Genomic DNA, 55,808 nt, shown 5'->3' on the forward strand with positions numbered 1-55,808 from the left:
CTCTCAACGAGGGCGGCGCGGCGATTGGTGGGCAGTTGACGGCCAGCGATAGCGACGCCGGCGCGGTGCTGATTTGGTCCGGTTCGGCGGCGGGCGCTTATGGTTCGTTCACCATGAATGCGGACGGCAGCTGGAGCTATGCGCTTGGGGCCTCTGCGGAGGCGTTGAAGGCGGGGCAGGTGGTGACCGAGAGCTTTATGGCGACGGTGACCGATGAACAGGGCGCGACGGCGACGGAGACGGTGATCGTGACGATCACTGGGGCCAATGACGGGCCGGTGGTGACGAGCGCTACGGCGGATGCGCGAGGCGCTCTCAACGAGGGCGGCGCGGCGATTGGCGGGCAGTTGACCGCCAGCGACAACGACGCCGGTGCGGTGCTGACCTGGTCCGGTTCGGCGGCAGGCGCTTATGGTTCGTTCACCATGAACGCGGATGGCAGCTGGAGCTATGCGCTCGGGGCCGCGGCCGAGGCGCTGAAGGCGGGGCAGGTGGTGACCGAGAGCTTTACGGCGACGGTGACCGACGACCAGGGCGCGACGGCGACGGAAGTCGTGAAGATCACGGTGACCGGCACGAACGATGGCCCTGTCGCGTTGAACGTCAGCACGCAGACCGATCAGGACAACAGCGTGAGCGGCACCCTGACGGCGACGGACATCGACAACGGAGCCACGCTCGTATTCGCGCTGGGGGCGGATGGGCCGGATCACGGCTCGGTGCTGATTCAGAGTGACGGCAACTGGACCTATACGCCGGATGCCGGTTTCGCGGGCCTAGACCGGTTCGACTATACCGTGACCGACGATTTCGGCGCGGCGGTGACGCGGACGGTGACCGTGGCGGTCAATTCGGCGCCCTACAGCAATGCCGGGCAGCAGATCGTGACGCTGAACATCCTGCCGGAGCCGGGTGGCCTGCCTGCCGGCAGCATCTTCGCCAATGCCAGCGACGTGAATGCCACGGCGGTCAACCTCGTCGTCACGCTCGACCGGTCGGGCAGCGTCGGGCAGACCCAGTGGACCGCCATGATCAATGCCGTCGCCGACGCGCTGGAGACCCTGGCCGACCGCTTCGACGGCGCGCTGACCGATGTGGACGTGCAGATCATCACCTATGCGAGCTCCGCCAGGGTCGAGGGGACCTTCGATCTGAGCGACCCCGGCCTGATCCAGATGGTGCGCGCGATGCCCTATTCCGGAGGGCAGACGAACTGGACGGCGGCGCTGGAGCTGACCGAGGACTTCTTCGATGCCCAGCCGGTTGGCGAGAAGAACTTCCTCTACTTCATCACCGACGGGTCGCCCTCCAGCAACACCTGGCAGGCCGTTCTCGACAGGCTGACTGATGAGGCGACCAAGGGGTATTCCGTCGATATCGAGGCCTTTGGCGTGGGCAGCAACGTGAATTACAACACGCTGGCCCTGTTCGACGATACGCCGACCCTGTTGCAGGGGGCAGAGGATCTGACCGATGCCTTCAGCCAGACGCCGCTGTTCTCCGCCGAACTGGTCGACCTGTCGGTGACCCTGATCGCCGACGGGGTGGATCAGGGCCAGATCGCCGACGAGACCGCGGCGGGGCTGGTGCTGAGCGGCTTCAACGCCACGCTCTCGCTCGCGGATATCGACGGGTTGGTAACCTTGCTGGGCGAGGAGAACCGCTTTTCGGTTACCGGCGGGTTCGATCTCGACGGCGACCCGACCACCGTGGAGCTGACGCTGTTCGATTCCGAGGTGCTGGGCAAGGCGGCCACGGCGCAGGATATCACCGGGAACGATGGCAGCGACCTTTTGTTCGGCAGCGATGAGGCCGACAGCCTGAGCGGGGGCGCCGGCAATGACGTGATGCTGGGCTATGGCGGGGACGATACCTTCGTGACCGGCGCGGGCGCCGATACCGTTCTGGGCGGCGCGGGCGATGACCTGATCGTGGTCGACAGTTTCGACGGGCTGACCGGCGGGCGGCAGGAAACGCTCGACGGCGGTGACGGTCGGGACGTGTTGCGGATCGACCTCGGCGGAGACCTGACGGCGGATTACATGTCGCTGGTCGATCTCTCGGGGATCGAGGCGCTGGATATGGCCAATGGACAGGCGAATACGGTCGAGCTGACGATTGCCGACCTGCTGGGCATGTCCGGTGACCAGGACGATGCGCTGGCCGGGCTGCTGGGCGAGGATATCGGGCAGAGCCTGACGATCTACGGCGATGCCAGCGACAGCGTCACGCTGGTTGGCGAGGCCGGAGGTCAATTCCAGGCGACCGGCGCGCAGGTCGTGGATGCGGGCGGGGCGGTGCTGGATATCTACCAGTATACCCAGGGCAGCGATGTGCTGCACACGCTGGCGGTCGACGCTGACGTTGCGGTGTCGATGCAGCCCGCGGCCTGACCGGGGCTCCGGTCAGGCGGTCAGCTCGCCAAGCGGCACGGTGGTTGCGACCCGCACGCGCTCCAGCGCGAAGAAGGAGTTGACGCCGCGCAGGCGAATGCTCGACGTGAGCTTTTCGTAGAACCTGTCGAAGGCCGCCATGTCGGGCACGATGACCCGCAGCAGGTAATCGTAGGTGCCGGCGAGGCGATAGACGTCGCGCACCGGCGGCAAGGCATCGGCCACGGCGAGAAATTCGCGATGCCAGGCGGCGCTGTGCTCGGCGGCCTCGATCATGACAAAGGCGGTCAGCGACAGGCCGAGCGCGTCGGGGTCGAGCAGGGCGACACGGGAGCGTATGACGCCGGACTCCTCGTGCTTCTGGATGCGTTTCCAGCAAGGCGTCTGGGACAGCCCGACCCGGTCGGCGATGCGAGCCACGGACATGGTGGCATCCTTCTGCAGCAGGTCGAGGATGTTCAGGTCGATCCGGTCAAAGCTCATGGTGCCACCCTGGTTTGGTCTGCGCGAGTCGGGCGGATGATGCCATATTTCAACAAAATGTCGATCATGTTTATCGTGTTATTATTCAAGGCTCGCGATTTCCGCCGATGATGCTAATGTTGACCGTGATAGTCGCGCTTTCGGGGCAGCCTGCCGCACCATGATCACGCACAAGACGAAATACGCCCTCAAGGCACTGATGGTGATGGCCGACGAGAGGGCGGCCGGTGCCGAGGCGCTGCGCATCGAGGATATCGCCGAGCGGTCGGGCGCGCCGAAGCGGTTCCTCGAGCATATTCTCCTCGATCTCAAGCGGGCAGGCCTGATCGGCAGCCGGCGGGGGCGGAACGGCGGCTATGAGCTGATCAAGGAGGCCAGGCGCGTCTCGCTGGCCGAGGTGCTGCGCCTGATCGACGGGCCGCTGGCGCCGTTGCCCTGCCTGTCGCGGCGGGCCTATCAGCCCTGCGAGGATTGCAAGGACGAGCTGAACTGCCGGGTGAGGGCGGTTTTCGGCGGGTTCTATGCCTCGTACATCCTGATGATCGAATCGCTGACCCTGGCGGATCTGATGGAGGATTCACGCCCGCTGGAGCGGTTTGCGCTGCCGGGCGGCGTGGCTGGGGAATGATCCACTAAATACACGACCGAAAAGGGCGTGATTTTTCCGTTGATAAACACGACTGATCGTGTCGTAATTACCTTGTCAGGAGATGGAACCTCCCGCTGTGCGGAGCGCCACCCGATCCGCAAGGGACGTCCGTCTCCTGGCACGAAACCAAGGCTCGCCGGAGGTAGACAGATGTTCCATTCCATCTCGATCGGACTGCACGCGCCCGTCCTGGGCGAGGTTATCACCCCGATTTGGTCAGACCCCGCTGCAACTGCGGCCATCGCCGAAACGCGCGCCGCCTGCCATTGCGCCGATGAGAGCCGGCTGCCGTCGGGGAGCGGGATCGTGATTGCAGCCCTCTGCGGGATTGTCGGACTTGCCGGCGGCGTGGCGGTCTGGGTATCGGGCGCAGGGTGGGGCTGGGCCGTTCTGGCCTGGATGGCTGCCGGGCCGCTGGCCCTGGCGGTCTATGCCACACTTTCCGTTTTCAGTCGCGGCAACCCTGCGCCTTGCCAGCCGGAGCGCTGCCGGTCCGGCTGGTCGCGCGCCGAGATCGGCGCGCTGTCGGGCTGGCCGAGTTTCTGATCCCGACCGGCAGCGGTGCGGCGGTTTCAGACCGCCGACAGCTTGCGTCCGGCTTCGGGGGCGAGTTTCTGCCAGGCGTCGTATTGCGACAGGAAGACCTCGCCGTTCAGGTCGGACAGCAGGTGCGAGAGCTTGAGTCGGTCCATCACCGGGCCCTTCACCTCGGACAGGTGCAACCCGATGCCCATGTCGCGCAGGCGGTGGTTGATCGCCTCGAGGCTTTCGAGCGCCGAGAAGTCGACATCGTTCACCGCCGAGAACATCAGCACTACGTTGCGGATGGCGCAGCCCTCGGTCACGCGCTTCTGGATCAGGTCCTCGAGGAAGCGGGCGTTGACGAAATAGAGGCTCTCGTCGACGCGCAGGGTGACGAGGCTGGGGTCGGTCAGCACCTTGTGGCGGTTGATGTTGCGGAAGTGCTGGGTGCCGGGGACAAGGCCCACCTCGGCCACATGGGGGCGCGAGGTCTTGTAGAGGTGAAGCAGCACCGACAGGCCGACGCCCGAGGCGACACCGGCCTCGACGCCAAGGCCCAGCGTCAGCAGGATCGTCGCCGCGACGGCGATGAAGTCGGATTTGGCATAGCCCCAGGTCTTCTTCAGGATCGAGAAGTCGACCAGGCTCAGCACCGCGACAATGATGGTGGCGGCCAGGGTGGCGTTGGGCAGGAAATAGACCAGCGGGGTCAGCGCCACGGCGGCGATGGCGAGACCGATGGCGGTAAAGGCCCCGGCGGCGGGGGTTTCCGCACCGGCGTCGAAGTTCACCACCGAGCGGGCAAAGCCGCCGGTGACCGGGTAGCCGCCAGTGAAGGCCGCGCCGAGGTTGGCGGCACCGAGGCCGATCAGTTCCTGGTCGGGGTCGATACGCTGGCGCTTCTTGGCGGCCAGGGTCTGGGCGACCGAGACGCTTTCGACAAAGCCGATGACCGAGATCAGGATGGCCGGGACCAGCAGCTTGCCCAGCAGGTCGGGCGAGAGGCCGGGCAGGGTGAAGGGCGGCAGGCTTTGCGGCACCTCGCCGACGATCCTGACGCCATGCGCCCCCAGGTCGAAGGCCCAGACCGCCAACGTCGTGACCACGACCGCCGCGACCGGCCCCGCCTTGGCGGCGATATCGGTAAGCAGCGCAGGCGTGCCGAGGCGCTTGAGCGCGGGCTTCAGGCCCTTGCGGACCCAGAACAGGAAGGCGGTGGCCGTGACGCCGATCAGCAGCGTGATCCAGTTGGTTTCGTCCAGGTGGCTGAAGATCGCGCCGAGCATCTCGGGCAGGGTGTGGCCACCGGCGCCGATCCCGAGGATGTGCTTGAGCTGGCTGGTGGCGATCAGGATGCCCGAGGCCGTGATGAAGCCGGCGATGACCGGGTGGCTGAGGAAATTGGCGAGGAAGCCGAGGCGCAGCACACCCAGCAGCACGAGGAAGCCGCCCGACAGGAAGGCCAGCGTGAGCGCCGCGACGGCATAGCCGGCGGTGCCCTGTTCCGCCACCTGCGCCACCGCCGAGGCGGTCAGCAGCGAGACCACGGCGACGGGACCGACCGCCAGCGCCCGGCTGGTGCCGAAGATCGCGTAGAGCAGGATCGGGGCGATCGAGGCATAGATGCCCGCTTCGGGCGGGAGGCCCGCCAGCAGCGCATAGGCCAGCGACTGCGGGATCAGCATGATCGTGACGATCACCGCTGCGATCAGGTCATTTGACAGCGCCTGGCGGTCGTAGGTCCGGCCCCAGTCGAGGATCGGCAGGTATTTGTGCATTGCGGTCAGTCTCTTGCGGGCGGCCCTTGGCGGCCGCCCGGTTTGTGGGTGCCTCAGCGCGAGGCGACTTCGAGCTTCTCGGGGCGGGCCAGCCATTCCTTGCCGCGCAGCATCGCCTTCCAGTAGATCGGCGGCAACATCCTTTCCTTCAGGAACCAGGCGGCGCGGGTCGGTTTGGTGCCGTCGAGCAGGAAGGTCGGGAAGCTGGGTTTCAGCACGCCGCCATAGCCGAATTCGGCCAGCACGATCTTGCCGCGCTCCACCGTCAGCGGGCACGAGCCGTAACCGTCGTATTGCGCCACGGCCGAGTGGCCGTCGATATCGGCGGCGATGTTCTCGGCCACGGTGGGGGCCTGCTTGCGCGCGGCTGCTGCCGTCTTGGCATTGGGCGCGTTCATCACGTCGCCCAGCGACCAGATGTTGTCATAACTCTTGTGGCGCAGGGTGGCCTGGTCGACGTCGACCCAGCCCGCCGCGTCGGCCAGCGGCGAGACGCGGATGAAGTCGGGCGCGGTCTGTGGCGGGCAGACGTGCATCATGTCGAATTCGACCTTGACCTCGGTGGGCTCAGTGTCGGGTTTGGAGACCTTGAAGGTGGCGGTCTTGGCAGGGCCGTCGACGGCGGTGAGGTTGTTGAAGAAGTTCAGCGTGACGTCGTATTTCGCGATGTATTCCATCAGGGCGGGGACATAGTCCTTCACCCCGAAGAGCACGCCGCCGGCGTTCATGAACTGGATGTCGATGTCCTTCAGGACGCCGCGGCGGTACCAGGCATCGCCCGAGAGATACATCGCCTTCTGCGGCGCGCCGGCGCATTTGATCGGCATCGGCGGCTGGGTGAACAGCGCGCGGCCCCGGTTGAGGCCCTGGACCTGCTGCCAGGTATAGGGCGCCAGGTCATAGCGGTAGTTCGAGGTGACGCCGTTGCGGCCGAGCGTTTCCTCCAGCCCCTCGACAGCGGCCCAGTCGAGCTTGAGGCCGGGGCAGACCACAAGGCGGGTGTATTTCACCACGCGGCAACCGTCGAGGATGACGGCGTTGTTGGCCGGCTCGAAGGCGGCAACGGCGGCCTTGATCCACTTCACCCCGCGCGGGATCAGCGAGCCCATGGTGCGCGCCGTGGTCGCGGCATCGAAGATGCCGCCGCCGACCATGGTCCAGCCGGGCTGATAGTAGTGGATGTCGGCCGGGTCGATGATGGCAATCGAAAGGCCGGGCTTGCGCGCGTGCAGGCTGGCGGCGACCGAGATGCCGCCGGCGCCGCCGCCGACGATCACCACGTCGAAGCTGGCATCGCCGGTGTCGGTCGGGGTCTTGCCGCCATTGGCGATGCGGCGCGCCACGCCGTTCATGTCATAGCCGGCGGCCTTGGCGGCGGCGAGGATCTCGGGCATCGGCCGGGTCCTGGCCTGGTGGAAGGACCAGAGCGTGACCGAGCGCGTGCCGCTGCGGCAATAGGCGTGCAGCGGGTGGGGCAGTTCCTCGAGCGCCGCGCCGAAGGCATCGACGTCGGCATCGGTGACCATGCCGGCCTTGATCGGGACGTAGCGGGCCTCGATCCCGGCCTCCTTGGCGGCGGCTTCGATCTCGTCGAAGGTCGGCTGGTCGGCGCCTTCGCCATCGGGGCGGTTGCAGATGATCGACCGCACGCCGCGCGCCTTCAGCGCGGCGATATCGGCCGGGGTGATCTGCGGGCTGACGGTGATGCGCGGGGTGAGCTGCTTGAGATCCATGGCGACGGCTTTCAGAGCGTGTTGACCGGAACCTTGAGCATCGGGCGGCCGTCCCTGTCCTTGGGAACGGCCCCGGCGCGCATGTTCACCTGGAGCGAGGGGATGATGAGGCGCGGCATGGCCAAGGTGGCGTCGCGCTCGGTGCGGAAGCGGACGAAGTCTTCCTTGGACTTGCCGCCGCCCACGTGGATGTTGTGCGCCTTCTCCTCGCCGACCGTTGTCTCCCAGCGGATCTCGCGGCCGTTCGGGCCATAGTCGTGGCACATGAACAGGCGCATGTCGTCGGGCAGGGCCAGCACCTTCTGGATGCTGTCATAGAGCGTGCCGGCATCGCCACCGGGAAAGTCGGCGCGGGCCGAGCCGCCGTCGGGCATGAACAGGGTGTCGCCGACAAAGGCCGCGTCGCCCATGACATGCACCATGCAGGCGGGGGTGTGGCCGGGCGTGTAGATCGCAAAGGCTGGCATGTTGCCGATCATGTAGGTGTCGCCGTCCTCGAACAGCCGGTCGAACTGCGAGCCATCGCGCTGGAACTCGGTGCCCTCGTTGAAGACCTTCCCGAAGGTGTCCTGCACGATCATGATCTTCGAGCCGATGCCGATCTTGCCGCCCAGCTTCTGCTGGATATAGGGCGCGGCAGAGAGGTGGTCGGCGTGGACGTGGGTCTCGATGATCCATTCCAGCTTCAGACCCTGGGTTTCGACCTCGCGGATCAGCGTATCGGCATGGTCATAGGTGATCCGGCCGGCGGCATAGTCGATGTCCATGACCGAATCGACGATCGCGCAGGCGTTCGAGCTGGGATCCTTGACGATGTAGCTGATCGTGTTGGTGGCTTCGTCGAAGAAGGCCTGGACGACGGGTTTGATGTCCATGCGGACGGGATAGCTGGTCATGGGGTGTCCTCCTTGGGGCGGGGTCAGCGCGCGGCGGGGCAGGTGCGGATGCCGAGGATCGCGTAGATCGGGCAGATGCGCAGGGCGGCCACGACGAGCATCACGATGCCGATGATCGCGGCGCCGTATTTGTAGAGCGGCGCGTCGAAGAGCGGCAGGCCGCTCAGGAAGGCGAGGTAGAGCAGGACCAGCCCGAGCGCGAAGCGCAGGATGCGGTCGATGGTGCCGACGTTGGGTTTCATGGTTTGCCTCCGCTACGGATAACAGACCATGCGCATACGACGTTGCCGGCGCTGCTTCAGTGATATTGTCACCGATGGGTGAAAATGACCTGGCGTTCAGGCGCTGGCGGCAAGCCTGGCCAGCGCCGGCCGGTCGGCCAGCGTGATATGTCCACGCGTCTGGGTGATGAGGCCCCGCTTCTGGAAGTCCTGCAGCACGCGCGAGATCACCTCGCGCGCCGAACCGAGTTCGCTGGCCAGCTGCTGGTGGGTGGCGGCGAGGTCGTTCGTCTGCCCGGCCAGCGCCAGCAGGCGGTCTGCCAGCCGCACGTCGATCCGGCCGAAAGCGACATCATCGACGACGCGCAGCAGGTCGATCAGCCGGCGCGAGTAGGCGGCGAAGACGAAGCTGCGGAACGAGGCCTCCTCGGCCGAGAGCCGGTCGAACTCGGTGCGGGGCAGCGTGACGGCGACGACATCCGTCTCGGCCATGCCCTCGGCGTTATAGGCCTCCTCGGCCAGGATGCAGGCGGTGGTCAGCACGCAGCTGTCGCCGGCCTCGACCCGGTAGAGCACGATCTCGCGGCCGTTCTCCGAGGTCTGCGAGACGCGGATGGTGCCCTCGATCAGGAAGAGGAAGCTGTCGGGCGCCTTGCCAGGGCCGAAAATCTGCGTGCCCTGCGGCACCCGCATCACGCGCGCCGCGTCGAGCAGGCGCTTGCGCACCTGGGGCGGCAGGCTGCGGGTGCCGGGAAAGCGTTCGGTCCAGTCGCCGATATTCATGCGCAGGCCTCGGGGGCTGGTTCGGGGCGCGGCGCCAAGGTGCCCCGGCGGGCGTGTCGGGTTCCATCCATACTGCGCGGTCTCCTCCTCGAAACGACGCCTGACCAGTCTCTTGCCGCCGCCTGTTCAACTTGCAGCGCAGGCTGCGTTCGGCCCCATCTTCCTTGGCCGCACGGCGATTGACCAGATGGAATCTGGATGTGCCGGGGGACCGGCGCAGGCGGGCCATGGGTGGTCTTGACTGCGGTGCAAGAGACAGGCAAAGGGGCGTCTCTCGCTTCGTGCATGACGCGAAAAACGATTTGCAAGTCTCTGATCTGAAACAAAAAGGCCCGCCGTTCAGGCGGGCCGTTTCAAAGTCATTCCCACTCGATGGTGCCCGGCGGCTTCGAGGTGATGTCGTAGGTGACCCGGTTGATCCCCTGCACCTCGTTGATGATCCGCGTGGCGGTCTCGCCGAGGAAGTCATGGCTGAACGGGTAGTAGTCGGCGGTCATGCCGTCCACGCTGGTCACCGCGCGCAGGGCGCAGGCGTAGTCATAGGTGCGCCCGTCGCCCATCACGCCCACGGTGCGGACGGGAAGGATGGCGACGAAGGCCTGCCAGATCTCGTCGTAGAGGCCGTGCTTGCGGATCTGGTCGATATAGACCGCATCCGCCTTGCGCAGGATCTCGAGCTTTTCGCGGGTGATCTCGCCGGGGCAGCGGATGGCGAGGCCGGGGCCGGGGAAGGGGTGGCGGCCGATGAACGAGGCCGGCAGGCCCAATTCGGTGCCAAGCGCGCGGACCTCGTCCTTGAACAACTCGCGCAGCGGTTCGACCAGCTTGAGGCCCATCTTCTCGGGCAGGCCGCCGACATTGTGGTGGCTCTTGATCGTGACCGAGGGGCCGCCCGAGAAGCTGACGCTTTCGATGACGTCGGGATAGAGCGTGCCCTGCGCGAGGAAGGACGCACCCTCGATCTGGTCGGCGTATTTCTGGAAGACGTCGATGAACAGCTTGCCGATGGTCTTGCGCTTGGTCTCGGGGTCCGAGACGCCTTCGAGCGCGCCGAGGAACAGCTCCTGCTCCTGCGCGTGGATCACCCGCAGGTTCATGTGGTCGCGGAACATGGTGACCACTTCCTCGGCCTCGTTCAGGCGCAGCAGGCCGTGGTCGACGAAGACGCAGGTGAGGTTCTCGCCGATCGCCTCGTGGATCAGAGCCGCGGCGACCGAGCTGTCGACCCCGCCGGAGAGGCCGCAGATCACCTTGGCGTCGCCCACCTGCTCGCGGATCTTGGCGACCATCTCCTCGCGGTAGGCGGACATGGTCCAGTCGCCCTTGAACCCGGCGAGGCGCACGAAGTTCTCGTAGACGGTCTTGCCGTTCGGGGTGTGGTGCACCTCGGGGTGGAACTGCACGGCGAAGAAGTTGCGTTTCAGGTCGGCGGTGATGGCATAGGGCGCGTTGGGCGAGGTGCCGTAGACCTCGAAGCCGGGGGCCAGTGCCGCGACGTGGTCGCCGTGGCTCATCCAGACTTGTTCGCGGCCATCGAGGAACCAGCCGGCCAACAGGTCGATGCGGCTTTCGGCCGGGGTCACATAGGCGCGCCCGAATTCGGCGGTGCCGCCGCCGCCCGAGATCTTGCCGCCTTCGACGCGGCCGCCGAGGTCCTGCATCATGACCTGCTGGCCATAGCAGATGCCCAGGATCGGCACGCCGAGGTCATAGACCGATTGCGGCGGGCGCGGACTACCTTCGCGGGTCACGCTGTCGGGCCCGCCCGAGAAGATCACCGCCTTGGGGGCGAAGTCCTTCAGGAAGGCATCGGACACGTTCTGATAGGGGTGAATCTCGCAATAGACATTCAGCTCGCGCAGGCGGCGCGCGATCAGCTGCGTTACCTGGCTGCCGAAGTCGATGATGAGGAGGCGGTCATGATGGGGCTGGCTCATGACGCGCTGATTAGGCGCGCGCCGGGGCAGAGGCAAGAGGATTGATCCGCGCAGGCCGGGCCTGAAGGCTGGCTTTGCCGCTGTTGGCGCGTTTGCCGGGCGCCGGGCGGCCCGGGATCAGCTTTCGAGCAGGCCGAGGAGGCGGTTCTCGGCGGCGCTCAGCCCGGACAGCCCCGCCGAGGACGCCGACGGAGACGGGGATTCGGCCAGGGCGATGACGTCGGGGTGGATATAGGCCTTGCGCGCGACCGCCGGCGTATTGGCGAGCCGGTGCGCCGCGGCCTCTGCGAGGGCGCGAATGGTGGAGGCGCCGGCCTCGACCGCCTCGAAGGCGGCCAGGGTGCCGGCCCAGGTGCGAAAGGTCTTGGCGGTGAAATCGGCGCCGCCAGCCTCGGCGAGGTAGCTGTTGAGCGCGCCGGACGAGAGGGTGCGCACCGCGCCGTCATCGTCGGTCCAGGTGAGCAGCTCGGCACCGGGCAGGTCCCGCACCTGGTTCAGGACCTGCAGCAGCTTGCGGTCCGTCAGCTTCCGGCGCACCTGCTTGCCACCCTTGGCGGTGTAGGACAGGTTCAACCCGGTGCGGGTCAGCCGCAGGTGGCGGCGCTGCAGGGTGAGCGCACCGTAGGAGCCGTTCTGCCGGGCGTATTCCTCGTTGCCGACCCGCAGCGACAGCCGGTCGATCAGCAGCAGCGCCGCGGCCAGGGCAAAGCGTTCGCCGCCGGGGTCCTCGGCCAGGTCGCTGGTGATGCGCCGACGGATGCGGGGCAGGGCGCGGGCGAATTCCGGCAGCATGTCGTATTTCTGGGCCGACTGCGCCTCGGTCCATTTGAGGTGATAGCGATACTGCTTGCGGGTCCGCGCATCGATGCCGGTGGCCTGCAGGTGCCCGTTGGCTCTGGGCGAGATCCAGACCCTCTCGTAGGCCGGCGGCACGGCAAGCGCCTCGATCCGGTCGCGTTCGGTGCCGCGGGCGATGGTGGTGCCATCCGGTGCAAGGTAGCTGAAGCCGCGGCCGGCGCGGCGGCGGGTGATGCCGGGGCGGCTGTCGGGATACCAGGTCAGTCCGGCGGGCAGATCCGAGGGGGCCATGTCAAAGCAACCGCACCTCGGAGGCGAGCTTCAGCACCTCGCCGCCATCGTCCATGCGGATCACCACGGCCGGGTTCTCGGGGCTGCCGTTGCGCACGATGCGCGAACCCTTGATGATGCGGATGGTCCGTTCGGGCAGGATCTCGGTCACGCGGCCCGAGGGGGTGCCCCGGCCCCAGGTCCATTCCACGCGGTCGTCCTTCGAGATGGTCATTCGCTTCCTCCAGTCGGCAAACACCGGGCGCGGCGCAATGGTTCCCGGTTCAGCGCGCGGAGATCGCCGTGCCGGCAGCATGGGCCGAGGCCCAGGCCCACTGGAAGTTGTAGCCGCCAAGCCAGCCGGTTACGTCGACCGCCTCGCCGATCGCGTAGAGGCCAGTTAGCTTCTTGGCTTCCATTGTCGAGGAATTGAGGCCGGCGGTGTCGATGCCGCCCAGCGTCACCTCGGCGGTGCGGTAGCCCTCGCTGCCCGAGGGGGTGAGCGACCAGCTGGCGAGCCGGTCGGACAGGGCGCGCAGGGCGGTGTCGGACTGGTCGGCGAGGCGGCCCTGCAGGTTCCACTCGGTGGCGAGATGTTCGGCGAGGCGGGCGGGCAGGTGGCGGGCGAGTTCGGTCTTCAACTCGTGCCGCCCGCTGGACTGGCGCGCGGCGCGCAGGGCGTCGAACAGCGGCGCGGTGGGGGTCAGGTTGACGCTCAGGCTTTCGCCCTCGCGCCAATAGGAGGAGATCTGCAGCACCGAGGGGCCGGAAAGGCCGCGATGGGTGAAGAGCAGCGCCTCGTCGAAACTGGCGCGGTCATTGGACAGCCGCGCGGGCAGCGAGACGCCCGAGAGTGCGGCGAAACGATTGTCGGAGAAGGTGAGCGGCACCAGGGCGGGCCGCGTCTCGGTCACGGCAAGGCCGAAGCGGCGGGCGATGTCATAGGCGAGGCCAGTGGCGCCCATCTTGGGGATCGACTTGCCGCCGGTGGCGAGGACGAGGTTCGCGGCGGTGACGGTCTCGCGCCCACCCTCGCGGTCGAGCGCAAGCGTGAAGGCCGCGCCGTCGTGCGAGAAGTCCGCCAGCGCGGTCGAGAGCCAGAGCTCGGCCCCGGCGCGGGCCATCTCGGCGCGCAGCATCTCGACGATCTGGGTGGCCTTGCCGTCGCAGAAGAGCTGGCCGAGGGTCTTCTCGTGCCAGGCGATGCCGTGGCGGGCGATCAGGCCGAGAAAGTCGCGCGGGGTATAACGCGCCAGCGCAGACTTGGCGAAATGCGCGTTCTGCGACAGGAAGTTCGCCGGCCCGGCGTGCAGGTTGGTGAAGTTGCACCGCCCGCCGCCGGAGATGCGGATCTTCTCGCCTGGATTGCGCGCGTGGTCGATCACCAGCGTGCGCCCGCCCGTGAAGGCGGCGCACATCATGCCGGCGGCGCCGGCGCCGAGGATGACGGTGTCATAGCGCATTACATTGCCCTCGCGCGGATCGCGGGGATTGGCAAGGGGGAAGCTTGGCGGTGATTGCCCCGGAGCCGGTCGGGCCGTGAAAGGATGCAACAGTACTGGCGTATCTTCGCTCAGGCCATTGACAACAACTGGTAGGAAGACTCTGGCGGGATCGGCATTTTCCCTGTAGTGTTCATCCTGAGACCCCGCAAAGGGGCGACAGGCAAAGGGCAGTGAACCGTGACAGAGATGGTCTATGGGGCCGTCCCCGACAGGGGCGGCGAGCCGATTCTTCCGAAGTGGTGGCGAACGGTCGACAAGTGGTCGATGGTCTGCGTGTTGCTCCTCTTCGCGATCGGGCTTCTGCTGGGCCTTGCCTCGTCGCCACCGCTGGCCGCGCGCAACGATTTCGCGCCCTTCCACTACGTTCAGCGTCAGGCCGCCTTCGGGGGCATGGCCATCGTGGCGATGTTGCTAACTTCGATGATGTCGCCGATCATGGTGCGCCGCCTGGCAATCCTCGGGTTCCTCGGGGCCTTCGTGGCTCTGGCGATGCTGCCCTTCCTCGGCACCGACTTCGGCAAGGGCGCGGTGCGCTGGTATTCGCTGGGCTTCGCCTCGTTCCAGCCGTCTGAGTTCCTCAAGCCCGGCTTCATGGTGGTCGCCGCCTGGCTGCTGGCGGCGAGCCAGGAGATCAACGGCCCGCCGGGCAAGACCTGGTCTTTTGCGCTCTGTGTCGCCATCGTGCTGATGCTGGCTTTCCAGCCCGACTTCGGGCAGGCGAGCCTGGTGCTCTTCGGCTGGGGCGTCATGTATTTCGTCGCCGGTGCGCCGATGCTGCTGCTGGTGCTGATGGCCGGCCTCGTGGTGCTGGGCGGGACGTTTGCCTATTCCACCTCCGAACACTTCGCCCGCCGCATCGACGGCTTCCTGACGCCGGATGTCGACCCGACCACCCAGCTTGGCTACGCCACCGATGCGATCATGGGCGGCGGGCTGTTCGGCGTCGGCGTGGGCGAGGGGCAGGTGAAATGGTCGCTGCCGGACGCGCATACCGACTTCATCGTCGCCGTTGCGGCCGAGGAATACGGCCTGGTGCTGGTTCTGGTCATCATCGCGCTCTACGCCTCGGTAACGGTGCGCTCGCTGCTGCGGCTGATGCGCGAGCGGGATCCCTTCATCCGCCTGGCGGGCACCGGGCTGGCCTGCACCTTCGGCGTGCAGGCGATGATCAACATGGGCGTGGCGGTGCGGCTGCTGCCGGCCAAGGGCATGACGCTGCCCTTCGTGAGCTATGGCGGGTCGTCGCTGATCGCGGGCGGTATCGCGGTGGGGATGCTGCTGGCCTTCACCCGCTCGCGTCCGCAGGGCGAGATCGCCGACCTGCTGCGGGGGCGGAACCGGTGAGGGCGGGCGCATGACCCAGCCCTTGCTCATCATCGCGGCAGGCGGTACCGGCGGGCACATGTTTCCGGCGCAGGCGCTGGCCGAGGCCATGCTGCGGCGCGGCTGGCGGGTGCGGCTGTCGACCGACGCGCGCGGGGCGCGCTATACCGGGGGCTTTCCGCATACCACCGAGATCGTCGAGGTGCAGAGCGCTACGTTCGCCCGTGGCGGCATCCTGTCCAAGCTGCTGGTCGGTCCGCGCGTGGCGATGGGTGTCTTGAGCAGCGCCTGGGCGATGTGGCGCGACCGGCCGGCGGCGGTGGTCGGCTTCGGCGGCTATCCGAGCATCCCGGCCCTTGGCGCGGCCTGGCTGCTGAAGCTGCCGCGCATGATCCATGAACAGAACGGCATCCTCGGCAAGGTGAACACGCTGTTCGCGCCGCGGGTTGCCTGTGTCGCCTGTGGCGTCTGGCCGACCGAGTTGCCCGAGGGCGCCCAGGGCATCCACACCGGCAACCCGGTGCGGCGCGCGGTGCTGGAGCGGGGCGGGGCGAGTTATATCGCGCCGGGCGATTACCCGATGTCGGTGCTGGTGATGGGTGGCAGCCAGGGCGCGCGGATCCTGTCGGACGTAGTGCCGGCGGCGATGGCGATGCTGCCCGAGGAGATCCGCCGTTACGTCCGGGTGCACCACCAGGCGCGCCCGGAAGATCACGACCGCGTCACCGCCTTCTATGCCGAACACGGGATCGAGGCCGAGGTGCAGCCCTTCTTCCAGGACGTGCCGCGGCGGATGGCCGAGGCGCAGCTGGTGATCTGCCGCGCCGGGGCTTCGTCGATTGCCGATCTTACCGTGATCGGGCGCCCGTCGATCCTTATTCCCTTCGCCGCCGCCGCCGGGGACCATCAGACCGCCAATGCGCGGGGCCTGGTCGAGGCGGGCGCGGCGATCCTGATCCCCGAGGGTATGCTGACCCCGGAAAGCCTGGCCGATCAGGCCGCGACGATCCTCGGCCACCCCGAGGGCGCACAGATGATGGCGCGGGCGGCCCTCTCGGCCGGAGCGCCCGACGCAACGGAACGTCTTGTCTCTCTGGTCGAGGAACTGGCCGGACGGACGGAGAACACATGATGGATGGAAGCCTTGCCATGAACGCCGCAACCAAACTCCCGCTCGACATCGGCCCGATCCACTTCGTCGGCATCGGCGGGATCGGCATGTCGGGGATCGCCGAGGTTCTGGTGAACCACGGCTATTCGGTGCAGGGCTCGGACCTGAAGGCGAGCAAGATCACCGACCGGCTGGAGAAGCTGGGCGCGCGGATCTTCGTGGGGCAGCAGGCGGAGAACCTGGAAGGGGCCGAGGTTGTCGTGATCTCCTCGGCGATCAAGCGTGGCAACCCGGAACTCGACGAGGCACGTCGGCGCGGGCTGCCTGTGGTGCGCCGGGCAGAGATGCTGGCCGAGCTGATGCGGCTGAAGTCGAACGTCGCCATTGCCGGGACGCATGGCAAGACCACCACCACCACGATGGTGGCGACGCTGCTCGACGCGGGCAACTTCGATCCGACAGTGGTGAATGGCGGGATCATCCACGCCTATGGCTCGAACGCACGCATGGGGCAGGGCGAGTGGATGGTGGTCGAGGCCGATGAGAGCGACGGCACCTTCAACCGGCTGCCGGCAACCATCGCCATCGTCACCAACATCGACCCCGAGCACATGGAGCACTGGCACAGCATCGAGAACCTGCGTGACGGCTTCTACCAGTTCGTCTCGAACATCCCGTTCTACGGGCTGGCGGTCTGCTGCACCGATCACCCCGAGGTGCAGGCCCTGGTCGGCCGGATCACCGACCGCCGGGTGCGCACCTTCGGGTTCAACGCGCAGGCCGACGTGCGGGCGATCAACCTGACCTATGAAAACGGCGTGGCGCATTTCGACATCGCGCTGCAGAGCGAGGACATGGTGATCGAGGGCTGCACCCTGCCGATGCCGGGCGATCACAACGTCTCGAACGCGCTGGCGGCGGTGGCCGTGGCGCGCCATCTCGGGATGAAGGGCGAGGAGATCCGCAAGGCGCTGGCCTCATTCGGCGGGGTCAACCGCCGCTTTACCAAGGTGGGCGAGGTCAATGGCGTCACCATCATCGACGACTACGGCCACCACCCGGTCGAGATCGCGGCGGTGCTCAAGGCAGCGCGGCAGGCGACCAAGGGGCGGGTGATCGCGGTGCACCAGCCGCACCGCTATACCCGCCTGTCGAGCCTGTTCGAGGACTTCTGCAACTGCTTCAACGAGGCCGACGTGGTGGCCATCGCCGAGGTCTATGCTGCCGGCGAGGATCCGATCCCCGGCGCGAGCCGCGATGATCTGGTGGCGGGCCTGATCCGGCACGGGCACCGCCACGCGCGGGCGATCCTGAGCGAGGATGACCTCGAACGGCTGGTCCGGGAACAGGCGCGGCCGGGCGACATGGTGGTCTGCCTCGGGGCGGGCACGATCAGCGCCTGGGCCAATGGCCTGCCCGAGCGGCTGGGCAAGGTTCTCTGATGGCGATGCCGATGGCCCTTGGCGGTGGCGGAGGTGCGCCACTCAAGCGGCGCATCGGCACCGTCCTGCTGACGGCCTACGGCGTCGGGATCATGGTTGGCGCCGGCATCTACGTGCTGACCGGCGCGGCGGCGGGGGCCGCCGGCATGTGGGCGCCGCTGGCCTTCGTGCTGGCAGGGCTGGTGGCGATCCCCTCGGCGTTGTCCTTCGCCGAGCTTTCGGCGCGCATTCCCGAGGCGGCGGGTGACTCTTCCTATGTCGAGGTCGGTCTCGGCCTGCATTGGCTGGCGCTGGTCGTCGGCGCGATCAACGTCGTGGCTGGAACGGTTGCGGCGGCGGCGGTGCTGCGCGGCGGGGTCGGTTACCTGGTGTCGATTGCCGATATTCCCTTCGACTGGGCCGTGATCGGCCTGGGCCTAGCGCTGACCGGCGTGGCGCTGGTCGGCGTGCTCGAGAGCCTCGCCTTCGCGGCGGTGCTGACGCTGGTCGAGGTGAGCGGCCTTGCGCTGGTGATCTTTGCCGGTTTCACGGCCGCGCCGGTGGCGGACTGGTCGATGCCGCTGCCCGAGATCGAAGGACCGGGGCTTGCCGCCGCGACGATATTCGCCTTCTTCGCCTTCATCGGCTTTGACGATATGGTGAACATGGCCGAGGAAACGCACGATCCGCAGCGCAACATGCCGCGCGCGATCCTGCTGGCGCTGGCGATCACCGCGCTGCTCTACACGCTTGTATCGCTCGCGGCGGTGCGCGCCGTCCCGCGCGAGGTGCTGGCCGGATCCGAGCGGCCGCTGGCGCTCGTCTGGGAAAGCGGCATGGGCAGCAGCGCGGTGTTCCTATCGGCCATCGCGGTCGCTGCCGCGCTGAACGGGGTGCTGGCGCAGATCGTCATGGCCTCGCGCGTGCTGTTCGGACTGTCGCGGCGTTCGCCGATGCTGGCGGTCTTCGGACATGCCTCGAAGCGCTTCGGAACGCCGATGGTGGGGACGCTGGTGGTTGGCGCTGCAGTGATTGCCTCGGCCTTCACCCTGCCGGTGGCGACGCTGGCCGAGGTGACTACGCTGGCCCTGCTGATCGTCTTTGCGGTGGTCAATGCGGCGCTGATCGGGGTCAAGCGAAAGGCGCCCGACTTTCCCTTCCGCACGCCCGGATGGATGCCCTGGCTGGGCGTGATCGCCTGCCTTGCGACCTTCGTTGCCTCCTTCGCCGGAGGGCTGGCATGAGCGCCCCCGTCATCGCCGCCGCCCTCTGGGCGCTGGCCGCCACCGCGACGGCCTTTCTGCCGATGCGGCTGCAATATGTTCCCGGCGTCGCGCTGCTGGTGCTGGCGCCGGTGCTGATCGTCTGGATCTGGATGGTGCATGGCTGGATTGCCGGCCTGCTCGCGCTTGCGGCCTTCGTGTCGATGTTCCGAAATCCCCTGCGTTATTTCTGGAGGAAATGGCGCGGCCTCGAGGTGGATGTGCCGAAATGAACCTGTCCATCGCCCTTGCCGCGCTCTGGGGGCTTGCCGCGAACGTCATCGCCCTGCTGCCCAGCCGCGACTATCACTGGCGCGCGGCCTACGTGCTCATCGCGGTGGGGATCCCGATCCTCGGCTACGTGACCTGGCAGAACGGACCATGGGTGGGACTGATCGTGCTGGTGGCGGGCATGAGCGTGCTGCGCTGGCCGGTGATCTACTTCGGGCGCTGGGTGAAGCGCCGGGCGCGGCGCAGCCCGGGCGAATAGGGCCATCTTGCCGCTTGCAGGGCTGGCCTTGCCCGATTAGCTCTGCCGCATGAGCTTTGATCTTCCGCCCGTGCGGGGCACTCTCACCGCGAACCGGCCGCTGGCCGACCTCACCTGGCTGCGCGTGGGCGGGCCGGCCGACTGGCTGTTTCAGCCGGCGGACGAAGCCGACCTGGCGCAGTTCCTCAAGGCACTGGATCCCGGCGTGAAGGTCTTCCCGATGGGGGTCGGGTCGAACCTGATCGTGCGGGATGGCGGGCTGCGGGCGGTGGTGATCCGGCTGGGGCGGGGCTTCAACCAGATCGAGGTTGCGGGGGATACCGTCACCGCGGGCACCGCCGCGCTGGATTCGCATGTGGCGCGCAAGGCGGCGGATGCGGGTCTCGATCTGACCTTCCTGCGCACCATTCCCGGCAGCATCGGCGGCGCGGTGCGGATGAACGCGGGCTGCTATGGGCATTATGTCGCCGATGTGCTGGTCTCGGCGCGCGCGATTACGCGCAAGGGCGAGGTGGTCACGCTGACGCCCGCCGACCTCGACCTGCGCTACCGCCAGTCGCGCCTGCCCGAGGGCTGGGTGCTGACCCAGGCGACTTTCCGCGGCCTGAAAGGCGCGCCGCATGACCTGCACGAGCGGATGGACGAACAGATCGCCAGGCGCGACGCGAGCCAGCCCACCAAGGAACGCAGCGCGGGCTCGACCTTCCGCAACCCGGCAGGGTTCTCGTCGACCGGTCGGGCAGACGATACCCACGAGCTGAAGGCCTGGAAGGTGATCGACGATGCGGGCATGCGCGGCGCGAAGCGCGGCGGGGCACAGATGAGCCCCAAGCACTCGAATTTCCTGATCAACGCGGGTGGCGCAACGGCCGCCGATCTCGAAGGCCTGGGCGAGCAAGTGCGAAAAAAGGTTTACGAGTCCAGCGGGATAAAGCTAGAATGGGAAATCATGCGGGTCGGTGATCCGTAGGAATACTCCACCCAGGACCGGACCCGATACAGGCAATAAAAACGGGCCATCCAGAGGGATAACAAGAACGGGCCGCAGGCATCGCAGGTCCGGATATTTTGGGGCAGAGAGATTTGGGACAGTCGAGCGGGACAGTCCGGCGCGTGGCGGTATTGATGGGCGGGTTCTCGGCGGAACGCGAAGTTTCGCTGTCGACCGGGCGCGGTTGCGCCGATGCGCTGCGGGGCGAGGGATACGAGGTGATCGAGGTCGACGCCGGCCCCGATCTGGCCGAGCGGCTGACCGAATTGCGCCCCGATGCCGTCTTCAACGCGCTGCATGGCCGCTGGGGCGAGGACGGTTGCGTCCAGGGAATGCTGGAATGGCTCAAGATCCCCTACACGCATTCCGGCGTGCTGGCCTCGGCGCTGGCGATGGACAAGCAGCGCAGCAAGGCGGCCTATGAATCCGCCGGCCTGCCGGTTGCGCCCTCGCTGATCCGTCCCAAGGCCGAGGTGATGGCTGGGCACGTCATGCAGCCGCCCTATGTGGTCAAGCCGAACAACGAGGGCTCGTCGGTCGGGATCTACCTGGTGCACGAGGACGCCAACGGTCCGCCGCAACTGAGCGAGGCGATGCCGGCGAACGTGCTGGTCGAGGCCTATGTGCCGGGGCGCGAGCTGACGGTGACGGTTCTGGGCAACCGCGCACTGACGGTGACCGACATCATCACCGACGGCTGGTACGACTACGACGCCAAATACAAGCCGGGCGGGTCGCGCCACGTGGTGCCGGCCGAGATCCCGGACGAGATCTTCGACCTCTGCCTCGACTATGCCCTGCACGCTCATACTGCTCTCGGGTGCCGGGGGATCAGCCGCACCGATATCCGCTGGGACGGGAGCCGGGGCGCAAAGGGACTGTTCCTGCTCGAGACCAACACGCAGCCCGGCATGACGCCGACCTCATTGACGCCCGAGCAGGCGGCGGCCGAGGGGATCACCTTCGGGCAGCTCTGCGCCATGCTGGTGGAGGATGCCTCGTGCGACCGCTGAGCCTGGGCATGACCTTTGCCGCCGCCGCAGGGTGGCTGGCATGAGAGTGGCCCGCCACGACCCCGCGCCCTCGCGCTTCAGCTATCGCGTGCAGCGCTGGATGCTGACGCCCGGCATCCGCCTGGCGCTGCGCGCCGGGGTGCCGTTCCTGCTCGTCTTCTCGATGGGCAGCGCCTACATGGCCAAGGAAGAGCGCCGCATCGCCCTTCGCGACTGGGTCTCGGACATTCGCACCGGCATCGAGGAACGCCCCGAGTTCATGGTCTCGCTGATGGCGATCGACGGCGCCGGCACCGGCCTGTCCGAGGATATCCGCGAGGTCCTGCCGATCGACTTTCCGGTGTCGAGCTTCGAGCTGAACATCGAGGAGATCCGCCAGACGGTTGCCGGGCTGGACCCGGTGAAATCGGCCAGCGTGCGGATACGTCCGGGTGGCATCCTGCAGATCGACGTGATCGAACGCCAGCCGGCGGTGATCTGGCGGACGGCGGAGGGGCTGTCGCTGCTGGACGAGACCGGTATCCACATCGCCGAAGTCGCCTCGCGTGCGGATTACCGCGACCTGCCGCTGATCGCGGGCGAGGGGGCGGACCGGAAAGTGGCCGAGGCGCTGGAGCTGATCGCCGCGGCGGCGCCGCTGGGCGCGCGGATGCGCGGGCTGGTGCGCGTGGGCGAGCGGCGCTGGGACCTCGTGCTCGACCGCGACCAGCGGATCCTGCTGCCGACCGAGCAGCCGGTGCTGGCGCTGGAACGGGTGATCGCGCTGGACCAGGCGCAGGACATGCTGGGCCGCGACGTCAGGACCGTGGACATGCGCCTCGAAGAGCGGCCCACGGTGAAGATGAGCACCGAGGCGGTTCAGGCCTGGTGGCAGACACGCGCTCTTGGCGTGGTGAGAAACTAAAAAAAGCAAGAAGAAGAAACGGGCGGTAAACGATGACGGATCTCTACCAGTCGCAACGGGCCATGCGGCAGATGCGCCAGCAGGCGCTGCAACGCGGGGTGATTGCAATTCTCGACGTGGGTTCGTCGAAGATTGCCTGCCTCGTGCTGCGTTTTGACGGCAGCACCCGGCTGAGCGACGACAATTCGATCGGCGCTCTGGCGGGGCAGTCGGGCTTTCGCGTGGTGGGCGCGGCGACGACGCGGTCGCGCGGGGTGCACTTCGGCGAGATCACCGCGATGGGCGAGACCGAGCGGGCGATCCGCACCGCGCTCCAGCAGGCGCAGAAGATGGCCGAGGTGCGTGTCGACCACGTGATCGCCTGCTTCTCGGGCGCCAGCCCGCGCAGCTACGGGCTGGATGCACGGGTCGAGCTGGAAGGCCAGGTCGTGACCGAGAACGAGGTGGCTCGGGTTCTGGCCGCCTGCGAAGTGCCGGAATACGGCAACGGGCGCGAGGTGTTGCACGCGCAGCCGGTGAACTTTGCGCTGGACCACCGCTCGGGGCTGGCCGATCCGCGCGGGCAGCTGGGGCAGAGCCTTGCCGTCGACATGCATATGCTCACGGTGGATTCTGATGCGATTGCCAACCTCGTGCATTGCATCAAGCGCTGCGACCTCGAACTGGCAGGCATCGCGAACTCGGCCTATGTGTCGGGGATCTCGTCGCTGGTCGAGGACGAGCAGGAGCTGGGCGCCGCCTGCGTCGACATGGGCGGTGGTACAACTTCGGTCTCCATCTTCATGAAAAAGCACATGATCTTTGCCGATTGCGTCGGCATGGGCGGGGATCACGTGACGCAGGACATCTCCATGGGCCTCGCCATTCCGATGGCCAATGCCGAGCGTCTGAAGACCATTCACGGCGGCGTGCAGGCCACCGGCATGGACGACCGCGAGCTGATCGAGATCGGCGGCGACACCGGCGACTACGAACATGACCGCCGCCGCGTCAGCCGCGCCGAGCTGATCGGGATCATGCGGCCCCGCGTCGAGGAGATCCTGGAGGAGGTGCGTGCCCGTCTTGACGCCGCGGGCTTCGATCACCTTCCGAGCCAGCAGATCGTGCTGACTGGCGGTGGCAGCCAGACGCCGGGTCTCGACGGGCTGGCGAGCCGGATCCTGGGCCAGCAAGTGCGCCTGGGGCGGCCGCTGCGCGTGCACGGGCTGCCGCAGTCGGCGACCGGGCCGGGGTTCGCCTCGGCGGTTGGTCTCAGCCTTTTCGCCGCGCATCCGCAGGACGAATGGTGGGATTTCGAAATTCCGGTCGACCGCTATCCGGCGCGTTCGCTCAAGCGCGCGGTGAAATGGTTCCGCGACAATTGGTGAGGTAAAGGGGCGCCCGATTCCACCGCCGAGGGAATCGGGTGACGCCGCTGTAGGGGTCTGTTAGACTTATCCACAAGGCCCGAGAGAGGCCCGGCAGCTGAACGAGCAGTTGTCCGCACAATCTGAGGTTGAAACGCGCCGCGCATTGTGGAGATTCGCCGCTCCCGTTGTCGTGCGTGCCTTCTATTGTATCCCCCTTATCTACAACCCCAATATCTCGAGTCGTGAGCAAAATACCGCCATCGTGGCGGCTGCTGACTCCACATTTTGTGGAGAACTCCTGTTTTTCGGGTGACGGCGACGGGCCGTCGCGGTATTAATAACTTTGATGGCGGAGCCGTCCGGCAGAGGCGGCGACTGGACGAATACGATCAGCGACAGGCGGAAAAAGTTATGACATTGAATCTATCCATGCCGGGGCATGAAGACCTGCGGCCGCGTATCACGGTTTTCGGCGTTGGTGGCGCCGGCGGTAACGCCGTCAACAACATGATCGAGAAGAAGCTGGACGGTGTCGAGTTCGTGGTGGCAAACACCGACGCTCAGGCCCTGGCGCAGAGCGCGGCCAGCAGCCGCATCCAGATGGGTGTGAAGGTGACCGAGGGCCTGGGTGCAGGTGCCCGTGCCGCCGTGGGCGCCGCCGCCGCCGAGGAAAGCATCGAGGAGATCGTCGATCACCTCGCCGGGGCGCACATGTGCTTCATCACCGCCGGCATGGGCGGCGGCACCGGCACCGGGGCCGCACCGATCATCGCGCAGGCCGCGCGTGAACTGGGCGTGCTCACCGTCGGCGTCGTCACCAAGCCGTTCCAGTTCGAAGGCGCCAAGCGGATGCGCCAGGCCGAGGAGGGCGTCGAGGCGCTCCAGAAGGTCGTCGACACGCTGATCATCATTCCGAACCAGAACCTGTTCCGCATCGCCAACGAGAAGACCACCTTCACCGAAGCCTTCTCGATGGCCGATGACGTGCTCTACCAGGGCGTCAAGGGCGTGACCGACCTGATGGTGCGTCCGGGCCTCATCAACCTCGACTTCGCCGACGTGCGTTCGGTGATGGACGAGATGGGCAAGGCGATGATGGGCACCGGCGAGGCCGAGGGCGACAACCGCGCCATCGAAGCCGCCGAGAAGGCCATCGCGAACCCGCTGCTCGACGAGATCAGCCTGCGCGGCGCCAAGGGTGTTCTCATCAACATCACCGGCAGCCACGACCTGACCCTCTTCGAACTCGACGAAGCGGCCAACCGCATCCGCGAGGAAGTGGACCCGGACGCCAATATCATCGTCGGTTCGACGCTGGACCCGGACATGCAGGGCATGATGCGCGTGAGCGTCGTCGCCACCGGCATCGATGCGAACACCAACGTCGAAGACGTGCCGCTGCCGCGCCGTCCGATGTCGCAGCCGCTGAGCAAGCCGGTCGTGCTGGAAACCCCGGTTGCCGCGGCGCCGGCCCCGGTGCGGACCCCGGAACCGGTTCAGGCGGTGGCAGCACGCGCCGAGCCCGAGCCGAGCCTCTTCGACAGCATGGGTGCAGAAGACGAGGGTGCGGACGCGGTTGTCGACGAGGACGACGGCCTGCCGGCTCCGGCCTACCGCCCCAGCGTCCCGAGCTTCCAGCCGCACAGCGACTATGAGGAAGATGAGCCTGCCGCCGCCTTCGTGGCACCGCGCGCCCCGGCGCCGGGCACGCCGTCGCCCGAGGCGCTGGCACGGCTTCAGGCTGCAGCGCAGCGCCATCCCGGCGGGATCGGCCAGAACCGCGCCGCACCGGCTGCGCCGGCCGCTCCGGCAGCCGATCGCAAGGGCGGTTTCGGGTTCAACTCGCTCATCAACCGGATGACCGGCCATGCCGCCGATACCCCGGCCGAGCGCCCGACGCAGGCCCGCCCGCAGCCCCAGCTGCGCCAGACGGACGCCTCGGCACGGCCCGCACGCGAGCCGGAAGCTGGCCAGGATCGGATCGAAATTCCGGCCTTCCTGCGCCGCCAGGCGAACTGATCCGGTAACATAAACGAAAATAAAGGCCACCGGAAGGTGGCCTTTTTCTTTTTTAAATCATGTTCTTAGATGCTCGAAGGCGCCGTTTTGCCGATTTGTTACAGTGATGTTTCATTCCGTTGCAATCTTTGAGTTGAGCCTTTCCAATGGCTTGATTAACTCCCCAAGCAATCCCGCCCCGTATTGGGGCAGCGAAACTCGACTTGGGGCTTACCTTGCAGAATACGCTGAAATCACCCGTGGTTTTCGAAGGCGTCGGCCTGCACACCGGCGCGCCGGTGCGAATGGTTCTGCGGCCCGCAGCCGCCGGTCAGGGCATCTGGTTCCGCCGCACCGACATCGAACTGGGCAACACGCTGATCCCCGCCGTCTGGGACGTGGTCGAGCGCAGCCCGCTCAACACCCGGCTGGTCAACTCGGCCGGTCTCTCGGTCTCCACCGTCGAACACGTGATGGCCGCGCTGGCCGGTTGTGGCGTGCACAACGCGCTGATCGAAATCGACGGCCCGGAAGTGCCGATCCTTGACGGCTCCTCGGCGCCCTTCGTGCGTGGCATCATGGCGCGCGGTCTGCGCCGCCTGGCGGCACCCGTGCTCGCCTATCAGATCGCCAAGACGGTCAGTGTCGAAAAGGACGGGGCCCGCGCCACGCTGAAGCCGGCCGACCGCCTCATCATCGAGTTTCACATCGACTTCGCCGATGCAGCCATCGGGCAGCAGAGCAAGACGCTCGACATGCGCAACGGCAGCTTTGCCCGCGAGCTTTGCGACAGCCGCACCTTCTGCCGCCAAGCGGATGTCGATGCGATGCACCGCAACGGGCTGGCCCTGGGCGGCACGCTGAGCAATGCCGTTGTCGTCGACGGCGACGCGGTGCTGAGCCCCGGCGGCTTCCGCCACCCCGACGAGGCGGTGCGCCACAAGATGCTCGACGCGCTCGGCGACCTTTCGCTGGCCGGCGGGCCGCTGCTTGGCCACTACATCGGCGAGCGTGCGGGCCATTCGCTGACCAACACGCTGCTGCGCGAAGTCTTCGCAACCCCCGGCGCGGTACGCCCCGTGCTTTGTGACGAGGCCATGACAGAGCGTCTTCCGGGGCAGGGACTTGTGCTTTCCGAGATCCCCAAGGTCGCCTAAAGGCCCGGAATCGCCTGTTGCCGCTTGCCTCTACCCCAAGGTTGCCCGTAAGACATTCAGCAAAGAGACTGGCCGTGACAGCCTCTCCTTGTAGAGGTTTGGGGGAGGCTTCGGCGGTGACAAGGGTGACTATGGATGTTTGGCGGCATGGCGCGGTTTAAACTGATCGGAGCCGCTCTGCTCGTGAGCGCGGCCGCTGCCTGCAGTGGCGGGTTGAGTGCGCCTTCGGATCGGACCGAGTCGCTCGAGGCCTATACGCCCGACCAGATCTATGAACGCGGCGAGTTCGAACTCGCCCGGAAGAGGTCCGGTGACGCGGCCTTCTACTTCTCCGAGGTCGAACGGCTCTATCCCTATTCGTCCTGGGCCAAGCGCGCGCTGATCATGCAGGCCTATTCGTTCCACCAGAAGCGCGACTATCCCGAAAGCCGGGCGGCCGCGCAGCGGTACATCGACTTCTACCCGGCAGACGAGGACGCGGCCTATGCGCAGTATCTGCTGGCGCTGTCCTACTACGACCAGATCGACGAGGTCGGCCGCGACCAGGGCCTGACCTTCCAGGCACTTCAGGCGCTGCGGGTGGTGATCGAACAATATCCCGACAGCGAATACGCGACTTCGGCGATCCTGAAGTTCGACCTCGCCTTCGATCACCTCGCCAGCAAGGAAATGGAGATCGGTCGCTATTACCTGCGGCATGGTCACTATGCTTCGGCGATCAACCGGTTCCGCGTGGTGGTGGAAGAGTTCCAGACCACCAGCCAGACGCCCGAGGCGCTGCACCGGCTGGTCGAGGCCTATCTTTCGCTGGGCCTGACGGACGAGGCGCAAACCGCCGGGGCGATCCTGGGGCACAACTTCCAGTCCACCGACTGGTATCAGGACAGCTACAAGCTGCTGACCAGCCGGGGGCTCAAGATGAAGTCCCGCGGCGACAACTGGCTGGCCCAGATCTATCGGCAGTCGCTGAAAGGGAAGTGGCTCTGATCGTGCCGCTGCGCACGGAAGGCGGGACAGATGCTGCGCGCGCTTGAAATCCGCGACATGCTGATCATCGACCGGCTGGACATCGCCTTTCAGCCCGGCCTGAACGTGCTGACCGGCGAGACCGGTGCGGGCAAGTCCATTCTCCTCGATTCGCTGGGGTTCGTGCTGGGCTGGCGCGGGCGCGCCGATCTCGTGCGCCAGGGCGCGGCGCAGGGCGAGGTTACGGCGGTGTTCGAGATCGGCCCGGACCATCCGGCGCAGGCGGTGCTGGCCGAGGCGGGCATGGGCGAGGCCGAGGAGTTGATCCTTCGGCGGGTGAATACCTTGGACGGGCGCAAGACCGCTTATGTCAACGACCGCCGCGCCTCGGGCGAGGTGCTGCGGGCGCTGTCGGACACGCTGGTCGAACTGCATGGCCAGCAGGACGACCGCGGCCTGCTGAACCCGCGCGGCCACCGCGAGATGCTCGACGCCTATGGCGCGCTGGAGGCCGAGCGGGCGGCGGTGCGTGGGGCTTGGCGCGCGGTCGGGGCGGCACGGGCCGCTGTGACGGCGACCGAGGAAACCCTGGAGAAGGTCCGCGTCGAAGAGGAATTCCTGCGCCATTCGGTGAAGGAGCTGGACAAGCTCGCGCCCGAGCCGGGCGAGGAGGCGACGCTCGACACCCGCCGCCGCGCGATGCAGGCGGCCGAGCGGATCCGTGGTGATATCGCGCGGGCCTACGAACTGATGGGCACCGATGCGGGCGAGGGCGCGCTGGGAGACGCGCTGCGCTGGCTCGACGGGGTTGCCGACAAGGCCGAGGGGATGCTCGACGAACCGATTGCCGCGCTGAACCGGGCGATGATCGAGTTGGGCGAGGCGCAGTCCGGGGTGGAGCGCGCGCTCGACAGTATGAGTTTTGACACCGGCGAGCTGGAGACCACCGAAGAGCGGCTCTTCGCCATCCGTGGGTTGGCGCGCAAGCATGGCGTTGCGCCCGACGACCTGGCCGGCCACGCCGATGCGCTGCGCACCCGCCTTGCGGCGCTGGACGCCGGCGATGCCGACCTCGGGCGGCAGCGGGCCGAGCTGAAGGCCGCCGAGGCGGCCTATGATGCGGCCGCCAAGGCGCTGAGCGAGGCGCGGCGCAAGGCGGCTAAGGCGCTGGACAAGTCGGTCATGGCCGAACTGGCCCCGCTGAAGATGGAGCGTGCGGTCTTCGCCACCGAGATCACCGAGGGCGAGGCCGGGCCCGACGGGCGCGACGTGGTGCAGTTCACCGTGGCGACCAACCCCGGCGCGCCCTCTGGGCCGCTGAATCGAATTGCCTCGGGCGGCGAACTGAGCCGGTTCCTGCTGGCGCTCAAGGTCTGCCTGACCGGACCCGACAGTGGCCGCACCATGATCTTCGACGAGATCGACCGCGGCGTCGGCGGGGCCACTGCAGATGCGGTGGGTCGCAGGCTCGAACAGCTGGCCGCCGGCGGGCAGGTGCTGGTCGTCACCCATTCGCCGCAGGTGGCGGCGCGCGGGGCGCATCACTGGCGGGTGGCCAAGAACGTGAAGGGCGGGGTGACTCTGTCGAGCGTGGTTCCCGTGGCCGAGGAGGGCCGCGTGGACGAAATCGCCCGGATGCTGGCGGGCGACACCATCACGGACGCCGCCCGCGCCGCCGCACAGGCTCTGCTGGACGGATGAGGGAGGGACCGATGGACGAGCGTGACGAGACGATCGAGACATTGGACCCCAAGGACTGGACTGCCTTCCGCGCCCGCGCCCATGCGATGCTCGATGCCGCGCTGGACCGAATGCAGAATGGCAGCGATGGCCCGGTCTGGCGCGATCCCACGGCAGAGCTGAAGGCCGCCTTCGACGTGGCGCTGCCCGTCGACGGGCTGGGGCCCGAGGCGGTGGACCGCCAGATTTCCGAGCTGCTGCCCTTCGGAGTCGGCAACACGCATCCGCGCTTCTTCGGCTGGGTGCATGGCTCGGGTACGCCGTCGCAGGTGGTGGCCGAGATGGCGGCCAGCGCGATGAACGCCAACCTCGGCGGGCGCGAGCATGGCGCGATCCATGTCGAGAAACAGGTGATCCGCTGGTGCCGCGAGATCTTCGGCTTTCCGGCCGAGGCCAGCGGGCTGATCGTGTCGGGCACCTCGATGGCCACCATCGTGGCGCTGAAGGCAGCGCGTGAGGCGCGGCTGGGCGTTTCGGTGCGCAAGGCCGGTGTCGGCGAGGCGCGGCTGACCGGCTATGCCTCGGCGCTGGTGCATGGCTGCGCCGACCGCGCCTTTGACATGCTGGGGCTGGGCAGCGAGGCGCTGCGCCGGGTGCCGGTAGATGACACCGGCGCGATGGATCTGGCGGCGCTGCGCGAGGCCATCGCCCGGGACCGCGCGGCGGGCCTGACGCCCTTCGCGCTGATCGGCACGGCCGGGTCAGTGGACCTTGGCACCATCGACGATCTCGACGCGCTGGCCGATATCGCGGCGGAGGAAGACCTCTGGTTCCACGTCGACGGCGCCTTTGGCGCTTTGGGCGTTCTGGTTGAGGCACTGCGTCCGCGCCTCAACGGGATCGAGCGCGCCGACAGCCTGGCCTTCGATTTCCACAAGTGGCTGCATGTCACCTATGACGCCGGCTGCGTGCTGATCCGGTCGGAAGAGGCGCATCGGCAGGCCTTCTCGGACCGGCCCCGCTATCTCAAGGGCGCCGAGCGCGGGTTGGCGGCGGGCAACCCCTGGCCGGTGGATTACGGCCCCGAACTGTCGCGCACCTTCCGCGCGCTCAAGGTCTGGGCGCAGCTGGCCGAGCATGGCACCGCGCGGCTGGGCCGGATGATCGCGCGCAACTGTCACCAGGCGGCCTATCTCGGGCGGCTGGTCGAGGCGGATGCGGCGCTGGAGCTGTTAGCGCCGGTCCGGCTCAACATCTGCTGTTTCCGCTACCGGGGGCAGGGCGGCGACCCGGACGCGCTGAACGACGAGATCGTGATCCGGCTGCAGGAGCTGGGCATCGCCGCGCCTTCGACCACGACGGTTGAGGGGCGCAAGGCGATCCGGGTCAATATCACCAACCACCGCACACGGCTGTCGGACCTCGACCTGCTGGTCGAGGCGGTCAAGCGCATCGGCGCCGAGATCGAGGCCGGCGGCAAGCGACCATGACCGAGCCGGAGCGTTCCTTCCTGACCACGCAGCGCGACCTCGCGCTGGCGGCGATCCGGGACGGGTGGACGGTGATGCTGCGGCGCGGGCCGAGCCAGGTTCAGTTCTGGTTCATCGCTCTGCTGATCGGGGTGGCCGCCGGCTTTGCCGCTCTGTTTTTCCGCAAGGGCATCAACGCCTTGCAGGCCGCGATTTACGGCACCGAGGATGTGCAGTTCCTGCACTCCTACGCCAGTTCGCTGCCCTGGTACTGGATCCTGCTGCTGCCGGTCGTGGGCGGACTGGCGGTTGGCGTGATCCTGCACCGTTTCACCCGCGACGGGCGGGCGCGGGGCGTGGCCGACGTGATCGAAGGCGCGGCGCTGCGCGACGGGCGGGTCGAGACCAAGGCGGGCCTCGCCTCGGCGCTGGCCTCGCTCATCACGCTGTCTTCGGGCGGTTCATCGGGGCGCGAAGGGCCGGTGGTGCACCTGGCCGGGGTAATCGCCACGCTGGTCTCGCGCAAGATCAACGCCGACGGGATCACCGGGCGCGACCTGCTGGGCTGCGCCGTCGCCGCCGCCGTTTCGGCCAGTTTCAACGCGCCGATTGCGGGGGCGCTGTTCGCGCTGGAGGTGGTGCTGCGCCACTTTGCCGTTCACGCATTCGCGCCCATCGTCATCGCCTCGGTCGCCGGGACGGTGATCAACCGCCTGGAGTTCGGCGACGTTGCCGAATTCATGCTGACGACGCCCGGATCGCTCAAGTTCTATGTCGAACTGCCGGCCTTCCTGATCCTCGGCATGGTCTGCGGGCTGGTCTCGGCCCTGCTGATGCGGGGGATCTTCTGGGCCGAGGATGTCGGCACCTGGCTGCAGCGGCTGATCCGTCTGCCGGGCTGGCTGCGACCCGCGGTGGCCGGGCTGTTGCTGGGCGGAATGGCCATCGGGTTCCCGCATATCATCGGCGTCGGATACGAGACGACCTACCGCGCTTTGAGCGGCGACCTCGTCCTGCATGAGGCGATTGTCTTTGCAGTGCTCAAGGCCGTGGCCGTAGCGGTCACCTTCGGCGGGCGGATGGGCGGGGGCGTCTTCTCGCCCGCGCTGATGGTCGGGGCGCTGACGGGGCTGGCCTTCGGGCTGATCGCGACCGGGATCCTGCCGCATGTGTCCGGCGCGCATACGCTTTATGCCTTCGCCGGCATGGGGGCGGTGGCCGCGGCGGTGCTGGGCGCGCCGATCTCGACCACGCTGATCGTCTTCGAACTGACCGGCGACTGGCAGATCGGCATCGCGGTGATGACCTCGGTGTCGCTCTCCACCGCGCTGGCCTCGCGCCTGGTGGCGCGGTCGTTCTTCCTGACCCAGCTCAAGCGGCGGCGGATTCACCTGGCCGCCGGGCCGCAGGCCTACCTGCTCGCGATGTTCCGCGCCGGAGGCGTGATGCGGCCGCTGGGCGACCCGCGTGCGCCGGACCGCGCAGCTCTGGAAGCGCTGGTGGGCGAGGGGCTGATGGTCGAGGCTTCCTCGACCCTCGAGGCGGCAATGCCTGTGTTCGAGCGCGACGATGCCCCCATTCTCGCGGTGGTGATCCGGGACAAGGAAGAAGGCTCGGTCGATATCGTGGGCGGGCTGTTCCACGTCGACGCGCTGAGGGCCTACAACCGCGCCCTGGCGGCGACGGCTGCGGAAGAGCACAGCTGAGGGCTGCCCTGTCAGGGGGCGATATGCGGCGTCAGCAGGCGGCGGTAGAGCGTGTCGAGAAAGTCGGGCGCGTGGTCGTAGGGGTCTTCGGGCCCAAGCACGGCGCGCACCTGCACGTCGAAATCGGCATAGTGCTGGCTCAGCGACCAGATCGAGAAGATCAGGTGATAGGGGTGCACCGGGGCGATCCGCCCCTCGGCGGCCCAACGGGCAATGACCTTTGACTTGGCGTCGACCAGCGCCTTGAGGTCGGTCGACAGCACCGCGCCGATCCGGGGCGCGCCCTGCACGATCTCGTTGGCGAAGAGCCGGCTTTCGCGCGGCATCTCGCGGCTCATCTCCAGCTTGCGCCGGACATAGGCGAGGATTTCCTCCAGCGGCTCGCCGGTCTCGTCCAGCGCGCGCAGCGGCGCCAGCCAGATGTCGAGCAGCCCTTCTAGCAGGGCGTCGTGGATCGCCTCCTTGGAGGGGAAATAGTAGAGCAGGTTGGGCTTGGACAGCCCCGCCGCCGCCGCGATCTCGTCCACCGTCGCGCCGCGGAAGCCCTGCGCCGAGAAGACGTCGAGCGCGGCTTCGAGAATCGCGGCGCGGTTCTTGCGCTGGATCCGGGTCGGGGTCGGCTTGGTGTCCACTTTCCGGGCAACTCCTCTGGCGGCGGGCGCGGGGGCGGCGAAATCCTTGACTGCCCTCTCACCTCTGCTAGCGTGATCTTGACCAGATGGTCAAAAGATAAATGCCAGACCAGAGATATGCAGCGACCCGCCGCTTTGGCCAGCCAGATGATCGACGATGCCCGGGTGCGAGTCACCCGGTTCGATTTCGCGCCGGGTGCAGAGACCGGGTGGCATCGCCACGGCCTCGACTATGTCATCGTCGCGCTGACCGACTGCCACATGACCCTGGAAGAACCGGGCGGGGCGACGCGCAGCGTCACCATTCCGGCAGGTCAGAGCTATGCGCGGGCGGCCGGTGTCGAACATAATGTCATCAATGGCGGCGAGGGTCCGATGGCCTTTGTCGAAGTGGAACTGAAATAGGGGGCAGAGATGGCCGAACCGGGACAGAACCTGAAGATCAACGGCGAGCGCCTCTGGGACAGCCTGATGGAGATGGCAAAGATCGGCCCCGGCGTGGCCGGCGGCAACAATCGCCAGACCCTGACCGACGAGGACGGCGAGGGCCGGGCGCTGTTCCAGAAATGGTGCGAGGCGGCGGGCTGCACCATGGGACTCGACACCATGGGCAATATGTTCGCGCGCCGCGAGGGCACCGATCCCGAGGCGCTGCCGGTCTATGTGGGCAGCCACCTCGATACCCAGCCCACGGGGGGCAAGTATGACGGCATCCTCGGGGTGCTGGGCGGGCTGGAGGTGATCCGCTCGATGAACGACCTTGGCATCCGCACCCGGCACCCGGTGGTGGTGACGAACTGGACCAACGAGGAGGGCACGCGCTTTGCCCCGGCGATGCTGGCCTCGGGCGTCTTCGCGGGCGTCCACACCGAGGACTGGGCCTATGCGCGTACCGACGCCGAGGGCAAGACCTTCGGCGACGAGCTGAAGCGGATCGGCTGGCGCGGCGAGGAGCCGGTGGGCGCGCGCAGGATGAAGGCCTTCTTCGAGCTGCATATCGAGCAGGGCCCGATCCTCGAGGCCGAGGGCAAGGACATCGGTGTCGTCACCCATGGGCAGGGCCTGTGGTGGCTGCAGGTGACGCTGACCGGCAAGGACGCGCATACCGGCTCGACCCCGATGAACATGCGGGTGAACGCCGGCCTCGGCATGGCGCGGATCATCGAGCTGGTGCATACCATTGCCATGGATAACCAGCCCGGCGCCGTGGGGGCGGTGGGCCAGGCCAACGTCTATCCGAACTCGCGCAACGTGATCCCCGGCCGCGCGGTCTTCACCATCGACTTCCGCTCGCCGGACCAGGCCAAGCTTGACGGCATGCGCGCGCGGCTGGAGGCCGAGGCGCCGAAGATCGCCGCCGAACTCGGCCTCGGGATCGAGATCGAGGCGGTGGGGCATTTCGACCCGGTGACCTTCGACGAGGGCTGCGTCAGCGCCATCCGCAACGCGGCCGAGCGGCTGGGCTATTCGCACATGAACATCATCTCGGGCGCCGGGCACGATGCCTGCTGGATCAACAAGCTCTACCCGACGGCGATGGTGATGTGCCCCTGCGTCGACGGCCTCAGCCACAACGAGGCCGAGGAGATCTCGCCCGAATGGGCGGCGGCAGGGGCGAACGTGCTGTTCCACGCGGTGGTGGAGACGGCGGAGATCGTGTCCTAGGGTGGAGAGCGCCGGGGGCGCTGCCCCCGGACCCCCGGAGGTATTTTTCAAGAGAAGAAGTATCGGGGGGCGGGGAAATGACGGCAATGGCAGTCACGGCGGCAGAGATCGTGGCGCTGATCGACAGGGAGATGATCGCGTGGGACGCGGACCGGCGACAGCGGGAAGCGGCGGACGAGCAGGGCGCGCCCTTGCCGGCCCGCTGGTATGCGCGCACGCTGGAGGACTTCCGCGCCGCGCTCTGTCCGCCGGAGACCGTCGAGGTGCAGTTCTCGGGCGGCATCACCCAGACCTGCTGGGCGGTGACGCGGGCCGAGGGGCCATACCGGGTGATCTACCTGCCGAGCGCGGGCTATTTCGCGCTCTGCGTCGAGAGCCGCTTCGGGCCGCTCGACATCGGTGTGCATGGGGGAGCGATTGACTGCTATGCGTCGGTCTGAGGGAGGCAAATGGGGCGGGGCGCTGCTGGCGCTGATACTGCTGCCGGCGCCGGCGCTGGCCGAGAGCGACGCTTGCCGCGATGCGCGCGAGGTGCTCGAGACCACTGCGGAAAAGCTGGATGCCTGGGGCCAGAGCACGCGCAGGGACCACATGGCCGTCCTGCGCATCGGAACCCGCGCGGCGACGGCGGCGGCCTGGGCGGTCGATCTCGGCTGGCCGGCCGAGGCGGCCGCGGCGCTGGCCGCCCTGCGCGACCTGAAGGGGTCGGACCAGCCGACCGATGTGCTGCGCGCCACACTGATCGAAAATGCCGTGATCCTGCGAGGAAGCCTGCCCGGACCCTGTCCGGACAGCGCCCTGCCGGATTTCGCGGCCTACGGAAACTAACGGACAGGGAGACGTCCATATGAGCACAGTCATCAAGAACGGCACCATCGTCACCGCCGACCTGACCTACAAGGCGGACGTGCTGATCGAGAACGGGGTGATCGCGCAGATCGGGCCGAACCTGAAAGGCGATACGGAGCTGGATGCGACCGGCTGCTATGTCATGCCCGGCGGGATCGATCCCCATACCCACCTCGAGATGCCCTTCATGGGGACCTACTCGAGTGACGATTTCGAGAGCGGCACGCGGGCGGCGCTCGCGGGCGGCACCACCATGGTGATCGACTTCGCGTTGCCCAATCCGCAGCAGGGGCTGCTGGATGCGCTGCAGATGTGGGACAACAAGTCGACGCGCGCCAACTGCGATTATTCCTTCCACATGGCGGTGACCTGGTGGGGCGAGCAGGTCTTCAACGAGATGAAGACCGTGATCGAGGAGCGCGGCATCACCACCTTCAAGCATTTCATGGCCTACAAGGGCGCGCTGATGGTGAACGATGACGAGATGTATGCCTCGTTCCAGCGTCTGGCCGAGCTGGGCGGCATCGCCATGGTCCATGCCGAGAACGGCGACGTGGTGGCGGAGCTTTCCGCCAAGCTGCTGGCGCAGGGCAACACCGGCCCCGAGGCGCATGCCTATTCCCGTCCGCCGCAGGTCGAGGGCGAGGCGACCAACCGCGCCATCATGATCGCCGACATGGCGGGGGTGCCGCTTTATGTCGTGCATACCAGTTGCGAGGAGAGCCACGAGGCGATCCGGCGGGCGCGGATGCAGGGCAAGCGGGTCTGGGGCGAGCCGCTGATCCAGCATCTGACGCTGGACGAGAGCGAGTATTTCAACCCCGACTGGGACCACGCGGCACGGCGCGTTATGTCGCCGCCGTTCCGCAACAAGCAGCACCAGGATTCTCTCTGGGCCGGGTTGCAGTCGGGCTCGCTGAGCGTGGTGGCGACGGACCACTGCGCCTTCACCACCGAGCAGAAACGCTATGGCGTCGGCGATTTCACCAAGATCCCGAACGGCACTGGCGGGCTGGAGGACCGGATGCCGATGCTCTGGACCCATGGGGTGAACACCGGGCGGCTGACGCCGAATGAATTTGTCGCCGTAACCTCAACCAATATCGCAAAGATCCTGAACTGCTATCCGAGGAAGGGGGCGGTGCTGGTGGGGGCGGATGCCGACCTTGTCGTCTGGGATCCGACGAAGGAGAAGACGATCAGCGCCAAGTCGCAACAGTCGGCCATCGACTACAACGTCTTCGAGGGGCAGAAGGTGAAGGGCCTGCCGCGGTTCACCCTGACGCGGGGCAAGGTGGCGGTGCATGACGGCGAGATCCGCACCGAGGAGGGCCACGGCAAGTTCGTCAAGCGCGAGCCGAACATGGCGGTGAACAGGGCGCTGTCGTCCTGGAAGGAACTGACCGCGCCGCGCCCGGTGCAGCGCAGCGGTATTCCGGCGACGGGGGTGTGATGACCAAAGTAGCTCTCATCATCGGCGGCGGGTCCGGCATGGGCGCGGCCGCCGCGCGGCGGCTCAGGCAGGACGGCTTCGAGGTGGGCGTCATGTCCTCCTCGGGCAAGGGCGAGGCGCTGGCGGAAGCGTTGCACGGGGTTGGCCATACCGGCAGCAACCAGAGCAACGACGACCTGCAAGCCGTTGTTTCCAAGGTGATGGACCGTTGGGGCCGGATCGACGTGCTGGTCAATTCCGCCGGGCACGGGCCCAAGGGCGCGCTGCTGGAACTGACCGACGAAGACTGGCACCTCGGCATGGACTTCTACCTGATGAACGTGGTCCGGGCGACGCGCATCGTCGCGCCGGTCATGGTGGCGCAGAAGGCCGGGACGATCCTCAACATCTCGACCTACGCCACCTTCGAGCCCGATCCGGCCTTTCCGACCAGCGGTGTTTTCCGTGCCGGGCTGGCGGCTTACACGAAACTCTTCGCGGATCGCTATGCGGCGGATAACGTGCGGATGAACAATGTGCTGCCGGGCTTCATCGACAGCCTGCCCGAGAAGGAAGAGCGCCGGAAGACGATCCCGATGGGCCGCTATGGCCGTGCCGAGGAGATCGCCGCGACAGTGGCCTTCCTGGCCAGCGAGGGTGCGGGATATATCACCGGACAGAACATCCGGGTCGACGGCGGCATCACCAGGTCGGTATGATGGCGCAGGAAATGGGCCGCAAGAGCCTGTAATCAAGGGGAAAAGACCAACCGTGAGTGTGATCGAGGCCCGCGGGCTCAACCTGACCTTCCAGACCAATGACGGTCCGGTGCATGCGCTGAAAGACGTGAATCTGTCGATCGACAGGGGTGAATTCGTCAGCTTCATCGGCCCCTCGGGCTGCGGCAAGACCACCTTCCTGCGCTGCATCGCCGCCCTGGAACAACCGACCGGCGGGTCGCTGACCGTGAACGGGGTCAGCCCGGAAGAGGCGCGCCGGGCGCGGGCCTATGGATATGTCTTCCAGGCGGCGGGGCTTTATCCCTGGCGCACCATCGCCGGCAACATCAAGCTGCCGCTCGAGATCATGGGATTTGCCCGCGACGAGCAGGAGCGGCGCGTGAATGACGTGCTGCAACTGGTTGATCTGGCAGGGTTCGGCAAGAAATATCCCTGGCAGCTCTCGGGCGGGATGCAGCAGCGGGCCTCGATCGCCCGCGCGCTGGCTTTCGACGCCGACATCCTGCTGATGGACGAGCCCTTCGGCGCGCTGGACGAGATCGTGCGCGACCACCTCAACGAGCAGCTGCTCAAGCTCTGGGCGCGGACCAACAAGACCATCGGATTCGTGACGCACTCCATTCCCGAGGCGGTGTATCTCTCGACCAAGATCGTGGTGATGAGCCCGCGTCCGGGCCGGATCACCGACGTGATCGACAGCCCGCTGCCGAGCGAGCGGCCGCTCGACATCCGCGATTCCGCCGAGTTCATCGAGATCGCCCACCGCGTGCGCGAAGGGCTGCGGGCGGGGCATGTCGATGAGTGAGGGCGCGCGATGAGATCGCTTGTTGCGGTTCTGACGGTCGTTGCCGCGCTGGTGGTGGTCTGGTACCTGGCCTGCATCCCGATGAACATTGCCGGCGTGCTGGTCGAGGCGGAACGCGCCGGGGCCACGGTGACGCCCACCGACGGGGCCGAGCGGCGGGCCACCTCGGGGATCGTTCTGGCGGCGAAGAACAGCTTTGCCATCCCGGCGACCTGGGCGCAGGAGCGGCCGCGGCTGCCGGCACCCGACCAGGTGGTAAACGAGCTCTGGAAGACCACGGTAGGGATGAATATCACCTCGAAACGCAGCCTGGTCTACCATGCCTGGGTCACGCTCTCGGCCACGCTGCTGGGCTTTGCCATCGGCACCGGCCTTGGCATCCTGCTGGCGGTCGGCATCGTGCACAGCCGGGTGATGGACATGTCGGTGATGCCCTGGGCCATCGTCAGCCAGACCATCCCGATCATAGCGCTGGCGCCGATGATCATCGTGGTGCTCTATTCGGTGGGGATGCAGGGGATCGTGCCCAAGGCGGTGATCTCGGCCTATCTCAGCTTCTTCCCGGTGGTGGTGGGCATGGTCAAGGGGCTGCGCAGCCCGGATGCGATGCAGCTCGACCTGCTGCGCACCTATAACGCCTCGTCGGCGCAGGGGTTCTGGAAGCTGCGGCTGCCGGCCTCGATGCCCTATCTCTTTGCCTCGCTGAAAATCGGCATCTCGGCCAGCCTGGTCGGCGCCATCGTCGGCGAGCTGCCGACCGGCGCGGTGGCAGGCCTGGGGGCGCGGCTGCTGGCGGGAAGCTATTACGGGCAGACAGTGCAGATCTGGTCGGCGCTGTTCGGCGCGGCGATCCTGGCGGCCTGCCTGGTCGGGCTGCTGGGGCTGATCGAACGGGCCTTGCTGGCCCGGATGGGGATGGCGCGATGACCCTGGCATTTGCGGCGCTTCTCGTCTGGATCCTGGGCTGGGCGGTGAACGGCTGGCTGGCGCGCGGGCCGATGGCGAACACGCCCCTGGTGCGGCTGGCCGTGCCGCTGATCTTCGGGCTGACCATCCTCGGGGTCTGGGAACTGGTGGTGCGCGGGCTGAACGTGCCGCTGGTGATCCTGCCCGCGCCCTCGCTGATCGCCGCGCGCTTTGCCGGCAGCCTGCCGGTGCTCTGGGAGGATTTCTCGCAGACCATCCTCAAGGGCGCGCTCTCGGGTTATGTGATCGGCTGCGGCGCGGCCTTCCTCATGGCGATCCTGGTCGACCGTTCGGACTTCCTGCGCCGGGGCCTGCTGCCGGTCGGCAATTTCGTCGCGGCCCTGCCCATCGTCGGCACCGCGCCGATCCTGGTGATGTGGTTCGGCTTCGACTGGCAGTCGAAGGCCGCCGTGGTGGTGGTCATGGTCTTCTTCCCGATGCTGGTGAACACCGTCGCCGGCCTGCGCGAGGCGACCCAGATGCAGCGCGACCTGATGCAGACCTATGGCGCGAGCTATTGGCAGGGGCTGGTCAAGCTGCGGCTGCCGGCGGCGATGCCCTTCATCTTCAACGGCTTGAAGATCTCGACCACGCTGGCGCTGATCGGGGCCATCGTCGCCGAATTCTTCGGCTCTCCGACCGTGGGCATGGGGTTCCGCATCTCCACCTCGGTGGGTCAGCTTGCGCTGGACATGGTCTGGGCCGAAATTGTCGTGGCGGCGATTGCGGGCTCGGTGTTCTATGGCATCGTGGCGCTGGCCGAAAAGACGGTAACCTTCTGGCATCCCTCGCAAAGACGGTGACAGGACGCAACAAGACCAAGATCCGGGTGAGGCCGGGCAAATCAACAACCAACAAGGAGTGTGACTGATGAAGACGATGATTTCGGGGATCGCGCTGATGGCGGCGCTGGCGGCGGGTCAGGCCATGGCGGCCGACTCGGTGAAGCTGCAGCTGCAATGGGTGACCCAGGCCCAGTTCGCGGGCTACTACGTGGCCAAGGACAAGGGCTATTACACGGACGAGAACCTCGACGTCGAGATCCTGCCCGGCGGGCCGGATATCGCACCGCCGCAGGTGCTGGCGGGCGGCGGCGCCGACGCCATGCTGAACTGGATGCCCTCGGCGCTGGCCGCGCGCGAGAAGGGCCTGCCGGTGGTGAACATCGCGCAGCCGTTCAAGACCTCGGGGCTGATGCTGACCTGCTGGAAGGACACCGGCATAACCGGCCCTCAGGACTTCAAGGGCAAGACCATCGGCGTCTGGTTCTTCGGCAACGAATATCCCTTCCTCAGCTGGATGAGCAAGGAAGGCATCAAGACCGACGGCGGGCCTGACGGCGTCACCGTGCTCAAGCAGGGCTTCAACGTCGACCCGCTGCTGCAGCGCCAGGCCGACTGCATCTCGACCATGACCTACAATGAATATGGCCAGGTGCTGGATGCCGGCGTGAAGGAAGACGAGCTGATCACCTTCAAATACGAGGACATGGGTGTCGCCACGCTCGAGGACGGCATCTACGTGCTTGAGGACAACCTCAAGGACCCGGCCTTTGCCGACAAGATGGTCCGCTTCGTGCGCGCCTCGATGAAGGGCTGGAAATACGCCGAGGAGCATCCGGACGAGGCTGCCGGCATTGTGCTCGACAATGACGCGACCGGCGCCCAGACCGAGGCGCACCAGGTCCGCATGATGGGCGAGATCGCCAAGCTGACCGCCGGTTCGAACGGCGCGTTGGACGAGGCCGACTATCAGCGCACGGTCGACACGCTGCTGGGCGGCGGCTCGGACCCGGTGATCTCCAAGCAGCCGGAAGGCGCCTGGACCCATCAGATCACCGACGAGGCGCTGAAGTAACAACGAAGGTTCATCAGGACCGGAGGCGGCGGGCTTGGGTGCCCGCCGCCTTTTCGTTTGAACAGGAAGAGCTTGCCCCGGAATCGTGCTAGGATCGCGAATTGCGACAGCGAGGAGGGTCAGGGGATGTCGACAACCTTTGCGGACCGCTACGAGACCACGCTGGTTCCGGTGATCTTCAGACCCTGGGCGCAGGAGCTGATCCGCCGTGCCGCGCCCCGGACGGGCGAGCATGTGCTCGACCTGGCCTGTGGCACCGGCGCGGTCAGCCAGGAACTGCTGCGGGCCGGGGTGGAACCGGGCAGCCTGACCGGGGCGGATATCAGCGCGGGGATGCTGGCCGTGGCCCGGCGCAAGGCCGAGGAGGCGGGGATCGCCTCGGATTGGGTCGAGGCGGAGGCGGGGCAACTGCCCTTCGTGGAGGGCCGGTTCGACCTGGCCTTCTGCCAGCAGGCGCTGCAGTTCTTTCCCGACCGTCCCGCGGCCCTGCGGGAATTGCGCCGGGTGTTGCGGCCGGGCGGGCGTGTGGCCTTCTGCGTATCGACTGATCTGGAGAAGAACCCGCTGCTCGTGGCGCAGGCCGCGACGCTCGATACCCATGCCGGCCCCGATGCCGGTGCGGCGGTGCGGGCGATCTGCGGTCTGCCGGATGGCGCCGAGATCGGTGCCCTGTTCGAAGGGGCGGGCTTCGAAGACGTGGCGGTCGAAGAGGTGAGCCTGGAGCTTGTCCATCCCGACGGGCGGGCCTTTGCCGCCGGGGCCCTGGGCGGGATGCATACCGGCGACAAGCTCTCGCGCATGTCCGATGCGGAACGCGAGCGCTGCATCGACGACTTCCTGACCGCGCTGGGCCCCTGTTTCGACGGCACCGCGCTGCGGTTTCCCCATGTGTCCAACGTGGTAACCGCGCGGGCCTGAGGTATTTGCCAGATTGGACCGTCGCATCTCTCCGGGGAATTTCGGGGATGACGATCCGCGCCTGCTGTGCAATAGTTTGCATGTGCTACGAAAAATGGGAGATTTCGTAGATCGTGCAGGATTTCTCGCAAGAATTCATGAGTGCGATTGGTTTGATCCTTTCCGGGGATTCGGACCTGTGGGAAATCGTACTCCTTTCCTTGCGGGTTTCGCTGCTGGCGGTGGTTATCGCCGCGCTGATCGGGATGCCGCTGGGGGCCGCCCTGGCGGTTGCGCGCTTTCCGGGGCGGCGGGCCGTCGTCATCCTGCTGAACGCGCTGATGGGGCTGCCGCCGGTGGTCGTCGGCCTGTTGGTCTATCTCTGCCTGTCGCGTTCGGGGCCGCTGGGCGTCCTGCAACTGCTCTACACGCCGACCGCGATGATCATCGCGCAGGTGGTGCTGGTCACGCCGATCATCACCGCGCTGACGCGCCAGACGATCGAGACGCTGGACGCCGAATATGCCGAGCAACTGCGCTCGCTCGGGATCTCGCGGCTGGCCTCGGTGCCGACGCTGCTCTGGGATGCGCGGCTGGCCTTGCTTACCGCCTTTCTCGCCGGTTTCGGGCGGGCGATTGCCGAGGTGGGGGCGGTCATCATGGTGGGGGGCAATATCAACCACGTGACGCGGGTGATGACCACGACCATCGCGCTCGAGACCTCAAAGGGCAATCTGGCGCTGGCGCTGGCCCTGGGCGCGATCCTGATCTTCATCGCCGTCACCGTCACCGCCGTGGTCAGCCTGCTGGCCCCGCAAGAACGGGCGAGCGAGATGCGCCATGCGTGATTTCATGCATATCTCACCCCGGATCGAGGCAACCGGCCTGCGGATCGGCCGCAACGGGGCGAGCCTGCTGAACGTCGCTCACCTCGTGCTCGACGGGCCGGGGCCGACGCTGATCCTCGGGCCGAACGGCGCGGGCAAAAGCCTGCTGCTGCGCTGCCTGCACGGGCTGATCGTGCCGGACGAGGGCCGGATCACGATGGAGGGCGTGCCGCTCTCGACAACGCATCGGGCACGGCAGGCAATGGTGTTCCAGAAGCCGGTGCTGCTGCGCCGCTCGGTGATGGCGAACCTCACCTACGTGCTGCGCCGGCAGGGGCTTGGCTGGCGCGCCCGTCGCCTGCGCGCGGTGCAGCTGCTCGAGGAAGGCGGCCTGGCCGCCAAGGCCCGCCAGTCGGCGCAGAGCCTATCGGGCGGCGAGGCGCAGCGGCTGGCGATCCTGCGGGCGCTGGCGATCGAGCCCGAGATCCTGTTCCTTGACGAGCCGACCAGCGCACTGGACCCGAGCGCCACGCAGGCCATCGAGGGGTTGATCCTCGCCGCCGCGCGGCGGGGCACCCGGATCGTGATGGTGACGCATGACATCGGCCAGGCCCGGCGCCTGGGGGCCGACATCGTGCTGATGAATGGCGGACAGGTGGCCGAACAGGCGCGCGTCGGCACCTTCTTCACCGACCCGCAATCGGCGGCGGCCCGGCGCTATCTTGCCGGGGCGCTGGTGATCTGAACGAAAGGAAATGGAGCAAGACATGACTGGAATACCCTTCAGGGCCGCCTTTGTCGGGCTGGCCGTAGCCCTCGGCTTGTCCGGCGCTGCCAAGGCCGCCGACGAGTTCATCGTCGTGCAGTCGACGACCTCGACCGCGAATTCGGGTCTGCTCGATGCGATCCTGCCGCAATTCACTGCCAAGACCGGGATCGCGGTGCGGGTGGTTGCCGTCGGCACCGGCCAGGCGATCAAGAACGCCGAGAACGGCGATGGCGACGTTCTGCTGGTCCATGCCAAGCCGGCCGAGGAGAAATTCGTCGCTGACGGCTGGGGCGTGCAGCGCTTCGACGTGATGTATAACGACTTCGTCCTGATCGGCCCCGAAAGCGATCCGGCCGGTGTCAAGGGCGGCAAGGACGTCGTGGCCGCGATGAAGGCCGTCGCCGACAAGGGCGCGCCCTTCGCCTCGCGAGGGGATGACAGCGGCACGCACAAGGCCGAGCTGAAGTTCTGGAAGGAGGCCGGGGTCGACGTCAAGGCGGCTTCGGGCGGCTGGTATCGCGAGACCGGCTCGGGCATGGGCGCGACGCTGAACGCGGCGGCCGGCATGGGCGCCTATGTCCTCAGCGACCGCGCGACCTGGATCTCCTTCGGCAACAAGGCCGGGATGGAGATCGTGGTCGAGGGCGACCAGCGGCTGTTCAACCAGTATGGCGTGATCCTGGTGAACCCCGAGAAGCGCCCCTCGGTCAAGGTCGAGGCCGGGCAGGCCTTTGTCGACTGGCTGATCGGGGCCGAGGGGCAGGCGGCGATCGCGGGCTTCCAGCTCGAGGGCCAGCAGCTGTTCTTCCCGAACGCGAAGTAGACCCGCCTGTGGTTCACCAGTGAAAACGGCAGCCCCCGGTCGCGGGCGGGGGCTGCTTCCTTTCCGATTGGCGGTCAGCTGATGCGGATATAGCCCGCCAATCCGGTCTTCTGATGCTCGATCACGTGGCAGTGGAAGGCCCAGTCGCCGGGATTGTCGGCGACAAAGGCGATGTCGAGCACTTCCTTCTCCAGCAGCAAGGCCGTGTCCGTCCAATGGGATGACACCTCGCGCCGGTTCGACCGGATCACCTTGAAGGCCAGGCCGTGCAGGTGGATCGGGTGGTCGTTCGGGCTTTCGTTGCGCAGGCGCAGGATCACCGACTCGCCCTGCCGCAGATCGACCAGAGGGCCGGCGCCGGCGGCATCGCCCGGCCAGGGTAGCCGGTTGATCGACCAGAACGTATAACCCATCGTGCCGCAGAGCCCGTCGTTGGGCAGGTTGCCCTCGGGGGACCAGCCGAAGACCAGCTCCTCGACGCGGGCCTTGTCCAGCTCCGGTTCGGGGATATCGTTCGGCGCCAGCGGTTTCAGCTCGGTCAGCTCGCGTTTCAGCGTGCCGCCGCTGGCCAGCAGCCGCGCCATGAGGCGCGGCTTGCCGGGGGCGTGGGTCATCAGGTCGACCGTCGCGCCCTCGGTCGGTGGCATGGCGATGGCGAGGTCCGCGCGTTGGCCGGGGGCCAGCAGCAGCGCCTCTGCATCGCTGACTGGCAAGGGCAGGGGCACGGCCAGGGGATGGCCGTCGAGCGCTATCACCAGCCCCTGCGCGCCCGGCAGGAACAGCTTGTAGATCCGCGCGGTATCGGTGGCCGCCACGCGCAGGCGCACCAGCCCGCCGGCGGGCACCTCCTCGACCGGCTCGGTGGCCCAGTTCGTCGTCATCACGGTGCCGAAGGTGCCGGCGCGGGCGGCGCCGCGCGCGGTCCAGAGGTCGATGAACTGGCCATCGCCGCCGAGGCGGAAATCGCGCAGGTTCAGCGCGATATCCCGGTCGAACCCTGGGGGCTCGGCTTCCTCGACCACCAGGATCCCGGTCAGGCCGCGGGCCATCTGGTCCATCGTCATGCAATGCGGGTGATACCAGTAGGTGCCGGCGTCGGGCGGGGTAAAGGTATAGTCGAAGGCTTCGCCCTGGCCGATCGGGAACTGGGTGAGATAGGGCACGCCGTCCATCGCATTGGGCAGGCGCAGGCCATGCCAGTGCATCGTGGTGTAATCCGGCGTCGCGTTCTCGACACGTGCGGTGAAGGGCTGGCCCTGTTTCAGGCGCAGCACCGGCGGCGGCGCGTCGGGCAGGGTCGAGACCATGGCATCGGTCACGAAGCCCTTCAGCAACTCGGCGCGCGCGGGCTGGATGCGCAGGGTCGGCCGGCTCGCGGCCTTGGCCCATGCGCCAAGGCCCGGCGTGATGGCGGCAGCCCCCAGCAGGCCGAGGGTGCGGCGGCGGGTCAGGGAAAACGTGCTCATATCGCGATCAGGTGGTTGTCCCAGGCGCGCGGCTGCGCGGCAAGCGGGCGGACCTCGCCGTCGACCAGCGACAGGATGCCGCCCAGCCCGTCGGTGGCGACAAAGCCGTGGTCCGCGGCACCGATCCCGCAGACATCGGCGCGCCGGACCACTCCCTGGAAGGCGCCGTCAAAGCCGAACATATGCACCCGCCCGCCCCTGGGCGAGGTGATTGCGACGCAGGCACGTTCGTGGTCGGCGGCGATGCTGCCGGCATAGCCCTTCATGGCGATCTGTTCTGAAAGGTCGGCCGTGAGCAGCTGTATGGCCTCGCCGCGCCGGTGCAGGCCCAGCAGTGGCGGCGACTCGCCCGGATCGCCTTCCCACTGGAAGGCGAAGGCGACCAGCCCATCGGGGCCAAGTGCCAGGTGGCGCAGCGAGTTCTGGTGCAGCGCCGGGTCGCTCTCGACCTGTTCGTGGATCGTGCCGTCGCTGCCCAGATAGGTCAGGTTCGGCCGCATCGTGTCGATGTTCAGCTTCTTGCGGCCCGAGTCCGGGTGCGTGCGTATGCCGCCATTGGCAACCACCAGCGTGTCGTCGGGCAGGGCCTTCACGTCATGCGGACCGATACCGCCGGTGGCGATTTCGCCGATGCGGGCGTAGCCCCGGCTGCGCGACCAGAGGCCGATGCGGCCCTGGCCTGTCTCGATCTCGTTCTCGGCGGTGCAGAGGATGTCGCCATCGCCGATGAAGGCGCCATGGCCGTAGAAATGCCGCCCCGTGGGCGCATCGAGCTTCTGCACCAGCCGTCCCGAAACACAGTCGATCACCAGCGCAAAGGTACCGGGACGGCGGGCAAAGGCCACGGCCTCGGGCGCGGTGGGATGCGCGGTGGCCGCATGGCCGCGGTCGGGCAGGGGAATGCGGAAGCGGTCCTCTCCCGTCATCGACAGGCCGAAGAGCGCGTAGGAACCGTCCGCGTCCTTGGCGGCGGCGAGGAAGGCGGGGTTGCCGGCGTCGGCCCAGCTGATCGCGGGCCAGGACGAGGCGGCGACGAGGGTGGCCAGAAAGCCGCGGCGGGTGGTCATGTCAGTCTCCGTCTGCCGAATTGAACCCGGCGCTGACGCCTAGGCTGGTGCCGACTTCTTCGATGGCGGCGGTGCGGATGGCGCGAATGTTCTGTTGCAGCGCTTCGACCTTGAGCCGTCCTTGCGGGGTTTCCACCCCGGCAAAGGCCGGATCGTCGAGCCGTTCGGCGTTCTTGAGCGACATGTCGAAGGCCGCGAGGGTCTCGGCCGGGGGCGGCTCGGCGAGCAGCGAGGCCATCTGCCGGAGCGCTTCGAGCGACAGGGTCACATTGCGCAGCGACCGGCCCGAGCGGCGCGCCTCTGCGCGCTTGGGACGGGGCCGCTCGAAGGTGCCCATCGGCTGGCCAAGGCGCTGGTCGGCGTCGAATTCCAGCGCGGTGGTGAGCTGGGTGAACAGCGCCTGGGTGACCTCGCGGGCAGAGAGGTAGGTAGTATTGCCGGGCTGTCCGGCGCTCCTCAGCGTCTCGGCAAAGCCCGAGAGCCATTCGGCCTCGATCTTGCCGGCGAGATCGGCGAGGTCGGCGGTGATCGCCTGGACCAGCGCGCAGGAATAGCTGCCGGCCTCGTAACTCGCGAAATCCTCGTCGTAGAGCATGTAGTCGAGCGCGAAGAGCCCGCGCGCGGCGACCGAGACCTCGGCATAGCCATGCGGCGTGTTCACCACCGGGTCTTCCTCGGCGATCAGGCGGCGCAGGGTCTTTTCGGTCAGCCCGCGCGCATCGGGCCAGAAGGCGATGGCCTGGTAGCGGCCGGCCTCCTCGACCGGGCCAAGGCGCAGGTGGCTGATGCCCATCCAGGCGTCGAAGGCGGTGTTGTAGGCCGGTTGCAGCGCCGCTGCCGTGCAATCCGCCTGCGCCGCTTCTGCCAGGGCCCTGGTTCCCGCCGAGAAGGCCGCCTGACCGGGCAGGATATGGTCGCGGATCACAGCCTCGGTATCGGCCAGGGCCGGAGAGGCGAGGGACAGGATCAAGGCGACGAGCGTGAGACGCATCAGAGGGACTCCAGGAATCGGATCAGGGCAGCGCGCGTGGTCTTTGGCATGTCGATCACCTTTTGCCGGGCCGGCGCGGCTTCACCACCGTGCCAGAGGATGGCTTCGAGAAGCGAGCGCGCACGCCCGTCGTGCAGGAACCTTGTATGGCCGTTGACCTGCGATGTCAGGCCAATACCCCAGAGCGGCGCGGTGCGCCACTCCCGACCTGAGGCAAGGCCCTCGGGAAGGTCGTCGGCCAGACCGTCGCCCATGTCGTGCAGCAGGAAGTCGGAATAGGGCCAGATCAGCTGAAAGCTCTGCTCGGGCTGGTCGGGCAGGCGGTCGGTGACGAACTTGGGGCGATGGCAGGCGACGCAGCCCGAGTCGTGGAAGGCCTGCTTGCCGCGCAGCACCTGCGCATCGCCGCTGTCGCGCCGGGCCGGGACGGCCAGATTGCGGCTGTAGAAGGCGACGAGGTCGAAGCTCTCGGCGTCGATCTCGGTGCCGCGCACGTCATTTGCGCCGTTGGGGGCGTTCAGGCAGGCGGATTGGGCCGGTGTGCAGTCGCCGGAAGGTGCCGGCGCAAGAGGCGAGGAGATACCGATATCGCTGGAAAAGGCGCTCGCGCTCTGGTCGCGGATCGTCGGCATCCCGGCCTTGTGGCCAAAGCGGCCCAGCATCGGGCGGTTGCGGTCGGCCGACCAGACGATCTGTGCGCGTCCCGAGATGCCGTCGCCGTCGGCGTCGTCGGGATCGGCCAGCGCCAGGATGTCGGCGGCGGGGATCGCCTCGACCAGGCCGAGGCCGATCATCTGCGGCGCAATGCGGGCCGAGAGCGCCGCGCTTCGGGCCAGCGGGCCATAGGCGAGGCTCTCGACGCTGTAGGTCGGCTTGATCAGGGTGACCGTCTCGCCTTCGGACAGCTCGACCGGCACGTCGGAATAGGTGACCGCCAGCTGCGCCTCGGCGGCGTGGCCCGCGATGGCAAGGTCCTGGATCTGCCCGCCATAGACCGGGTCGGGTCGCCGGCGGTCTGCCGCCGCGCCCGTCGCGGCGAGATAGCGTTCGATCTCGGTCATCGGGTCATCCGGCGCGGCGGGCGCCGAGATCTTCAGCAGCATCGAGACCGCGCCGTCGCCCGGTCCGTCGGGCGGATGGCCGCGCCCGTCCTTGAGGTGGCAGCGTTGGCAGGAGCGGGCGTTGTAGAGCGGGCCAAGCCCGTCCGAGGCCAGCGTCGAGGACGGGGAAGAGACCCAGAGCTTGCGGAACAGCCCGTTGCCCAGGCGGAAGTCCAGCTCGCGCTCGAAGCTCATGTTGGCCGAGGGCTGCGAAAAGGCGTCGGCATTGGCCAGCAGCGGCACCGTGGCGGCGCCGCCGGGGTTGTTCTCGAAAGGTTCGGGCCGGGTGAAATCGGTCGCGGGTTCTGTCACCTGGGCGACCCGCGCCGCCTCGTCGGCGGTGCGGGCCTGCACGGCAAGGTGCGGCTGCGTCAGCTCAGGGCCGGCAACGGCGACCGGGGCGGCCAGGCAAAGCGCCAGGACGCCAGAGAATGTGCGCAACCGAACCATGCCGCAAACGGCTATTCCGCTTCGTCGGCGGCCTTGGCATTCAGCAGGCCATAACGTTCCTCGCCCAGGCTGTCGAACAGGCCAAGCTGCGTTTCGAGAAAGTCGATATGGCCTTCCTCGTCGGCAATCAGCTCTTCGAAGAGGTTCTTGGTCACATAGTCGCCCACCTGATCGCAGTATTTGCGCGCCTCGACATACAGCTTATGGGCATCATGTTCGGCGGCCAGGTCGCATTCCAGCGTCTCGCGCAGGGTCTGGCCGATGCGCAGCGCGTCGAGCTTCTGCAGGTTCGGGTGGCCTTCCAGGAAGATGATCCGCGCGATCAGCTTGTCGGCGTGGTTCATCTCTTCGATGCTCTCGGCGCGCGACTTGTTGGCGATCCGGCCAAAGCCCCAGTCTTCCTGCAGCCGATAGTGCAGCCAGTACTGGCTGACCGCGGTCAGTTCGCTGCGCAGGGCGCTATTGAGATATTCGATGACTTTCTTGTCGCCCTTCATGGCCATTTCCCTGTGTGGCGGCGCGGCGCAGGCCGCGCAATTGCATGGGTACCCCGAGGCTGTCGCAGCCCCGCATCGTGTCGAGGAACAGCGGCAGGCAGCCACCGCAGTCCGGTCGTTTCCCGAGCGCGCGATAGACCTTGCCCGGCGTGATCAGGGTATCAGGGTCGGCCGCCCGCATCCAGTCCACGGCGGCGCGAATTTCGTGGTCGGATATGGTGTTGCAGTGGCAGACGATCATTCCGGAACCCCCAGGAAGGGCCGGGGCGACAGGCGCCCCGGCGGTCAGGTCATTCGAAGACGGCGCTCGGGTTGTCGAGGCTGTCCGAGCCTTCGAAGGCGATCTGGTCAAGGCCCAGCACGCTCACCGCGCGTTCGATGTCGCGGGTCTGGGCGACCAGCGCGTCGACCGCGCCCAGCACCAGCGCCTCGCCCGCGGCATTGCCGCGTGCCAGCATCTGGTCATAGGCGAATCCGCTCTCGGCCGTGGTCTTGATCTGGCCGAGCTTGTCCATCGTGTTCGCCAGAGCGGCGCGCAGGCCGGCATCGACCGCCGGATCGGCGGCGGCGACGAGGTCCGAAACCGAGGGGCCGCTGACCACCGAGCCGTCGACGCGGACATATTCGCCCAGGTAGACGTTGCGGATGCCCATGCCGTCGTAGAAATGGCTGTTGTAGGTATTGTCCGAGAAGCAGTCCTGCTCTTCCTCGGGGTCGTTCAGCAACACGCCCAGCTTCATCCGCTCGCCCGCCAACTCGCCGTAGGAGAGCGAGCCCATGCCGGTGAGGATGGTGTTCAGCCCGGCATTCTCGTCCGCCAGCACGCTGGCGCGCGCCGCACCGCCTTCGGCCCAGTTGCCCGCCATCTCCTCGAGGTCGCTGACAAGCAGGTCGGTCGCGGCCAGCAGGTAGGCCCCGCGCCGGTCGCAGTTGGCGTTGGTGCAGGCCTCGCCCTGGGCATAGTCGGTCCAGGGGCGGTTGCCGGCGCCGGGTTCGGTGCCGTTCAGGTCCTGGCCCCAGAGCAGGAACTCGATGGCGTGATAGCCGCGCGCGACGTTCGACTCGACCTCGTCGGCCTCGTTCAGCGTGTCGGCGATCAGCGCCGGGGTGATCTCGGTGGCGTCCACCTCGTTGCCCGAGAGCGTGAACTTCGGATTGGCGATGACGTTCAGCGCCGCGTATTCGTTCTCATCCGTCGCGCCGCCATAGGAGAGGTCGACATAGTCGATCAGCCCCTCGTCGAGCGGCCAGGCGTTCACCTTGCCTTCCCATTCGTCCACGATCACGTTGCCGAAACGGAAGGCCTCGGTCTGCTGATAGGGCACGCGGGCGGCCTTCCAGGCAGCCTTGGCGGCTTCGAGAGCCTCGGGCGAGGGGGTCTGGACAAGCACCTGCACGGCAGCTTGCAACCGCTTGGCGGTGGTCAGGCTGTCGCCATAGGCGGCTTCGGCGATGTCGGCATAGGTGTCGAGAACGGCGGCTTTTTCGACGGCGAAAGCCGGCAGGGCCGTCAGCGCGGAGGTGGCGAGAGCTGCCATGAGCGTGCGGGTCATCATAGTCCTTTCAGTGCGTGAAGGCGGAGGGCGACGGTTGGTCGATAGGTGCAGTGCGTGCCATCCGCAGGAGTGCGGGGCCGAAGGCTCCGGCCAGGCGCACCACTTCGAAGGCGGCGGGACCGCGCACCAGCGCGCAGGCGAAGAGGGTGGCTTCCTCGGTGTCCTGCTGGGCTGCGGCAGCCATCAGATGGGCAAATGCGCATTCATCGCCGCCGATGCAACGGCAGGTGATGTCGTGGCGCATGAGCGGGCGGCGGGCGCATCGGGTGGCGGTGGCCATCAGAGCATCGAAATCGGCCAGCGCCTCCTCGGCGGCGGGGCCGAGCGCCAGGCGGAAGCCGGCCTCGATATCCTCGCGGGTGTTGCTGTCGCACCAGCCGCGCAGGCACAGGACGGCCGCCTGTTCGACGGCGCCCAGCTCGCGCAGGTGGCCCACCGGTGCGCCGCCACGGGGCGTGGCCGGCTCGGGGCGCTGGAAGTCGAAGCGCATTCTCATTTCGTGAGGATCAGCTTGCCGGCGCGGGTGATGCGCAGCGTGTAGACCTGTCCATCCAGCACGATCTGCGCCTGGTTGCCGTCCTGCGTGAGCATCCGGGCATCATAGGCGGGCAGGGCGGGGGCGGTTGCAATCGGACCGGCGAGGCTCATGGCGTGGGCCCCGTTTGGTCCAAAGGGCGCAGCGCCTCTGCCTTTGCGGCGCGGTCAGTCGGGTCGGTCATGAACGGTCTCCATCGTTTCTCTCGATCCCGGCTGCCTGGAAATGGGTGGCGTGGACGTGTGATGGAAAATTTACTGAAATAGTCGGATAAGTCAACCGGCAACCCGACTGAATTGGTTGGGTATTTGGCGGGAGCCTCTTTTTTAGCCTGATGCGATCTGCCGCCAAAGGAAAAGGCCCGGCTGAAAACCGGGCCTTTCGACATCTCTAAGCGAGACGATGTGCTCAGGCGGCCTTGCCGAAGGAATTGAAGATGGCCTGCCAGTTGGCCTGAGCGGCTTCCATCACTTCGCGGGTGTTGGCGATTCCCTGTTCGAGGCTGGCCTGGACAAAGCCGGCCTGCAGTTCGAGGGCGGATTTGACGTCCTTGACGCCGAGCAGGGCCTGGCCGTGCGCGACGGTGCCTTTTGCACCATCGGCGATCTGGCCGAGGATCATGCGGTCGACTTCGATGGTGCCAGTGACGAATGCCTTCCCGGCTTCCGACAGTTGTGCAACGAAGGCGCCCGCCTGGTCGAGTTGGTCCTGGGTGGTTCCGGTTTTCTTGGTGGCCATGTGCGGTCTCCATGGGCTGAAATCTGCGATGATTGGGAATATAGGTTGCCAATGCTGCATTGCAACATGGAAATGCTGCAGTGCGGCATCGAGAGGCGCGGCACCGCGTCGCAGCAGCGGCAAGCCAAAGCGTCTTCGGCCTTGTTGCCTGTCATGGAATGCGGGCCACGCTGTTCGGCCGGCTCGTTCTTTTCTGACGTCATCAAAAGGTTCTGCTCCGGCCTTGCCGAGGGGTTCCATCCCCGAAGGCTTTGTAATTTCACATTTCTGTGTATAGACGACAAAATTAGTCGGAAAACTGCTTGACCTCCCATCGGCGTTGCAGCATGGACTGCGACCTGTACCCAAACGGCACCGCCACGGCCGCGCGAAAGCAGCGCAGGCCCAGCCGCCATTCCCCCCTTTGCACATCGCTGGCGCGTCGCGTCGGCACCAATATCGGGATATCGACAATGCGACACTGGCTCAGCGCCCTTTGCCTTGCCGGCCTTGCCACGGCGGCCTCTGCACAGACCATCACGGTGGAAACCGCCCGTGGCGAGGTGACCCTGCCGGCGCAGCCGCAGTCCGTCATAACGCTCGACATGGCCGTGCTCGACGTCATCGATTCGATCGGCGGCACCGTCGCGGGTATCCCGGCGCAGACGGTATCGACCTACCTGTCGAAATACGCCGAGACGGCCACCCCGGTCGGATCGCCCTTCGAGCCAGATGTCGAGAAGATCGCCGCCCTCCAGCCGGATCTCATCATCGTGGCCGGCCGCTCCGCGCCGAAGTTCGACGAGCTTTCGGGCATCGCCACGGTGATCGACCTGACGCCGGACACGACAAACGTCATGCCGTCGATCCGGCGCAACGCTGCGACCCTGGGCGCGATCTACGGCAAGCAGGAGGAGGCGGCCGCGAAGGTTGCCGCGCTCGACGAGGCACTGGCCAAGGTGAAGGCCGCCGCCAGCGGGCGCGGTACGGCGCTGACGCTGCTGACCACCGGCGCCAGGATGAGCACGCATGGCGACAAGGGCCGCTTCGGGCTGATCTACAACGAGTTCGGTTTCCCCCCGGCCATCGAGGGCGTGAAGCCCGGCAATCACGGCCAGCCGATCAGCTTCGAGTTCATCCGCGAGACCAATCCCGACTGGATCTTCGTCGTCGACCGCGACGCCGCCATCGGGCGTGACGGGCAGCCGGCGGCGCAGATGCTCGACAACCCGATGGTCGCGGCCACCACGGCGGCACAGAAGGGGCAGATCGTCTACCTGAACCCGGTCGACTGGTATCTGATCGCAGCGGGCATCACCTCGGTCGGCAATGCCGCCGCGCAGGTCGCGGGCGCGCTCGGCGAATAGGCGGATGAGCGAGGCGGTCGATACATCGCAGGGCAGGGCAGAGCGCCCGTTCGGTTCGCCCGGCCGGGGGCTGCTCTGGCTCGGGCTGGCGCTTGTGGTGCTGCTGGCCGGCCTGAGCTTGCTGGTCGGGGCGGGGCGCATCGGCCTGCGCGAGCTGCTCGACGATCCGGCGGGCCTCGACCTGCTGATGACAAGCCGCCTGCCGCGCACCGCCGCGTTGATCCTCGCGGGCATGGCCTCGGCCATCACCGGGCTGGTGATCCAGCGCCTGGTTCAGAACAGGTTCGTCGATCCGACGACCATGGGCACGGTCGACAGCGCTTCCCTCGGGCTGCTGTTGACCGTGATCATCTTCCCTGACGCGCCGCCAATGCTGCGCATGGCCGCCGCGGCGCTCTGCGCCTGGCTCGGCACCGGCGTCTTCCTCCTTCTGCTGCGCGCCATGCCGCGCCGCTCGCCTCTGATCCCGCCCTTGCTGGGTATCTCCTATGGTGCGGTCATCGGCTCGGTGGCCATGTTCATCGCCTGGCAGACCGACCTGATGCAGGCGCTCTTCGCCTGGACCTCGGCGGATTTCTCCATCGTGCTGGCGGGTCGCTACGAGATGCTCTACCTCGCCGCCGCCTTCACCGTCTTCGCCTGGATCGCGGCCGACCGCTTCACCCTGGCCGGTCTCGGCGACAGCGTGGCGCGCTCGCTTGGCCTGAACCCCGGCCAGGTGCTGGCGCTGGGGGTGACGATCGTTGCCGCGGTGGCCGGCTGCATCGTCGTCACGGTGGGCTATATCCCCTTCCTCGGGCTGATCGTGCCCAACCTGGTCGCGCGCCGCTTCGGTGACAACCTTCGCCGTGCACTGCCCGCTGTGGCGCTGCTTGGCGCGCTGATGACGCTGGTCTGCTATATCGCCGGGCGGCTGATCCTGCACCCGTTCGAACTGCCCATCGGGATCACCATGGGCGTATTGGGCGCGGTGATCTTCCTGGTGCTTCTGC

56 protein-coding genes (1 of these 56 running past the window's edge) are annotated in these 55,808 nt (G+C 67.3%); 35 read left to right on the top strand and 21 right to left on the bottom strand.

Going from position 1 to position 55,808, the window contains the following annotated elements; all coding sequences use genetic code 11:
* Nucleotides 1-2,393 (top strand): cadherin-like domain-containing protein (locus IE266_RS22685; protein ID WP_189682424.1); only part of this gene is annotated, 2,393 nt, incomplete at its 5' end.
* Between the two features lie 12 nt (nt 2,394-2,405).
* Here the strand turns inward: IE266_RS22685 and IE266_RS22690 are convergent.
* On the bottom strand, nt 2,406-2,876 hold the full coding sequence (locus tag IE266_RS22690; RefSeq protein ID WP_189682425.1) for an Lrp/AsnC family transcriptional regulator: 471 nt from the start codon (nt 2,874-2,876) through the stop codon (nt 2,406-2,408).
* Between the two features lie 160 nt (nt 2,877-3,036).
* Between IE266_RS22690 and IE266_RS22695 the strand changes: the two genes are divergently transcribed.
* Together IE266_RS22695 and IE266_RS22700 are read left to right on the top strand one after the other, a co-directional pair.
* Nucleotides 3,037-3,504 (top strand): RrF2 family transcriptional regulator, encoded by a 468-nt coding sequence (locus IE266_RS22695; protein ID WP_189682426.1) that lies wholly within the window; start codon nt 3,037-3,039, stop codon nt 3,502-3,504.
* Between the two features lie 171 nt (nt 3,505-3,675).
* Nucleotides 3,676-4,071, top strand: a complete 396-nt coding sequence (locus IE266_RS22700) for a hypothetical protein (RefSeq protein ID WP_189682427.1) — start codon at nt 3,676-3,678, stop codon at nt 4,069-4,071.
* Between the two features lie 26 nt (nt 4,072-4,097).
* Here the strand turns inward: IE266_RS22700 and IE266_RS22705 are convergent, their stop codons facing one another.
* From IE266_RS22705 to IE266_RS22745, 9 genes are all read right to left on the bottom strand, one after another.
* Nucleotides 4,098-5,825, bottom strand: a complete 1,728-nt coding sequence (locus IE266_RS22705; protein ID WP_229864404.1) for a SulP family inorganic anion transporter — start codon at nt 5,823-5,825, stop codon at nt 4,098-4,100.
* Between the two features lie 53 nt (nt 5,826-5,878).
* A complete protein-coding gene (locus tag IE266_RS22710) occupies nt 5,879-7,558 on the bottom strand; it encodes a bifunctional protein tyrosine phosphatase family protein/NAD(P)/FAD-dependent oxidoreductase (RefSeq protein ID WP_189682428.1) in 1,680 nt (559 codons plus the stop codon).
* A gap of 11 nt (nt 7,559-7,569) precedes the next feature.
* Nucleotides 7,570-8,454: an MBL fold metallo-hydrolase gene (locus IE266_RS22715; RefSeq protein ID WP_189682429.1), complete on the bottom strand. Its 885-nt coding sequence runs from the start codon at nt 8,452-8,454 to the stop codon at nt 7,570-7,572.
* A 23-nt stretch (nt 8,455-8,477) separates the two neighbouring features.
* Nucleotides 8,478-8,696, bottom strand: coding sequence for a YgaP family membrane protein (locus tag IE266_RS22720; protein ID WP_189682430.1), 219 nt, complete (start codon nt 8,694-8,696; stop codon nt 8,478-8,480).
* Nucleotides 8,697-8,792: 96 nt separating this feature from the next.
* Nucleotides 8,793-9,458: a Crp/Fnr family transcriptional regulator gene (locus IE266_RS22725; RefSeq protein WP_189682431.1), complete on the bottom strand. Its 666-nt coding sequence runs from the start codon at nt 9,456-9,458 to the stop codon at nt 8,793-8,795.
* Nucleotides 9,459-9,817: 359 nt separating this feature from the next.
* On the bottom strand, nt 9,818-11,395 hold the full coding sequence (guaA, locus tag IE266_RS22730; RefSeq protein ID WP_189682432.1) for a glutamine-hydrolyzing GMP synthase: 1,578 nt from the start codon (nt 11,393-11,395) through the stop codon (nt 9,818-9,820).
* A gap of 117 nt (nt 11,396-11,512) precedes the next feature.
* A complete protein-coding gene (locus tag IE266_RS22735) occupies nt 11,513-12,484 on the bottom strand; it encodes a DNA topoisomerase IB (protein WP_189682433.1) in 972 nt (323 codons plus the stop codon).
* A 1-nt stretch (nt 12,485) separates the two neighbouring features.
* Entirely contained in the window at nt 12,486-12,698 is a 213-nt protein-coding gene (locus IE266_RS22740) for a hypervirulence associated TUDOR domain-containing protein (RefSeq protein WP_189682434.1), read from the bottom strand.
* A gap of 49 nt (nt 12,699-12,747) precedes the next feature.
* Nucleotides 12,748-13,926: a BaiN/RdsA family NAD(P)/FAD-dependent oxidoreductase gene (locus IE266_RS22745; protein WP_189682435.1), complete on the bottom strand. Its 1,179-nt coding sequence runs from the start codon at nt 13,924-13,926 to the stop codon at nt 12,748-12,750.
* A 219-nt stretch (nt 13,927-14,145) separates the two neighbouring features.
* Here IE266_RS22745 and IE266_RS22750 point away from each other — a divergent pair, with 219 nt between their 5' ends.
* From IE266_RS22750 to IE266_RS22825, 16 genes are all read left to right on the top strand, one after another.
* Complete coding sequence (locus IE266_RS22750; protein WP_189682436.1) at nt 14,146-15,312, top strand: peptidoglycan glycosyltransferase FtsW; 1,167 nt, start codon at nt 14,146-14,148, stop codon at nt 15,310-15,312.
* A 10-nt stretch (nt 15,313-15,322) separates the two neighbouring features.
* The gene (locus IE266_RS22755) at nt 15,323-16,423 is read left to right on the top strand and encodes a UDP-N-acetylglucosamine--N-acetylmuramyl-(pentapeptide) pyrophosphoryl-undecaprenol N-acetylglucosamine transferase (protein WP_189682437.1); all 1,101 of its coding nucleotides are present in this window, start codon (nt 15,323-15,325) and stop codon (nt 16,421-16,423) included.
* Between the two features lie 17 nt (nt 16,424-16,440).
* Nucleotides 16,441-17,844 (top strand): UDP-N-acetylmuramate--L-alanine ligase, encoded by a 1,404-nt coding sequence (murC, locus tag IE266_RS22760; protein ID WP_189682438.1) that lies wholly within the window; start codon nt 16,441-16,443, stop codon nt 17,842-17,844.
* Nucleotides 17,844-19,067: an APC family permease gene (locus IE266_RS22765; RefSeq protein WP_229864406.1), complete on the top strand. Its 1,224-nt coding sequence runs from the start codon at nt 17,844-17,846 to the stop codon at nt 19,065-19,067. Before murC ends, IE266_RS22765 begins: the two co-directional genes overlap by 1 nt.
* Nucleotides 19,064-19,318, top strand: coding sequence for a DUF2484 family protein (locus IE266_RS22770; RefSeq protein ID WP_189682439.1), 255 nt, complete (start codon nt 19,064-19,066; stop codon nt 19,316-19,318). Before IE266_RS22765 ends, IE266_RS22770 begins: the two co-directional genes overlap by 4 nt.
* Complete coding sequence (locus IE266_RS22775; protein ID WP_189682440.1) at nt 19,315-19,575, top strand: DUF2484 family protein; 261 nt, start codon at nt 19,315-19,317, stop codon at nt 19,573-19,575. Before IE266_RS22770 ends, IE266_RS22775 begins: the two co-directional genes overlap by 4 nt.
* Before the next feature lie 49 nt (nt 19,576-19,624).
* Complete coding sequence (murB, locus tag IE266_RS22780) at nt 19,625-20,545, top strand: UDP-N-acetylmuramate dehydrogenase (RefSeq protein ID WP_189682441.1); 921 nt, start codon at nt 19,625-19,627, stop codon at nt 20,543-20,545.
* A 113-nt stretch (nt 20,546-20,658) separates the two neighbouring features.
* Nucleotides 20,659-21,579 carry a D-alanine--D-alanine ligase gene (locus IE266_RS22785; RefSeq protein ID WP_189682442.1) on the top strand — a complete coding sequence of 307 codons (921 nt, stop codon included), beginning with the start codon at nt 20,659-20,661 and terminating at the stop codon, nt 21,577-21,579.
* Nucleotides 21,580-21,619: 40 nt separating this feature from the next.
* Nucleotides 21,620-22,483, top strand: coding sequence for a cell division protein FtsQ/DivIB (locus IE266_RS22790; RefSeq protein ID WP_229864408.1), 864 nt, complete (start codon nt 21,620-21,622; stop codon nt 22,481-22,483).
* A gap of 32 nt (nt 22,484-22,515) precedes the next feature.
* Nucleotides 22,516-23,850, top strand: coding sequence for a cell division protein FtsA (ftsA, locus tag IE266_RS22795; protein ID WP_189682444.1), 1,335 nt, complete (start codon nt 22,516-22,518; stop codon nt 23,848-23,850).
* Nucleotides 23,851-24,243: 393 nt separating this feature from the next.
* Nucleotides 24,244-25,851, top strand: coding sequence for a cell division protein FtsZ (ftsZ, locus tag IE266_RS22800; RefSeq protein WP_189682445.1), 1,608 nt, complete (start codon nt 24,244-24,246; stop codon nt 25,849-25,851).
* A 215-nt stretch (nt 25,852-26,066) separates the two neighbouring features.
* Complete coding sequence (gene lpxC, locus IE266_RS22805; RefSeq protein ID WP_189682446.1) at nt 26,067-26,987, top strand: UDP-3-O-acyl-N-acetylglucosamine deacetylase; 921 nt, start codon at nt 26,067-26,069, stop codon at nt 26,985-26,987.
* A 135-nt stretch (nt 26,988-27,122) separates the two neighbouring features.
* A complete protein-coding gene (locus IE266_RS22810) occupies nt 27,123-27,974 on the top strand; it encodes an outer membrane protein assembly factor BamD (RefSeq protein ID WP_189682447.1) in 852 nt (283 codons plus the stop codon).
* 30 nt (nt 27,975-28,004) lie between these two features.
* Complete coding sequence (gene recN, locus IE266_RS22815) at nt 28,005-29,654, top strand: DNA repair protein RecN (protein WP_189682448.1); 1,650 nt, start codon at nt 28,005-28,007, stop codon at nt 29,652-29,654.
* 11 nt (nt 29,655-29,665) lie between these two features.
* Entirely contained in the window at nt 29,666-31,123 is a 1,458-nt protein-coding gene (locus IE266_RS22820) for a pyridoxal phosphate-dependent decarboxylase family protein (RefSeq protein WP_189682449.1), read from the top strand.
* Complete coding sequence (locus IE266_RS22825; RefSeq protein ID WP_189682450.1) at nt 31,120-32,808, top strand: chloride channel protein; 1,689 nt, start codon at nt 31,120-31,122, stop codon at nt 32,806-32,808. Before IE266_RS22820 ends, IE266_RS22825 begins: the two co-directional genes overlap by 4 nt.
* A gap of 11 nt (nt 32,809-32,819) precedes the next feature.
* Here the strand turns inward: IE266_RS22825 and IE266_RS22830 are convergent, their stop codons facing one another.
* Nucleotides 32,820-33,440, bottom strand: a complete 621-nt coding sequence (locus IE266_RS22830) for a TetR family transcriptional regulator C-terminal domain-containing protein (RefSeq protein ID WP_189682451.1) — start codon at nt 33,438-33,440, stop codon at nt 32,820-32,822.
* Between the two features lie 117 nt (nt 33,441-33,557).
* Here IE266_RS22830 and IE266_RS22835 point away from each other — a divergent pair, with 117 nt between their 5' ends.
* The 14 genes from IE266_RS22835 to IE266_RS22900 all read left to right on the top strand — a co-directional run bounded on the left by IE266_RS22835 (nt 33,558) and on the right by IE266_RS22900 (nt 45,070).
* Nucleotides 33,558-33,845 carry a cupin domain-containing protein gene (locus tag IE266_RS22835; protein WP_189682452.1) on the top strand — a complete coding sequence of 96 codons (288 nt, stop codon included), beginning with the start codon at nt 33,558-33,560 and terminating at the stop codon, nt 33,843-33,845.
* Nucleotides 33,846-33,854: 9 nt separating this feature from the next.
* Nucleotides 33,855-35,105, top strand: a complete 1,251-nt coding sequence (locus IE266_RS22840) for a Zn-dependent hydrolase (RefSeq protein WP_189682453.1) — start codon at nt 33,855-33,857, stop codon at nt 35,103-35,105.
* Nucleotides 35,106-35,191: 86 nt separating this feature from the next.
* Entirely contained in the window at nt 35,192-35,545 is a 354-nt protein-coding gene (locus IE266_RS22845; RefSeq protein ID WP_189682454.1) for a hypothetical protein, read from the top strand.
* Nucleotides 35,532-35,933 carry a hypothetical protein gene (locus IE266_RS22850; RefSeq protein ID WP_189682455.1) on the top strand — a complete coding sequence of 134 codons (402 nt, stop codon included), beginning with the start codon at nt 35,532-35,534 and terminating at the stop codon, nt 35,931-35,933. The genes IE266_RS22845 and IE266_RS22850 overlap by 14 nt, the downstream gene beginning before the upstream one ends.
* Before the next feature lie 19 nt (nt 35,934-35,952).
* Complete coding sequence (gene hydA, locus IE266_RS22855) at nt 35,953-37,407, top strand: dihydropyrimidinase (RefSeq protein WP_189682456.1); 1,455 nt, start codon at nt 35,953-35,955, stop codon at nt 37,405-37,407.
* Nucleotides 37,407-38,105 (top strand): SDR family oxidoreductase, encoded by a 699-nt coding sequence (locus IE266_RS22860; RefSeq protein WP_189682457.1) that lies wholly within the window; start codon nt 37,407-37,409, stop codon nt 38,103-38,105. Before hydA ends, IE266_RS22860 begins: the two co-directional genes overlap by 1 nt.
* A 52-nt stretch (nt 38,106-38,157) precedes the next feature.
* Nucleotides 38,158-38,931: an ABC transporter ATP-binding protein gene (locus IE266_RS22865; RefSeq protein WP_373310605.1), complete on the top strand. Its 774-nt coding sequence runs from the start codon at nt 38,158-38,160 to the stop codon at nt 38,929-38,931.
* 9 nt (nt 38,932-38,940) lie between these two features.
* On the top strand, nt 38,941-39,858 hold the full coding sequence (locus IE266_RS22870) for an ABC transporter permease (RefSeq protein ID WP_189682459.1): 918 nt from the start codon (nt 38,941-38,943) through the stop codon (nt 39,856-39,858).
* The gene (locus IE266_RS22875) at nt 39,855-40,700 is read left to right on the top strand and encodes an ABC transporter permease (RefSeq protein WP_189682460.1); all 846 of its coding nucleotides are present in this window, start codon (nt 39,855-39,857) and stop codon (nt 40,698-40,700) included. Before IE266_RS22870 ends, IE266_RS22875 begins: the two co-directional genes overlap by 4 nt.
* Before the next feature lie 67 nt (nt 40,701-40,767).
* On the top strand, nt 40,768-41,754 hold the full coding sequence (locus IE266_RS22880; protein ID WP_189682461.1) for an ABC transporter substrate-binding protein: 987 nt from the start codon (nt 40,768-40,770) through the stop codon (nt 41,752-41,754).
* 126 nt (nt 41,755-41,880) lie between these two features.
* Nucleotides 41,881-42,672 carry a methyltransferase domain-containing protein gene (locus IE266_RS22885; RefSeq protein ID WP_189682462.1) on the top strand — a complete coding sequence of 264 codons (792 nt, stop codon included), beginning with the start codon at nt 41,881-41,883 and terminating at the stop codon, nt 42,670-42,672.
* A gap of 113 nt (nt 42,673-42,785) precedes the next feature.
* The gene (locus IE266_RS22890) at nt 42,786-43,499 is read left to right on the top strand and encodes an ABC transporter permease (RefSeq protein ID WP_189682463.1); all 714 of its coding nucleotides are present in this window, start codon (nt 42,786-42,788) and stop codon (nt 43,497-43,499) included.
* On the top strand, nt 43,492-44,223 hold the full coding sequence (locus tag IE266_RS22895) for an ATP-binding cassette domain-containing protein (RefSeq protein ID WP_189682464.1): 732 nt from the start codon (nt 43,492-43,494) through the stop codon (nt 44,221-44,223). Before IE266_RS22890 ends, IE266_RS22895 begins: the two co-directional genes overlap by 8 nt.
* 22 nt (nt 44,224-44,245) lie before the next feature.
* Nucleotides 44,246-45,070, top strand: a complete 825-nt coding sequence (locus IE266_RS22900) for an ABC transporter substrate-binding protein (protein WP_189682465.1) — start codon at nt 44,246-44,248, stop codon at nt 45,068-45,070.
* Nucleotides 45,071-45,144: 74 nt separating this feature from the next.
* Here IE266_RS22900 and IE266_RS22905 read toward each other — a convergent pair whose 3' ends face one another.
* The 10 genes from IE266_RS22905 to IE266_RS22950 all read right to left on the bottom strand — a co-directional run bounded on the left by IE266_RS22905 (nt 45,145) and on the right by IE266_RS22950 (nt 53,470).
* On the bottom strand, nt 45,145-46,536 hold the full coding sequence (locus IE266_RS22905) for a multicopper oxidase family protein (RefSeq protein ID WP_189682466.1): 1,392 nt from the start codon (nt 46,534-46,536) through the stop codon (nt 45,145-45,147).
* Nucleotides 46,533-47,603, bottom strand: coding sequence for a DUF1513 domain-containing protein (locus tag IE266_RS22910; protein WP_189682467.1), 1,071 nt, complete (start codon nt 47,601-47,603; stop codon nt 46,533-46,535). Before IE266_RS22910 ends, IE266_RS22905 begins: the two co-directional genes overlap by 4 nt.
* Before the next feature lies 1 nt (nt 47,604).
* On the bottom strand, nt 47,605-48,594 hold the full coding sequence (locus IE266_RS22915; protein ID WP_189682468.1) for an imelysin family protein: 990 nt from the start codon (nt 48,592-48,594) through the stop codon (nt 47,605-47,607).
* Nucleotides 48,594-50,144 (bottom strand): di-heme oxidoreductase family protein, encoded by a 1,551-nt coding sequence (locus tag IE266_RS22920; RefSeq protein ID WP_189682469.1) that lies wholly within the window; start codon nt 50,142-50,144, stop codon nt 48,594-48,596. Before IE266_RS22920 ends, IE266_RS22915 begins: the two co-directional genes overlap by 1 nt.
* Nucleotides 50,145-50,155: 11 nt before the next feature.
* Nucleotides 50,156-50,641, bottom strand: a complete 486-nt coding sequence (gene bfr, locus IE266_RS22925; RefSeq protein ID WP_189682470.1) for a bacterioferritin — start codon at nt 50,639-50,641, stop codon at nt 50,156-50,158.
* Nucleotides 50,604-50,882: a (2Fe-2S)-binding protein gene (locus IE266_RS22930; RefSeq protein ID WP_189682471.1), complete on the bottom strand. Its 279-nt coding sequence runs from the start codon at nt 50,880-50,882 to the stop codon at nt 50,604-50,606. Before IE266_RS22930 ends, bfr begins: the two co-directional genes overlap by 38 nt.
* Before the next feature lie 49 nt (nt 50,883-50,931).
* Nucleotides 50,932-52,194, bottom strand: coding sequence for an imelysin family protein (locus IE266_RS22935; RefSeq protein WP_189682472.1), 1,263 nt, complete (start codon nt 52,192-52,194; stop codon nt 50,932-50,934).
* A 10-nt stretch (nt 52,195-52,204) separates the two neighbouring features.
* Nucleotides 52,205-52,687, bottom strand: coding sequence for a hypothetical protein (locus IE266_RS22940; protein ID WP_189682473.1), 483 nt, complete (start codon nt 52,685-52,687; stop codon nt 52,205-52,207).
* 2 nt (nt 52,688-52,689) lie between these two features.
* Entirely contained in the window at nt 52,690-52,845 is a 156-nt protein-coding gene (gene hemP / locus IE266_RS22945; protein WP_189682474.1) for a hemin uptake protein HemP, read from the bottom strand.
* Between the two features lie 295 nt (nt 52,846-53,140).
* Entirely contained in the window at nt 53,141-53,470 is a 330-nt protein-coding gene (locus IE266_RS22950) for a phasin family protein (protein ID WP_189682475.1), read from the bottom strand.
* 452 nt (nt 53,471-53,922) lie between these two features.
* Here IE266_RS22950 and IE266_RS22955 point away from each other — a divergent pair, with 452 nt between their 5' ends.
* Together IE266_RS22955 and IE266_RS22960 are read left to right on the top strand one after the other, a co-directional pair.
* Nucleotides 53,923-54,816: a siderophore ABC transporter substrate-binding protein gene (locus IE266_RS22955; protein WP_189682476.1), complete on the top strand. Its 894-nt coding sequence runs from the start codon at nt 53,923-53,925 to the stop codon at nt 54,814-54,816.
* Nucleotides 54,817-54,820: 4 nt separating this feature from the next.
* Nucleotides 54,821-55,808 carry the 5' portion of an ABC transporter permease gene (locus tag IE266_RS22960; protein ID WP_189682477.1) on the top strand. The gene runs 20 nt beyond the window's last position, so the window shows 988 of its 1,008 coding nt (coding positions 1-988); the start codon lies at nt 54,821-54,823; its stop codon lies beyond the right edge, outside the window.

Source organism: Seohaeicola zhoushanensis (assembly GCF_014656415.1).
GTDB classification, from domain to species: domain Bacteria; phylum Pseudomonadota; class Alphaproteobacteria; order Rhodobacterales; family Rhodobacteraceae; genus Seohaeicola_A; species Seohaeicola_A zhoushanensis.

Bases quoted from the DNA above. Each gene is read 5' to 3' on its own strand.
- IE266_RS22690 (WP_189682425.1), bottom strand. From the start codon at position 2,876: ATGAGCTTTGACCGGATCGACCTGAACATCCTCGACCTGCTGCAGAAG.
- IE266_RS22695 (WP_189682426.1), top strand. From the start codon at position 3,037: ATGATCACGCACAAGACGAAATACGCCCTCAAGGCACTGATGGTGATG.
- IE266_RS22700 (WP_189682427.1), top strand. From the start codon at position 3,676: ATGTTCCATTCCATCTCGATCGGACTGCACGCGCCCGTCCTGGGCGAG.
- IE266_RS22705 (WP_229864404.1), bottom strand. From the start codon at position 5,825: ATGCACAAATACCTGCCGATCCTCGACTGGGGCCGGACCTACGACCGC.
- IE266_RS22710 (WP_189682428.1), bottom strand. From the start codon at position 7,558: ATGGATCTCAAGCAGCTCACCCCGCGCATCACCGTCAGCCCGCAGATC.
- IE266_RS22715 (WP_189682429.1), bottom strand. From the start codon at position 8,454: ATGACCAGCTATCCCGTCCGCATGGACATCAAACCCGTCGTCCAGGCC.
- IE266_RS22720 (WP_189682430.1), bottom strand. From the start codon at position 8,696: ATGAAACCCAACGTCGGCACCATCGACCGCATCCTGCGCTTCGCGCTC.
- IE266_RS22725 (WP_189682431.1), bottom strand. From the start codon at position 9,458: ATGAATATCGGCGACTGGACCGAACGCTTTCCCGGCACCCGCAGCCTG.
- guaA (WP_189682432.1), bottom strand. From the start codon at position 11,395: ATGAGCCAGCCCCATCATGACCGCCTCCTCATCATCGACTTCGGCAGC.
- IE266_RS22735 (WP_189682433.1), bottom strand. From the start codon at position 12,484: ATGGCCCCCTCGGATCTGCCCGCCGGACTGACCTGGTATCCCGACAGC.
- IE266_RS22740 (WP_189682434.1), bottom strand. From the start codon at position 12,698: ATGACCATCTCGAAGGACGACCGCGTGGAATGGACCTGGGGCCGGGGC.
- IE266_RS22745 (WP_189682435.1), bottom strand. From the start codon at position 13,926: ATGCGCTATGACACCGTCATCCTCGGCGCCGGCGCCGCCGGCATGATG.
- IE266_RS22755 (WP_189682437.1), top strand. From the start codon at position 15,323: ATGACCCAGCCCTTGCTCATCATCGCGGCAGGCGGTACCGGCGGGCAC.
- murC (WP_189682438.1), top strand. From the start codon at position 16,441: ATGAACGCCGCAACCAAACTCCCGCTCGACATCGGCCCGATCCACTTC.
- IE266_RS22765 (WP_229864406.1), top strand. From the start codon at position 17,844: ATGGCGATGCCGATGGCCCTTGGCGGTGGCGGAGGTGCGCCACTCAAG.
- IE266_RS22770 (WP_189682439.1), top strand. From the start codon at position 19,064: ATGAGCGCCCCCGTCATCGCCGCCGCCCTCTGGGCGCTGGCCGCCACC.
- IE266_RS22775 (WP_189682440.1), top strand. From the start codon at position 19,315: ATGAACCTGTCCATCGCCCTTGCCGCGCTCTGGGGGCTTGCCGCGAAC.
- murB (WP_189682441.1), top strand. From the start codon at position 19,625: ATGAGCTTTGATCTTCCGCCCGTGCGGGGCACTCTCACCGCGAACCGG.
- IE266_RS22790 (WP_229864408.1), top strand. From the start codon at position 21,620: ATGAGAGTGGCCCGCCACGACCCCGCGCCCTCGCGCTTCAGCTATCGC.
- ftsA (WP_189682444.1), top strand. From the start codon at position 22,516: ATGACGGATCTCTACCAGTCGCAACGGGCCATGCGGCAGATGCGCCAG.
- ftsZ (WP_189682445.1), top strand. From the start codon at position 24,244: ATGACATTGAATCTATCCATGCCGGGGCATGAAGACCTGCGGCCGCGT.
- IE266_RS22810 (WP_189682447.1), top strand. From the start codon at position 27,123: ATGTTTGGCGGCATGGCGCGGTTTAAACTGATCGGAGCCGCTCTGCTC.
- recN (WP_189682448.1), top strand. From the start codon at position 28,005: ATGCTGCGCGCGCTTGAAATCCGCGACATGCTGATCATCGACCGGCTG.
- IE266_RS22820 (WP_189682449.1), top strand. From the start codon at position 29,666: ATGGACGAGCGTGACGAGACGATCGAGACATTGGACCCCAAGGACTGG.
- IE266_RS22825 (WP_189682450.1), top strand. From the start codon at position 31,120: ATGACCGAGCCGGAGCGTTCCTTCCTGACCACGCAGCGCGACCTCGCG.
- IE266_RS22835 (WP_189682452.1), top strand. From the start codon at position 33,558: ATGCAGCGACCCGCCGCTTTGGCCAGCCAGATGATCGACGATGCCCGG.
- IE266_RS22840 (WP_189682453.1), top strand. From the start codon at position 33,855: ATGGCCGAACCGGGACAGAACCTGAAGATCAACGGCGAGCGCCTCTGG.
- IE266_RS22845 (WP_189682454.1), top strand. From the start codon at position 35,192: ATGGCAGTCACGGCGGCAGAGATCGTGGCGCTGATCGACAGGGAGATG.
- IE266_RS22850 (WP_189682455.1), top strand. From the start codon at position 35,532: ATGCGTCGGTCTGAGGGAGGCAAATGGGGCGGGGCGCTGCTGGCGCTG.
- hydA (WP_189682456.1), top strand. From the start codon at position 35,953: ATGAGCACAGTCATCAAGAACGGCACCATCGTCACCGCCGACCTGACC.
- IE266_RS22860 (WP_189682457.1), top strand. From the start codon at position 37,407: ATGACCAAAGTAGCTCTCATCATCGGCGGCGGGTCCGGCATGGGCGCG.
- IE266_RS22870 (WP_189682459.1), top strand. From the start codon at position 38,941: ATGAGATCGCTTGTTGCGGTTCTGACGGTCGTTGCCGCGCTGGTGGTG.
- IE266_RS22875 (WP_189682460.1), top strand. From the start codon at position 39,855: ATGACCCTGGCATTTGCGGCGCTTCTCGTCTGGATCCTGGGCTGGGCG.
- IE266_RS22880 (WP_189682461.1), top strand. From the start codon at position 40,768: ATGAAGACGATGATTTCGGGGATCGCGCTGATGGCGGCGCTGGCGGCG.
- IE266_RS22885 (WP_189682462.1), top strand. From the start codon at position 41,881: ATGTCGACAACCTTTGCGGACCGCTACGAGACCACGCTGGTTCCGGTG.
- IE266_RS22895 (WP_189682464.1), top strand. From the start codon at position 43,492: ATGCGTGATTTCATGCATATCTCACCCCGGATCGAGGCAACCGGCCTG.
- IE266_RS22900 (WP_189682465.1), top strand. From the start codon at position 44,246: ATGACTGGAATACCCTTCAGGGCCGCCTTTGTCGGGCTGGCCGTAGCC.
- IE266_RS22905 (WP_189682466.1), bottom strand. From the start codon at position 46,536: ATGAGCACGTTTTCCCTGACCCGCCGCCGCACCCTCGGCCTGCTGGGG.
- IE266_RS22910 (WP_189682467.1), bottom strand. From the start codon at position 47,603: ATGACCACCCGCCGCGGCTTTCTGGCCACCCTCGTCGCCGCCTCGTCC.
- IE266_RS22915 (WP_189682468.1), bottom strand. From the start codon at position 48,594: ATGCGTCTCACGCTCGTCGCCTTGATCCTGTCCCTCGCCTCTCCGGCC.
- IE266_RS22920 (WP_189682469.1), bottom strand. From the start codon at position 50,144: ATGGTTCGGTTGCGCACATTCTCTGGCGTCCTGGCGCTTTGCCTGGCC.
- bfr (WP_189682470.1), bottom strand. From the start codon at position 50,641: ATGAAGGGCGACAAGAAAGTCATCGAATATCTCAATAGCGCCCTGCGC.
- IE266_RS22930 (WP_189682471.1), bottom strand. From the start codon at position 50,882: ATGATCGTCTGCCACTGCAACACCATATCCGACCACGAAATTCGCGCC.
- IE266_RS22935 (WP_189682472.1), bottom strand. From the start codon at position 52,194: ATGACCCGCACGCTCATGGCAGCTCTCGCCACCTCCGCGCTGACGGCC.
- IE266_RS22940 (WP_189682473.1), bottom strand. From the start codon at position 52,687: ATGCGCTTCGACTTCCAGCGCCCCGAGCCGGCCACGCCCCGTGGCGGC.
- hemP (WP_189682474.1), bottom strand. From the start codon at position 52,845: ATGAGCCTCGCCGGTCCGATTGCAACCGCCCCCGCCCTGCCCGCCTAT.
- IE266_RS22950 (WP_189682475.1), bottom strand. From the start codon at position 53,470: ATGGCCACCAAGAAAACCGGAACCACCCAGGACCAACTCGACCAGGCG.
- IE266_RS22955 (WP_189682476.1), top strand. From the start codon at position 53,923: ATGCGACACTGGCTCAGCGCCCTTTGCCTTGCCGGCCTTGCCACGGCG.